This window comes from Streptomyces azureus (genome assembly GCF_001270025.1).
Classification (GTDB): domain Bacteria; phylum Actinomycetota; class Actinomycetes; order Streptomycetales; family Streptomycetaceae; genus Streptomyces; species Streptomyces azureus.
Map to the genome: position 1 here is coordinate 1 of NZ_DF968231.1, position 54983 is coordinate 54983.

General features: G+C 70.2%; 56 protein-coding genes, 3 pseudogenes and 1 riboswitch. Of the genes and pseudogenes, 33 read left to right on the plus strand and 26 right to left on the minus strand.

Features of this window, described 5'->3' with window-relative positions; genetic code table 11:
• Positions 1–2: 2 nt before the first annotated feature.
• Positions 3–602, plus strand: a complete 600-nt coding sequence (locus tag AOQ53_RS09430) for a TetR/AcrR family transcriptional regulator (protein ID WP_059416542.1) — start codon at positions 3–5, stop codon at positions 600–602.
• 16 nt (positions 603–618) lie between these two features.
• On the opposite strand, the gene AOQ53_RS09435 is transcribed toward AOQ53_RS09430, so the two are convergent.
• The 4 genes from AOQ53_RS09435 to AOQ53_RS09450 form a co-directional block, all read right to left on the minus strand.
• Positions 619–942, minus strand: coding sequence for a DMT family transporter (locus tag AOQ53_RS09435; protein ID WP_059416543.1), 324 nt, complete (start codon positions 940–942; stop codon positions 619–621).
• Positions 943–1089: 147 nt separating this feature from the next.
• Positions 1090–2100 carry a ribosome small subunit-dependent GTPase A gene (rsgA, locus tag AOQ53_RS09440; protein WP_059416544.1) on the minus strand — a complete coding sequence of 337 codons (1011 nt, stop codon included), beginning with the start codon at positions 2098–2100 and terminating at the stop codon, positions 1090–1092.
• A 17-nt stretch (positions 2101–2117) separates the two neighbouring features.
• The gene (gene aroA / locus AOQ53_RS09445) at positions 2118–3434 is read right to left on the minus strand and encodes a 3-phosphoshikimate 1-carboxyvinyltransferase (protein ID WP_059416545.1); all 1317 of its coding nucleotides are present in this window, start codon (positions 3432–3434) and stop codon (positions 2118–2120) included.
• A 92-nt stretch (positions 3435–3526) separates the two neighbouring features.
• Entirely contained in the window at positions 3527–4249 is a 723-nt protein-coding gene (locus AOQ53_RS09450; RefSeq protein ID WP_059416546.1) for a M50 family metallopeptidase, read from the minus strand.
• Positions 4250–4299: 50 nt separating this feature from the next.
• Between AOQ53_RS09450 and AOQ53_RS09455 the strand changes: the two genes are divergently transcribed.
• The 10 genes from AOQ53_RS09455 (at position 4300) to AOQ53_RS09500 (ending at position 14325) form a co-directional block, all read left to right on the plus strand.
• Positions 4300–5115: an SOS response-associated peptidase gene (locus AOQ53_RS09455; protein ID WP_078945226.1), complete on the plus strand. Its 816-nt coding sequence runs from the start codon at positions 4300–4302 to the stop codon at positions 5113–5115.
• Between the two features lies 1 nt (position 5116).
• Positions 5117–5782: an alpha/beta hydrolase family protein gene (locus AOQ53_RS09460; RefSeq protein ID WP_059416548.1), complete on the plus strand. Its 666-nt coding sequence runs from the start codon at positions 5117–5119 to the stop codon at positions 5780–5782.
• 256 nt (positions 5783–6038) lie between these two features.
• Positions 6039–6725: an RNA polymerase sigma factor SigR gene (gene sigR / locus AOQ53_RS09465; protein ID WP_059416549.1), complete on the plus strand. Its 687-nt coding sequence runs from the start codon at positions 6039–6041 to the stop codon at positions 6723–6725.
• On the plus strand, positions 6722–7033 hold the full coding sequence (gene rsrA, locus AOQ53_RS09470; protein WP_059416550.1) for a mycothiol system anti-sigma-R factor: 312 nt from the start codon (positions 6722–6724) through the stop codon (positions 7031–7033). Before sigR ends, rsrA begins: the two co-directional genes overlap by 4 nt.
• A gap of 153 nt (positions 7034–7186) precedes the next feature.
• On the plus strand, positions 7187–8518 hold the full coding sequence (locus tag AOQ53_RS09475; protein ID WP_059416551.1) for an HD-GYP domain-containing protein: 1332 nt from the start codon (positions 7187–7189) through the stop codon (positions 8516–8518).
• Positions 8515–9762 (plus strand): HD domain-containing protein, encoded by a 1248-nt coding sequence (locus tag AOQ53_RS09480; RefSeq protein ID WP_174523252.1) that lies wholly within the window; start codon positions 8515–8517, stop codon positions 9760–9762. Before AOQ53_RS09475 ends, AOQ53_RS09480 begins: the two co-directional genes overlap by 4 nt.
• Positions 9763–9879: 117 nt before the next feature.
• Entirely contained in the window at positions 9880–10860 is a 981-nt protein-coding gene (locus AOQ53_RS09485) for a tetratricopeptide repeat protein (protein ID WP_059416602.1), read from the plus strand.
• Positions 10861–10929: 69 nt separating this feature from the next.
• Entirely contained in the window at positions 10930–11580 is a 651-nt protein-coding gene (gene def / locus AOQ53_RS09490) for a peptide deformylase (protein ID WP_059416552.1), read from the plus strand.
• Between the two features lie 292 nt (positions 11581–11872).
• Positions 11873–12958: an epi-isozizaene synthase gene (gene cyc1 / locus AOQ53_RS09495; RefSeq protein WP_099054560.1), complete on the plus strand. Its 1086-nt coding sequence runs from the start codon at positions 11873–11875 to the stop codon at positions 12956–12958.
• A complete protein-coding gene (locus AOQ53_RS09500; RefSeq protein ID WP_059416554.1) occupies positions 12955–14325 on the plus strand; it encodes a bifunctional albaflavenone monooxygenase/terpene synthase in 1371 nt (456 codons plus the stop codon). Before cyc1 ends, AOQ53_RS09500 begins: the two co-directional genes overlap by 4 nt.
• Positions 14326–14339: 14 nt before the next feature.
• On the opposite strand, the gene AOQ53_RS47310 is transcribed toward AOQ53_RS09500, so the two are convergent.
• The 7 genes from AOQ53_RS47310 to AOQ53_RS09540 all read right to left on the minus strand — a co-directional run bounded on the left by AOQ53_RS47310 (position 14340) and on the right by AOQ53_RS09540 (position 22654).
• Positions 14340–15302 carry a GlxA family transcriptional regulator gene (locus tag AOQ53_RS47310; RefSeq protein WP_059416555.1) on the minus strand — a complete coding sequence of 321 codons (963 nt, stop codon included), beginning with the start codon at positions 15300–15302 and terminating at the stop codon, positions 14340–14342.
• Between the two features lie 248 nt (positions 15303–15550).
• Entirely contained in the window at positions 15551–16525 is a 975-nt protein-coding gene (locus AOQ53_RS09515) for a ribonucleotide-diphosphate reductase subunit beta (protein WP_236711638.1), read from the minus strand.
• Positions 16526–16572: 47 nt separating this feature from the next.
• The gene (locus AOQ53_RS09520; protein WP_059416604.1) at positions 16573–18972 is read right to left on the minus strand and encodes a ribonucleoside-diphosphate reductase subunit alpha; all 2400 of its coding nucleotides are present in this window, start codon (positions 18970–18972) and stop codon (positions 16573–16575) included.
• A gap of 123 nt (positions 18973–19095) precedes the next feature.
• A riboswitch (cobalamin riboswitch) is annotated at positions 19096–19224 on the minus strand.
• Positions 19225–19276: 52 nt separating this feature from the next.
• Positions 19277–19783: a GNAT family N-acetyltransferase gene (locus tag AOQ53_RS09525; protein WP_059416557.1), complete on the minus strand. Its 507-nt coding sequence runs from the start codon at positions 19781–19783 to the stop codon at positions 19277–19279.
• Positions 19784–19855: 72 nt separating this feature from the next.
• Entirely contained in the window at positions 19856–21484 is a 1629-nt protein-coding gene (mctP, locus tag AOQ53_RS09530) for a monocarboxylate uptake permease MctP (RefSeq protein ID WP_059416558.1), read from the minus strand.
• Entirely contained in the window at positions 21481–21747 is a 267-nt protein-coding gene (locus tag AOQ53_RS09535; RefSeq protein WP_078945227.1) for a DUF3311 domain-containing protein, read from the minus strand. Before AOQ53_RS09535 ends, mctP begins: the two co-directional genes overlap by 4 nt.
• Positions 21748–21889: 142 nt before the next feature.
• Positions 21890–22654, minus strand: a complete 765-nt coding sequence (locus tag AOQ53_RS09540; RefSeq protein WP_059416560.1) for a GntR family transcriptional regulator — start codon at positions 22652–22654, stop codon at positions 21890–21892.
• A 312-nt stretch (positions 22655–22966) separates the two neighbouring features.
• On the opposite strand from AOQ53_RS09540, the gene AOQ53_RS09545 reads away from it, so the two are divergent.
• The 6 genes from AOQ53_RS09545 to AOQ53_RS09570 all read left to right on the plus strand — a co-directional run bounded on the left by AOQ53_RS09545 (position 22967) and on the right by AOQ53_RS09570 (position 28796).
• Positions 22967–24250 carry an extracellular solute-binding protein gene (locus AOQ53_RS09545; protein WP_059416561.1) on the plus strand — a complete coding sequence of 428 codons (1284 nt, stop codon included), beginning with the start codon at positions 22967–22969 and terminating at the stop codon, positions 24248–24250.
• Between the two features lie 281 nt (positions 24251–24531).
• Positions 24532–25518, plus strand: a complete 987-nt coding sequence (locus AOQ53_RS09550; protein WP_059416562.1) for a carbohydrate ABC transporter permease — start codon at positions 24532–24534, stop codon at positions 25516–25518.
• On the plus strand, positions 25515–26354 hold the full coding sequence (locus AOQ53_RS09555; protein ID WP_059416563.1) for a carbohydrate ABC transporter permease: 840 nt from the start codon (positions 25515–25517) through the stop codon (positions 26352–26354). Before AOQ53_RS09550 ends, AOQ53_RS09555 begins: the two co-directional genes overlap by 4 nt.
• Positions 26355–26363: 9 nt before the next feature.
• On the plus strand, positions 26364–27923 hold the full coding sequence (locus AOQ53_RS09560; RefSeq protein ID WP_059416564.1) for a glycoside hydrolase family 3 protein: 1560 nt from the start codon (positions 26364–26366) through the stop codon (positions 27921–27923).
• A gap of 82 nt (positions 27924–28005) precedes the next feature.
• Positions 28006–28254 (plus strand): helix-turn-helix transcriptional regulator, encoded by a 249-nt coding sequence (locus AOQ53_RS09565; protein WP_059416565.1) that lies wholly within the window; start codon positions 28006–28008, stop codon positions 28252–28254.
• On the plus strand, positions 28251–28796 hold the full coding sequence (locus AOQ53_RS09570) for a hypothetical protein (RefSeq protein WP_059416566.1): 546 nt from the start codon (positions 28251–28253) through the stop codon (positions 28794–28796). The genes AOQ53_RS09565 and AOQ53_RS09570 overlap by 4 nt, the downstream gene beginning before the upstream one ends.
• A 186-nt stretch (positions 28797–28982) precedes the next feature.
• Here AOQ53_RS09570 and nagB read toward each other — a convergent pair whose 3' ends face one another.
• Positions 28983–29768, minus strand: coding sequence for a glucosamine-6-phosphate deaminase (gene nagB / locus AOQ53_RS09575; protein WP_059416567.1), 786 nt, complete (start codon positions 29766–29768; stop codon positions 28983–28985).
• Between the two features lie 250 nt (positions 29769–30018).
• Between nagB and AOQ53_RS09580 the strand changes: the two are divergent.
• Positions 30019–31091 (plus strand): annotated as a pseudogene (locus AOQ53_RS09580) (SIS domain-containing protein).
• Between the two features lie 164 nt (positions 31092–31255).
• On the opposite strand, the gene AOQ53_RS09585 reads toward AOQ53_RS09580, so the two are convergent.
• Positions 31256–32008 carry an SDR family oxidoreductase gene (locus tag AOQ53_RS09585; protein WP_059416568.1) on the minus strand — a complete coding sequence of 251 codons (753 nt, stop codon included), beginning with the start codon at positions 32006–32008 and terminating at the stop codon, positions 31256–31258.
• Between the two features lie 97 nt (positions 32009–32105).
• Here AOQ53_RS09585 and AOQ53_RS09590 point away from each other — a divergent pair, with 97 nt between their 5' ends.
• Both AOQ53_RS09590 and AOQ53_RS09595 read left to right on the plus strand, forming a co-directional pair.
• Positions 32106–32798, plus strand: a complete 693-nt coding sequence (locus AOQ53_RS09590) for a TetR/AcrR family transcriptional regulator (RefSeq protein WP_059416605.1) — start codon at positions 32106–32108, stop codon at positions 32796–32798.
• Between the two features lie 385 nt (positions 32799–33183).
• Positions 33184–34650 carry a sensor histidine kinase gene (locus tag AOQ53_RS09595; protein WP_059416569.1) on the plus strand — a complete coding sequence of 489 codons (1467 nt, stop codon included), beginning with the start codon at positions 33184–33186 and terminating at the stop codon, positions 34648–34650.
• Between the two features lie 185 nt (positions 34651–34835).
• Here AOQ53_RS09595 and AOQ53_RS09600 read toward each other — a convergent pair whose 3' ends face one another.
• Both AOQ53_RS09600 and AOQ53_RS09605 read right to left on the minus strand, forming a co-directional pair.
• Complete coding sequence (locus tag AOQ53_RS09600; protein WP_003992873.1) at positions 34836–35093, minus strand: WhiB family transcriptional regulator; 258 nt, start codon at positions 35091–35093, stop codon at positions 34836–34838.
• Between the two features lie 318 nt (positions 35094–35411).
• The gene (locus AOQ53_RS09605) at positions 35412–36380 is read right to left on the minus strand and encodes a diacylglycerol/lipid kinase family protein (RefSeq protein ID WP_059416570.1); all 969 of its coding nucleotides are present in this window, start codon (positions 36378–36380) and stop codon (positions 35412–35414) included.
• A 115-nt stretch (positions 36381–36495) separates the two neighbouring features.
• Here AOQ53_RS09605 and AOQ53_RS09610 point away from each other — a divergent pair, with 115 nt between their 5' ends.
• Positions 36496–36936: a hypothetical protein gene (locus AOQ53_RS09610; protein ID WP_059416571.1), complete on the plus strand. Its 441-nt coding sequence runs from the start codon at positions 36496–36498 to the stop codon at positions 36934–36936.
• A gap of 3 nt (positions 36937–36939) precedes the next feature.
• Here the strand turns inward: AOQ53_RS09610 and AOQ53_RS09615 are convergent, their stop codons facing one another.
• The 3 genes from AOQ53_RS09615 to AOQ53_RS09625 form a co-directional block, all read right to left on the minus strand.
• On the minus strand, positions 36940–38079 hold the full coding sequence (locus tag AOQ53_RS09615) for an RNA polymerase sigma factor SigF (protein WP_078945229.1): 1140 nt from the start codon (positions 38077–38079) through the stop codon (positions 36940–36942).
• 17 nt (positions 38080–38096) lie between these two features.
• Entirely contained in the window at positions 38097–38510 is a 414-nt protein-coding gene (locus tag AOQ53_RS09620) for an ATP-binding protein (RefSeq protein WP_003992877.1), read from the minus strand.
• A gap of 260 nt (positions 38511–38770) precedes the next feature.
• Positions 38771–39031, minus strand: coding sequence for a UBP-type zinc finger domain-containing protein (locus tag AOQ53_RS09625; RefSeq protein WP_059416572.1), 261 nt, complete (start codon positions 39029–39031; stop codon positions 38771–38773).
• A 60-nt stretch (positions 39032–39091) separates the two neighbouring features.
• Between AOQ53_RS09625 and AOQ53_RS09630 the strand changes: the two genes are divergently transcribed.
• Positions 39092–40690, plus strand: a complete 1599-nt coding sequence (locus tag AOQ53_RS09630; protein ID WP_059416573.1) for a Na+/H+ antiporter — start codon at positions 39092–39094, stop codon at positions 40688–40690.
• A gap of 39 nt (positions 40691–40729) precedes the next feature.
• Here the strand turns inward: AOQ53_RS09630 and AOQ53_RS09635 are convergent, their stop codons facing one another.
• On the minus strand, positions 40730–41638 hold the full coding sequence (locus AOQ53_RS09635; RefSeq protein ID WP_059416574.1) for a 1-aminocyclopropane-1-carboxylate deaminase/D-cysteine desulfhydrase: 909 nt from the start codon (positions 41636–41638) through the stop codon (positions 40730–40732).
• Positions 41639–41648: 10 nt separating this feature from the next.
• A complete protein-coding gene (locus tag AOQ53_RS09640; RefSeq protein ID WP_059416575.1) occupies positions 41649–42113 on the minus strand; it encodes a DUF6010 family protein in 465 nt (154 codons plus the stop codon).
• A gap of 293 nt (positions 42114–42406) precedes the next feature.
• Here AOQ53_RS09640 and AOQ53_RS09645 point away from each other — a divergent pair, with 293 nt between their 5' ends.
• The 3 genes from AOQ53_RS09645 to AOQ53_RS09655 all read left to right on the plus strand — a co-directional run bounded on the left by AOQ53_RS09645 (position 42407) and on the right by AOQ53_RS09655 (position 46005).
• Complete coding sequence (locus AOQ53_RS09645) at positions 42407–43813, plus strand: family 2B encapsulin nanocompartment shell protein (RefSeq protein ID WP_059416576.1); 1407 nt, start codon at positions 42407–42409, stop codon at positions 43811–43813.
• Positions 43814–43924: 111 nt separating this feature from the next.
• A complete protein-coding gene (locus AOQ53_RS09650; protein ID WP_059416577.1) occupies positions 43925–45094 on the plus strand; it encodes a family 2 encapsulin nanocompartment cargo protein polyprenyl transferase in 1170 nt (389 codons plus the stop codon).
• Positions 45095–45393: 299 nt separating this feature from the next.
• Complete coding sequence (locus AOQ53_RS09655) at positions 45394–46005, plus strand: GNAT family N-acetyltransferase (protein ID WP_059416578.1); 612 nt, start codon at positions 45394–45396, stop codon at positions 46003–46005.
• Here the strand turns inward: AOQ53_RS09655 and AOQ53_RS09660 are convergent.
• Positions 46002–46622 (minus strand): TetR/AcrR family transcriptional regulator, encoded by a 621-nt coding sequence (locus AOQ53_RS09660; RefSeq protein WP_059416579.1) that lies wholly within the window; start codon positions 46620–46622, stop codon positions 46002–46004. The genes AOQ53_RS09655 and AOQ53_RS09660 overlap by 4 nt on opposite strands.
• 111 nt (positions 46623–46733) lie before the next feature.
• Here AOQ53_RS09660 and AOQ53_RS09665 point away from each other — a divergent pair, with 111 nt between their 5' ends.
• From AOQ53_RS09665 to AOQ53_RS09675, 4 genes and pseudogenes are all read left to right on the plus strand, one after another.
• A complete protein-coding gene (locus AOQ53_RS09665; RefSeq protein WP_059416580.1) occupies positions 46734–47318 on the plus strand; it encodes a dihydrofolate reductase family protein in 585 nt (194 codons plus the stop codon).
• A gap of 26 nt (positions 47319–47344) precedes the next feature.
• Positions 47345–47623, plus strand: coding sequence for a hypothetical protein (locus AOQ53_RS40595; RefSeq protein WP_078945230.1), 279 nt, complete (start codon positions 47345–47347; stop codon positions 47621–47623).
• A pseudogene (locus AOQ53_RS09670) lies at positions 47587–48279 on the plus strand (RNA polymerase sigma factor); the annotation flags it as partial. The gene AOQ53_RS40595 and the pseudogene AOQ53_RS09670, both read left to right, overlap by 37 nt.
• Before the next feature lie 10 nt (positions 48280–48289).
• Entirely contained in the window at positions 48290–48520 is a 231-nt protein-coding gene (locus AOQ53_RS09675) for a hypothetical protein (RefSeq protein WP_059416581.1), read from the plus strand.
• On the opposite strand, the gene AOQ53_RS09680 is transcribed toward AOQ53_RS09675, so the two are convergent.
• Positions 48517–49251, minus strand: a complete 735-nt coding sequence (locus AOQ53_RS09680; protein WP_059416582.1) for a VOC family protein — start codon at positions 49249–49251, stop codon at positions 48517–48519. The genes AOQ53_RS09675 and AOQ53_RS09680 overlap by 4 nt on opposite strands.
• A gap of 105 nt (positions 49252–49356) precedes the next feature.
• Here AOQ53_RS09680 and AOQ53_RS09685 point away from each other — a divergent pair, with 105 nt between their 5' ends.
• Both AOQ53_RS09685 and AOQ53_RS09690 read left to right on the plus strand, forming a co-directional pair.
• Complete coding sequence (locus tag AOQ53_RS09685; protein WP_059416583.1) at positions 49357–50511, plus strand: inorganic phosphate transporter; 1155 nt, start codon at positions 49357–49359, stop codon at positions 50509–50511.
• A 15-nt stretch (positions 50512–50526) separates the two neighbouring features.
• Positions 50527–50760 (plus strand): hypothetical protein, encoded by a 234-nt coding sequence (locus tag AOQ53_RS09690; RefSeq protein WP_059416584.1) that lies wholly within the window; start codon positions 50527–50529, stop codon positions 50758–50760.
• Positions 50761–50834: 74 nt separating this feature from the next.
• Here AOQ53_RS09690 and sodN read toward each other — a convergent pair whose 3' ends face one another.
• On the minus strand, positions 50835–51230 hold the full coding sequence (gene sodN, locus AOQ53_RS09695; protein ID WP_059416585.1) for a superoxide dismutase, Ni: 396 nt from the start codon (positions 51228–51230) through the stop codon (positions 50835–50837).
• Positions 51231–51453: 223 nt separating this feature from the next.
• On the opposite strand from sodN, the pseudogene sodX reads away from it, so the two are divergent.
• Positions 51454–51627 (plus strand): annotated as a pseudogene (sodX, locus tag AOQ53_RS47995) (nickel-type superoxide dismutase maturation protease); the annotation flags it as partial.
• Between the two features lie 65 nt (positions 51628–51692).
• Here sodX and AOQ53_RS09700 read toward each other — a convergent pair.
• Positions 51693–52352, minus strand: coding sequence for a CGNR zinc finger domain-containing protein (locus AOQ53_RS09700; RefSeq protein ID WP_059416586.1), 660 nt, complete (start codon positions 52350–52352; stop codon positions 51693–51695).
• Positions 52353–52441: 89 nt separating this feature from the next.
• Here AOQ53_RS09700 and AOQ53_RS09705 point away from each other — a divergent pair, with 89 nt between their 5' ends.
• Entirely contained in the window at positions 52442–53212 is a 771-nt protein-coding gene (locus AOQ53_RS09705) for a class I SAM-dependent methyltransferase (protein WP_059416587.1), read from the plus strand.
• A 56-nt stretch (positions 53213–53268) separates the two neighbouring features.
• Here the strand turns inward: AOQ53_RS09705 and AOQ53_RS09710 are convergent, their stop codons facing one another.
• Together AOQ53_RS09710 and AOQ53_RS09715 are read right to left on the minus strand one after the other, a co-directional pair.
• A complete protein-coding gene (locus AOQ53_RS09710) occupies positions 53269–54030 on the minus strand; it encodes an amino acid ABC transporter ATP-binding protein (RefSeq protein WP_059416588.1) in 762 nt (253 codons plus the stop codon).
• The gene (locus AOQ53_RS09715; RefSeq protein ID WP_059416589.1) at positions 54027–54968 is read right to left on the minus strand and encodes an amino acid ABC transporter permease; all 942 of its coding nucleotides are present in this window, start codon (positions 54966–54968) and stop codon (positions 54027–54029) included. Before AOQ53_RS09715 ends, AOQ53_RS09710 begins: the two co-directional genes overlap by 4 nt.
• Positions 54969–54983 lie beyond the last annotated feature (15 nt).

Consider the following 54983-nt stretch of genomic DNA (forward strand, 5'->3'; position numbering starts at 1 on the left):
CGTTGATGCCTGCAGCGCGGGAATCTCTACTGGACGCCGCTTACACGGCGCTGGCGCGCCGGCCGTGGTCCGCCGTACGGATGGTGGACGTGGCCGCGGCGGCGGGAGTGTCCCGGCAGACGCTGTACAACGAGTTCGGCAGCAAGGACGGGCTCGCCCGGGCGCTCGTGAGGAGAGAAGCCGACGGATATCTCGCCGGGGTCGACCGCGCGCTCACCGGGCACAGCGACCTGCGCGACCGGCTCACCGCCACCGCCGAGTGGATCACCTCGGCGGCCCGCGAGAACGCCCTCGTCCGGGCCATGCTCACCGGCTGCTGGAGCGAACGGCTGCCGTCCCCGGCCCTGTCGGCCGTGCCCTCCACCTCCGCCGTACCGGCCCAGCGCCGCGCCGACGGCCCACTGCCCTCACCCGGTGACTTCGTCGTCCTCGTCCGCGACCGTGCCGTCACCGTCCTGGCGGGACCCGGCACCCCCAAGTCCGACACCGCCGACCTGGTCCGCTCCTGCGAACTCGCCGTCCGGCTCGCCCTGTCCTGCGTGGCCGCGCCACCCGGCGAGGGCGGCGTCGCCGACCTGGTCCGCAGCGCCCTTCAGCGCTAGGTCGGCTGACAGGGCGTCAGTGCGCCGAACCCGACAACTGAAGCCCGATCACACCGATGATGACGAGGCTGATCGACACGATCTTCAGCGTCGACACCAGGTCGCCGAGGAACACCATGCCGTAGATCGCCGTGCCCGCCGCGCCGATACCGGTCCACACCGCGTAGGCGGGACCCACGTCGAGTTTCTTCAGCGCCAGGGTCAGCAGGCCGAAGCTGCCGAGGGCGAAGACGCAGAACGCGACCGTCGGCCAGAGCCGTGTGAAACCGTGCGACAACTTCAGGCACACGGCGAAGCCGGTCTCGAGCAACCCCGCCACAATGACCAGCAGCCACGCCATGAGTCGTTCCTCCCGTATCCCACGTTCAGCGACCGCTTAGTCAGTTTGAGCAAGTTCGCCAGATTCCTCAGCTTCTGGGCGGCCTTGCATCCGGCTTGGTGCGATTATGCACTTACCGTCCGTACGCCATGACAAACAACGCGGAGGTCAGTCGCCTTCCTTCCGCTCCCGCGTGGCCAGCAGCCGCCGCAGCGAGTACAGCCGCGCCGGATCCGCGTGCCCCTCGGCCACCCACGCGTCCAGCGCGCAGTCCGGCTCGTCATGGCTGCACGCGCGCGGGCAGCCCTCGGTGCCCGGCTCCAGGTCGGGGAAGGCGTGGATGACCCGGGACGGGTCCACGTGATTCAGGCCGAAGGACCGGATGCCCGGCGTGTCGACCACCCAGCCGTCGCTGCCGGCCAGCGGCAGCGCCAGCGCCGAGGTGGTGGTGTGCCGGCCACGGCCCGTCACCGCGTTCACATGCCCGGTCGTACGCCGCCGTTCCTCCGGCACCAGCGCGTTGACCAGAGTCGTCTTGCCGACACCGGAGTGGCCGACGAACGCGGTGATCTTGCCGTCGAGCTGCTCGCGCACGCGGGCGACGGCGGTGCCGTTCTGGAGTTCCTCGCGGCTGGTGACGACGTAGGGGATGTCGAGATGGCCGTACAGCTCCAGCAGCTCGTCGGGCGGGGCGAGGTCCGACTTGGTCAGGACCAGCAGCGGGTCCAGGCCGCCGGCGTAGGCCGCGACCAGACAGCGGTCGATCAGCCGCGGGCGGGGCTCCGGGTCGGCCAGGGCGGTGACGACGGCCAGCTGGTCGGCGTTGGCGACGACCACGCGCTCGTACGGATCGTCGTCGTCCGCGGTGCGGCGGAGCACGGACGTGCGCTCTGCGATACGGACGATCCTCGCGAGCGAGTCCTTCTTGCCCGACAGGTCGCCCACGAGGGCCACCCGGTCTCCGACCACGGCCGCCTTGCGGCCCAGCTCGCGGGCCTTCATCGCCATGACCACACGGTCCTCGACGAGGCAGGTCAGACGGCCCCGGTCGACGGTGAGGACGAGGCCCTCGGCGGCGTCCTCGTGCTTGGGCCGGATGTTCGTCCGGGGCCGGGTGTTCCGGCGGCCGGGACGGGTGCGGATGTCGTCCTCGTCGGTGTGCTTGCCGTAGCGGCGCATGACCTGATCCCCGTGTCCTACGCCCCGAGCATCCCGGTCCACAGGTCGGGGAAGTCGGGCAGGGTCTTGGCGGTCGTCGCCACGTTCTCGATCTGCACTCCGTCGACCACCAGGCCGATGATCGCGCCGGCCGTGGCCATGCGGTGGTCGTCGTACGTGTGGAAGATCCCGCCGTGCAGCCGGCGCGGGCGGATGTGCAGACCGTCGGCGGTCTCCGTGACGTCACCGCCGAGTTCGTTGATCTCCTTGGTCAGCGCGGCCAGGCGGTCCGTCTCGTGCAGGCGCAGATGCGCCACGCCGCGCAGGGTCGACGGGGAGTCGGCGAGGGCCGCCACCGCCGCGACGCCCGGCGTCAGCTCGCCGACCTCGCTCAGGTCGACGTCGATGCCGTGGATCGAGCCGGAGCCGGTGAACGCGAGCCCGAACTCGGTCAGTTCGCAGGAGCCGCCCATCTCGGTGAAGATCTCGCGCAGCCGGTCACCGGGCTGGGTGGTGCGGGAGGGCCAGTCCGGGATGACGACCCGGCCGCCCGTCACCAGCGCGGCCGCCAGGAACGGCTGGGCGTTGGACAGGTCGGGCTCGATCGTCAGATCGCGGCCGAGCAGGGCGCCGGGCGTGACCCGCCAGACGTTGGGCTCGCCGCCCGACTCGGGCGTGTCCACCTGGGCGCCGACCGCGCGCAGCATGTCGACGGTCATGCGGATGTGCGGCATGGAGGGCAGCGTGGCGCCGGTGTGGCGAACCTCGACGCCCTGGTTGAAGCGCGGGCCGGACAGCAGCAGGGCGCTCACGAACTGCGACGAGGAGGACGCGTCGATGGCCACCGGGCCGCCGTCCAGGGCGCCGCTGCCGTGCACGGTCAACGGCAGCGCGCCACGGCCGTCGTCGTCGATCCGGGCACCGAGCTGACGCAGCGCGTCGATGACTCCGTTCAGGGGACGCTCGTACGAGCGGGGATCGCCGTCGAAGCGGACGGGGCCGTCCGCGAGCGCGGCGACCGGCGGCAGGAACCGCATCACCGTGCCGGCGTTGCCGACGTCGACCGTGGCCGGGCCGCGCAGGCCCGTGGGGAGGACACGCCAGGCCTCGCCGGTGCCGTCCGGGCCCACGCCCTCCTCGATCTCGATGCCCATAGCGCGCAGCGCGCCGGCCATCAGCAGGGTGTCGCGGGAGCGCAGGGGGCGGCGCAGCCAGCCCGGTTCGGAGGCGAGGGAGGCGAGGACCAAGGCGCGGTTCGTGACCGACTTGGACCCGGGCACGTGGACCGTCGCGTCGACGGCTCCGCTCGCGTGCGGGGCGGGCCAAAGGGCGGTGTCTGCGGTGTTCGGGGCCATGGGTTCACTTTATAAGGAGGCAGTGGCTCGGGTGCGGCGCCGTGGGGGCCGGTCGCGCCACGCGGGGAGCCGCACATCGGCACAGCCCCGCGTCACATCTCCAGGAGCCATCTGCCCCCACCGATCAGCGAGCACAGCGAGACCGCATGGAACAGAAACAGCCACAACCCCGCCGGCACATGCGTCAGCCGCGACAGCTGGTCCGCGTCCGAGTCCCCCGCCCCGCCCCGCGACCGCTTGGCCTGGAGCTCGAACGCCGGACGCACCCCGCCGATCAGCAGGAACCACACCACCACGTACGCGAACGCCGCCTGGACCTGCGGGCCGGCCAGCCAGGACACCAGGACGAACAGGCCGCCGGTGACGATCATGGTGAGGGCGCCGTAGGCGTTGCGGATCATCACGAGCATGGCCAGCAGCAGGGCCGTGGCCAGCCACAGCAGGAGCGTGATGCGGCCGGAGCCCAGCAGGGCCGCGCCGCCGAGGCCCAGCAGGGGCGGGGCGGTGTAGCCGGAGGCCGCGGTGAGGATCATGCCGATGCCGTACGGCTTGCCGCGGCTGACGGTCAGGCCGCTGGTGTCCGAGTGCAGCCGTATGCCCGTGAGAGTGCGGCCGGTGAGCAGGGCCACGAGCCCGTGGCCGCCCTCGTGGGCGATGGTGATGGCGTTGCGGGAGACGCGCCACAGCCCGTGCGGGATCACCACGGCGAGCGCGGCCACCAGGGTCGCGATCACGACCCACAGGTCGGGGTCGGGCTGCGTGCCGGAGACCTCGTCCCAGAGGGAGGCGAGGGAGGCGGTTGCGGTGCTGTCCATGTGCGGCGTTGGCTCCCTGTGGGCGGATGGAATCTGGCAGTGTGGCACGTATGTGCGGACGGTATGCGGCGAGTCGTAGGCCAGAGGATCTCGCAGGAACCTTTGAGGTCGAGAAGTGGGAGCCCGAGGAGACTCTGGAGCCCGACTACAACGTGGCGCCCACCAAAGAGGTCTACGCCGTCCTCGACCGCCCTCTGAAAGACGCGGACGACCCGCGACCGGTTCGGCAGCTGCGCACGCTGAAGTGGGGGCTCGTCCCGTCCTGGTCGAAGACCCCCGAGAGCGGTGCCCGGATGATCAACGCCCGCGCGGAGACCGTTCACGAGAAGCCGTCCTACCGCCGCGCCTTCACCTCCCGGCGCTGCATCCTGCCCGCCGACGGCTACTACGAGTGGGTCACCGGCACGCAGGAGCGCGAGCTGGAGGTCGAGGGGAAGAAGAAGCGGCCCCGCAAGCAGCCCTACTTCGTGACCCCGGCGGACGGGTCGGTCTTCGCGATGGCCGGGCTGTACGAGTTCTGGCGGGACAAGACGCTGCCGGACGACCACCCGCAGGCCTGGTGGGTGACGTGCTCCGTCATCACCACCGAGGCCGAGACGAGCCCGCTGGCGGTCTCCCCGGCGGACGGTCCGCGGACCCTGGCCGAGATCCACCCCCGGATGCCGCTGATGCTGACGCCCGACCGCTGGGACGCCTGGCTGGACCCGTCCCGCACGGACGCCGACGACCTGCGCGAGCTGCTCGCCCCGCCGCCCGCCGGTCTGATGCGCGCCTATCCCGTCACGACAGCCGTCAGCAACGTCCGCAACAACGGCCCGGAGCTGCTGAAGGAGCTGGAAGGGCCGGAAGAGGGCACACTCTTCTGACGTGACGGATGTGAACGATGTGACGCATGCGGCAAACGCGGCCACCGAGATCGTCGAGACCGACGCCGGCCCCGCCCGTATCACCTGGCACAAGGCGAAAAGGGCCCGGTTGGTCCTCGCCGTCAGCCACGGTGCCGGCGGCGGCATCGAGGCCCGCGACCTGAAGGCCCTCGCCGCCGTCCTGCCCGCCCACGGCGTGACCGTGGCTCGTGTGGAGCAGCCCTGGAGAGTGGCCGGGAAGAAACTCGCGCCCGCGCCCAAGACCCTGGACCTCGGCTGGCGAGACATCTGGCCCGCCCTCGCCAAGCCCGGCCTGCCGGTCGTGTCCGGCGGCCGCAGCGCCGGGGCCCGGGTCGCCTGCCGTACCGCCACCGAGCTCGGTGCTCACGCGGTTCTCGCCCTCAGCTTCCCCCTCCACCCGCCCGGCAAGCCCGAGAAGTCCCGCGCCGCCGAACTGCTGGGTTCCGGGGTGCCCACCCTGGTCGTGCAGGGCGGCAACGACCCGTTCGGGAAGCCCGGGGAGTTCCCCGAGGGGCCCTACGAGCTCGTGGAGGTGCCGCACGGCGATCACGGCTTCGCCGTCCCCAAGCGCGCGGAGATCACGCAGGAGGAGGCAGTGGCGGTCATCACGGACGCGGTCGTGGAGTGGACCGGGTCACTCGGGTAAAGCTTCGGGAATGCCGGGGCGGCGAGCACTGTTGTGCGGGACGTACGTGCTGGAGACCAGCGCCGACGCCGTAGGAGAGGAAGTCCGCCGCATGGGTTCGACCATCTGCCCGAGCCGCAGCAGCCGCGCCGACCTGGACTGGACGGTGCTGCACGCGGCCAGGACCGCCCCCATTCGGGCGGCGGGCGGACCGGATCGTCGTCTATCCTCCGATTCGGGTGAGACCGGTCTCGGTCTCACGAGAACACTGGAGGAGGTGGGTCCGGTCACTGGGACCGACGCAGGGACCGAACACGGCCAGGCGGAGCAGCCCGAGGGCCAGGGTGGCACGGGCGCGGAGACGGCCGCGGAGCGCAACGCGCGCTTCGAGCGGGACGCGCTCGAGTTCCTCGACCAGATGTACTCGGCCGCGCTGCGCATGACGCGCAACCCGGCCGACGCGGAGGACCTGGTGCAGGAGACGTATGCCAAGGCGTACGCGTCCTTCCACCAGTTCCGCGAGGGCACCAATCTCAAGGCGTGGCTGTACCGGATCCTCACCAACACCTTCATCAACTCGTACCGCAAGAAGCAGCGTGAACCGCAGCGCAGCGCGGCCGAGGAGATCGAGGACTGGCAGCTCGCCCGCGCCGAGTCGCACATGTCGACGGGCTTGCGCTCCGCGGAGTCGCAGGCGCTCGACCACCTGCCCGACTCGGACGTGAAGGCAGCGCTCCAGGCGATCCCCGAGGAGTTCCGCATCGCCGTGTATCTCGCGGACGTCGAGGGCTTTGCGTACAAGGAGATCGCCGACATCATGGGGACACCCATCGGTACGGTGATGTCCCGGCTGCACCGGGGACGCCGTCAGCTGCGCGGCATGCTGGAGGACTACGCCCGTGACCGCGGGATGGTCCCGGCCGGCGCCGGAGAGTCGAACGAAGCGAAAGGCTCGGGGTCATGAGCTGCGGAGAGCCGCACGAGACGGATTGCAGCGAAATCCTCGATCATCTCTACGAGTTCCTCGACCGTGAGATGCCGGACTCGGACTGCGTGAAGTTCGAGCACCACTTCGAGGAATGCTCGCCCTGTCTGGAGAAGTACGGGCTCGAGCAGGCCGTGAAGAAGCTGGTCAAGCGCTGCTGCGGACACGACGACGTACCGGGCGACCTGCGCGACAAGGTCATGGGGCGGATCGAGCTGATCCGCTCCGGCCAGGCCGTCCCCGACCAGGACGTCACGGCTTCGCCTGCCACGCCGCAGGAGTCCTGACACTCCCGCGCTTTTCAACTACCCCGCCTCTGACGGGGTAGTCATTCTCGAACGCATCACTCGAACGTGCTAATCCGTGGGTTATCGGCCCGCGGAACCCCCCGCCGCCGTCCTAGGCTCCGGGCCTGACGGACATGGCCGGGGGAGGGGCGCATGGAAGCGGTACCGGTACGGGCACGTGTGTACGTCGCCTGTGTCGCCGTCGCCGCCCTCCTCTGTCTGCTGCCGCTGCCGGACGTCCCGACGCCCTGGGGGGCCGTGGCGCTGCTCGCCGCGCTGTACGCGGGCTGCGAGCGCGTCGCCCGGTCCCGGTTCGTCGGGATCTCCCATCCGGCCGGGACCTTCTACCCCGTGCTGCTCGCCGGTGCCTTCCTGCTGCCCGCTCCCGCCGCCGCCCTGGTGGCCGTGCCCGGTGCGCTGCTCTCGCACGCCGAGCAGCGGCCCGTGGCGCTGCGCCGGCTCTGGCGGGCCGCCCAGCTCGTCCTCGGCGTGTGGGCCGCGGCCCGGGTGCACTGGGCGCTCGGCGGGCGGGACGCGGTCGTCGCGGGTGACGTCCCCTATGCGCTCGGGCCGGCCGGGGCGGCCGTGCTGGCGTTCTGCCTGGTGCTCGCGCTGCTGGACGGCGGGATCCTGGCCGTGGCCGAGCGGGTGCCGGTGCGGCGGGCCTGGCGGGGACTCGTGGCGCGCTCCCTCGCGCCCATCGCCGTGCACGGGCTGGCCGGGCTGATGATTGCCGTGCTGTGGCGCAGCCCGTACGGTCCCGTGGCCGCCCTGCTCGTGCTGCTGCCGATGTGCGTCTCCTGGTGGGCCTTCGCGCAGTACCACCGGGAACGGGCCGCCCACCAGGCGACCATCCGGGCGCTGGTGCAGGCCGTCGACATCAAGGACGGCTACACACGCGGCCACAGCGAGCGCGTCGGGCAGGCCTCCATGATGATCGCGCGCGAGCTGGGCATGGACGACGAGCGCGTCGAGGTGCTCCGGTTCGCCGGGATTTTGCACGACGTCGGCAAGCTGGGCGTCCCCACCCGGCTGCTCCGGAAGGACGGGCCGCTCACGCCCGAGGAGCGGCGGGTGATCGAGCTGCACCCGGAGTACGGGCACGAGATGGTGCGCGGCATCGGCTTCCTCGGGGAGGCCCGCGCCGCCGTGCTGCACCACCACGAACGGCTGGACGGCACCGGGTACCCGTACGGCCTGATGGGCAGTCAGATCCCGGAATCTGCCCGGGTCGTGGCGGTCGCGGATGCCTTCGACGCCATGACCTCCACACGGAGCTACAGCAGGGCCCGACCCGTCGCGGTCGCCCTGGCGGAGCTGAAGCGGTGCTCCGGCAGCCAGTTCGACCCGGTGATGGTCGCGGCTCTCGTGGAGGCCGTCGGCCGGGCGGGCTGGCGCCCCGCCGTGACCGCCGACGACGTTCACCCGCCCCGGGTTCCGCCGCCCGGCGCCCCCGTCTCCAGCCGGCCGGGAGCACACCGGTGAGCGCGTACCGCCCGCCGCCGCTGTTCACCCTCGTCCACGCCTGCGCCGCCCTCCTCGCCGCCGGCTCCCTCGCCGTCACCCTCTACGGCGGGCTGGAGGAACGCCGGGTCGCCCTCGCCTTCGGCGTCCTCGTCACCGTCGGGGAGCTCGCCCGGCGCAACGGTGCGCTGGTCAGGGAGCCGGCGCCGCTCGGGGCCGCCGCGGCCCTGTCGTACGCGCTGCTCGGCGAGGCCGGCGGGCGGGCCACGCACCACGGCCCCGCCCAGGTCGTCGCCGTCGTGCTGGCCGCCTCGCTGCTCGGCAGCGTGCCGCACGTGGCGCGCGGGCAGGGGCCCACGCTCGACCATCTGGCGCGCCGGGTGCTCACCGTCGCATTCGTCGCCGTGTGCTTCCAGCCCCCGTACAACCGGGGCATGTTCGACGACTGGGGAGGCCCCGCCTATGCACTGCTGCTGCTCGCGCTGCTGTCCCTGACCGCGCTGTGCGACGCGGTGCTCGCCGCCGCGCTGGCCCACTCCCGCACCGGCTGGCCCTTCGGGCCGGTGCTGCGGGACGAGCTGCGGGCCATCTGCGGCATCGGCTCCGCCGTCATCGCGACCGGGGCGGTCATGGCCCTGGCGGTCGCCGTCGTAGGGCTGTGGGCGCTGCCCGTGTTCTCCGTGCCGCTGCTGCTCGCCCAGATGTCGTTCCGGCGGTACGCCGCCGTCCGGGCGACCTACCGGCAGACCATCGCCTCCCTCGCCCGGGCCACCGAGGTCGCCGGGTACACGCCCTGCGGGCACGCCCGCCGCGTCGCCGCGCTCAGTCAGGCGGTGGGGCGTGACCTGGGTCTCACCGAGCCCGAGCTGGCCGTGCTGGAGTACGCCGCGCTCATGCACGACATCGGCCAGCTGAGCCTCGTCGACCCGGTGCCGGCGGGCGCCACCGCCGGTCTGCCCGCTGCGGAAGCGCGGCGGATCGCGCTGCTCGGCGGGGCCGTCGTACGGCAGACGGGCGTCGACGAGGCGGTCGCCGTGGTCGTGGAGCGGCAGGCCGACCCCTACGCGGAGCAGCCGCTCGCCGCGCGGATCGTCCGGGCCGTGAACGCGTACGAGGAGAAGTCCCGGGAAGGCGGCCTGGGCGGACCGCTGACGGCGCTGGAGGAACTCCGGCTCGCCACCGCCGGGGAGTACGCCCCGGAGGTGGTGGAATCACTGGCGCGGGTACTGGCCAGGAGCAGTCTGACCTTGCCCATGACGGGGTAACCCATGGGTAATGAGCGCCCCGGAGGCCGTACGTGGTTGGATGCGAAGAAGAAGGTGTCCGGGGGCTCGAAACACAGCTACGGCCAGCCCACCGCACGGAACTGGCAGGCGGGAATCGTGAGGATCTTCGGCAAGGGACGGCACCGGCCCTCCGCCTCCTGGCGGCAGGCCACAGACCGGGCGTTCACTCTCATCGGCGACGGCCGGTACGAGGACGCCGGCGCATTGTTGACACGTGCCGCCGACCTGGAGCCCTGGCTGTCCGAGTCCTGGTTCAACCTCGCCCTGCTGCACAAGTTCCGGCACGACTGGGAGCAGGCGCGGGCGGCGGGGCTCAGGGCGGTGGCGCTGCTCGACCGGGACACCGGAGCGCCCGACTGGTGGAACGTCGGCATCGCCGCGACCGCCCTCCAGGACTGGCCGCTGGCCCGGCGCGCCTGGCAGGCCTACGGGCTGCGGGTGCCGGGGCCGCCCAACGACTCCGGTGAGCCCGTCGGCATGGACCTCGGCAGCGCGGCCGTGCGGCTGTCCCCGGAGGGGGAGGCCGAGGTCGTGTGGGGACGGCGGCTGGATCCCGCACGGATCGAGGTGCTGTCCATTCCGCTGCCGTCCTCGGGGCGGCGCTGGGGTGAGGTCGTGCTGCACGACGGCGTGCCGCACGGGGAGCGGACCACGGCCGCCGGGCACACCTACCCGGTGTTCGACGAGATCGAGCTGTGGGCGCCGTCGCCGGTGCCGACCTGGGTGGTGCTGCTGGAGGCCGCGACCGAGGCGGACCGGGACGCGCTGGAGCAGCTCGCCGCGGACGCCGGGTTCGCCGCGGAGGACTGGTCTTCTTCGGTGCGTTTGCTGTGCCGGATGTGCTCCGAGTCACGGATGCCGTCCGACGAGGGGGACGGGGAGCATCTCGATCCGCACGATCACAGCGAGCCGGGGCATCCCGGGCCGCTGGGGCATCGGACGGACGGGCAGCTGTGGGTTCCCGAGCGGGAGTGTGGCTTGGCCGCGCCGGCTTCCCTCGTGAGGGGATTGCTGGACGGGTGGGTGGCCGACAGTCCGGATTCCCGGGACTGGCGGGATCTCGAAGAGGTCTGCTAGGTCCTGCTTCCCCCTTACCCTGTATCAGCATCCCAGCTTGGATTTGTTCAGGAAGGCGTACGTAACGTCATGGCTCAGCAGGACACCGATCAGCAGCGCGCGGGCGTGCTCCCCGTCGATGACGAGGGGTACGTGATCGACACGGAGGACTGCGAGGAGCGCGAGGCGGCCTGGCGGGAGCGGGGGACCTCGCGGCCGATCACGGTGGTCGGGAACCCGGTGCTGCACAAGGAGTGCAAGGACGTCACCGACTTCGGCGACGAGCTCCAGCAGCTGGTGGCGGACATGTTCGCCTCGCAGCGCACCGCCGAGGGCGTGGGCCTGGCCGCCAACCAGATCGGCGTCGACCTGAAGGTCTTCATCTACGACTGCCCGGACGACGAGGGTGTCCGGCACACCGGCGTCGTCTGCAACCCCAGGCTCGTCGAACTGCCCGCCGAGAAGCGCCGGCTGGACGACAGCAACGAGGGCTGCCTGTCGGTGCCGACCGCGTACGCTCCGCTCGCCCGGCCCGACTACGCCGAGGTGACCGGGCAGGACGAGCAGGGCAATCCGATCCGGGTGCGCGGCACCGGGTACTTCGCTCGGTGTTTGCAGCACGAGAGCGACCACCTGTACGGCTACCTGTACATCGACCGGCTCTCCAAGCGCGAACGCAAGGACGCGCTGCGGCAGATGGCCGAGAACGAGCCCCGGTACCCCGTCGTCGCGAACGACTGAGACCTCACGATCACGAGGCGCACGGCGTCTGTTCGGGATTCCCGTCCTGAACAGGCGCCGTTCGTCTGTGCCGTTCGTTTGTCCGTCGCATGTTCGATCGCTTCTGCTCTCCTGGTGATCCGGTACCAGTCACGCAACGGGAGGTTCCCGGCCCTTGGGGTAGCGAATGCAGCAAATGCGCTCCCAGAACGGTCAGTTGTAGTGCTGAATGGAGGGAGCGGTATGCAACGGCGCACGCCCGGCACGGAAGGAGGGGCGCCCGCGCCAACTGGCGGCTGAGAGGGGTTAGTTCGTGCATGCTTTGTCACACGGCACCACATCGACACCGACCACCATCGCAGTTCCACCGTCGCTCTCCCTTCCGGTGATCGAGGCGGCGTTTCCCCGGCAACTCCACCCGTATTGGCCGAAGTGCCAGGAGAAGACCCGGGCCTGGCTGCTCGAAAAGCGGCTCATGCCGGCGGAGAAGGTGGAGGAATATGCCGACGGCCTGTGCTACACCGACCTCATGGCCGGGTACTACATCGGCGCCTCCGACGAGGTCATGCGGGCGATCGCGGATTACAGCGCCTGGTTCTTCGTCTGGGACGACCGTCACGACCGCGACATCGTGCACAGCCGCCCGGTCGCCTGGCGGCGGCTGCGGGACCGGCTGCACTCGGCCCTCGGCTCTCCCGGGGAGCACCTGCACCACGAGGACCCACTGGTCGCGGGGTTCGCGGACAGCGTGCTGCGGCTGTACGCCTTCCTGCCGGCGACGTGGAACCTCCGGTTCGCCCGGCACTTCCACGAGGTGATCGACGCGTACGACCGGGAGTTCCACAACCGCACCCACGGAATCGTGCCCACGGTCGAGGAGTATCTCCGGCTGCGTCGGCTCACCTTCGCCCACTGGATATGGACGGATCTGCTGGAGCCGACCGCGGGATGCGAACTCCCCGACGCCATAAGGAAACACCCGGCATATCGGCGGGCCGCGCTGCTGAGCCAGGAGTTCGCCGCCTGGTACAACGACCTCTGCTCGCTGCCGAAGGAATTAGCGGGTGACGAGGTGCACAATCTCGGAATCAGTCTCATCACCCATGAGGGGCTGACCCTGGAACAGGCGGTCACGGAAGTCAGGCGCCGTGTAGAGAACTGCATCACGGAATTCCTCGACGTCGAACGGGAAGCATTACGGTTCGCCGACGACCTCGCTGACGGCACCGTGCGGGGAAAGGAACTCAGCGCCGCCGTGCGGGCATGTCTGAGCAATATGCGGAACTGGTTCAGTTCCGTCTACTGGTTCCATCACGAGTCCGGCCGGTACATGGTCGACAGCTGGGACGACCGGTCCACGCCCCCGTACGTCAGCAACGAAGCGGCAGGTGAGAAATGACCGTCGAGTCCGTGAAGCCTGAAGCCCCTCTGGTCCCGGAGCTGCGCGAACCGCCCCGGGTGGGCGGCGGTGTCCCCGTCCTGGGGCACGGCTGGAAGCTGGTGCGCGACCCGCTGGCGTTCATGTCCCGGCTGCGCGACCACGGCGACGTGGTCCGCCTGAAGCTCGGGCCGAAGACGGTCTACGCCGTCACCACCCCGGCCCTGACCGGCGCCCTCGCGCTGAGCAACGACTTCATCATCGCCGGGCCGCTGTGGGAGTCCCTGGAGGGCCTGCTCGGCAAGGAGGGCGTGGCCACGGCCAACGGCCCGCGGCACCGGCGCCAGCGGCGCATCATCCAGCCCGCCTTCCGGCTCGACGCCATCCCCGCCTACGGGTCGATCATGGAAGAGGAGGCGCACGCGCTCACCGAGCGCTGGAAGCCCGGCGAGACCATCGACTGCACCTCCGAGTCCTTCCGGGTGGCCGTGCGCATCGCGGCCCGCTGCCTGCTGCGCGGCGACTACATGGACGAGCGGGCGGAGCGGCTGTGCGTCGCGCTCGCCACCGTCTTCCGCGGGATGTACCGGCGGATGGTGGTGCCGCTCGGGCCGCTCTACAAGCTGCCACTCCCGGCCAACCGGGAATTCAACCGGGCCTTGGCCGATTTGCATCTCCTGGTGGACGAGATCGTTGCCGAGCGCCGCGCATCCGGTCAAAAGCCGGACGATTTGCTGACGGCATTGCTGGAGGCGACGGACGAGAATGGCGACCCCATCGGGGAACAGGAGATCCACGACCAAGTCGTCGCGATCCTCACCCCCGGCAGCGAAACCGTCGCCTCCACGATCATGTGGCTGCTGCATATGCTCGCGGAACACCCGGAACACGCGGACCGGGTGCGCGACGAAGTAGAAGCCGTCACCGGAGGGAGGCCGGTGGCATTTGCAGACGTCCAAGGACTCAGGCACACCAACAATGTCGTCGTCGAGTCCATGCGTTTGAGCCCGGCCGTGTGGATTCTGACGCGGCGGGCGGTACGGGACACGGAACTCGGCGGATACCGGATTCCGGCCGGGGCGGACATCGTCTACAGCCCGTACGCGATCCAGCGCGATCCGAAGTCGTACGCGCGGAACCTGGAGTTCGACCCCGACCGCTGGCTTCCGGACCGGGTCAAGGACATCCCGAAGCACGCCATGAGCCCGTTCAGCGTGGGCAACCGCAAGTGCCCGAGCGACCACTTCTCGATGGCCCAGCTGACGCTGATCACGGCGGCGCTGGCCACCAAGTACCGCTTCGAGCAGGTGCCCGGCTCGAACGACGGCACGCGCGTGGGCATCACGCTCCGGCCGCACGACCTGCTGCTGCGGCCGGTGCCGAGGTGACCGTCCGTTGATCGTCAGGCCGCTTCGGGGCCCCTGAACGTGCGCCGGTAGGCGTTCGGTGTCGTCCCGACCGCCCGGACGAAGTGGTGGCGCAGCGCGGCCGCGTTGCCGAACCCCGTTCGACCGGCGATCGCGTCCATCGTCTCGTCCGTCGCCTCCAGCAGCCGCTGGGCCAGCAGCACGCGCTGGCGCAGGATCCAGCGGTAGGGAGTCGTCCCGGTCTCCTGCTGGAAGCGACGGGCGAAGGTGCGCGGGGACATGTGGGCGCGGGCGGCCAGCTGCTCGACGGTGACCTCCTCGTCGAGGTGCCGCTCCATCCACGCCAGCACCTCGCTGATCGTGTCGGCCTCGGAGCGCGGCAGCGGGCGCTCGATGTACTGGGCCTGGCCGCCGTCGCGGTGCGGCGGCACCACCATCCGCCGGGCGATCTTGTTGGCGACCTCGGAGCCCTGCTCCTTGCGCACCAGGTGCAGGCAGGCGTCGATCCCGGCGGCCGTGCCGGCGGAGGTGATCACCGGGTCCTCGTCGACGTAGAGCACGTCCGGCTCGACGGTGATCCGCGGGTACCGCCGGGCGAGGGCGTCCGCGTGCCGCCAGTGCGTGGCGCAGCGGCGGTCGTCCAGCAGCCCCGCCGCGGCCAGTACGAAGACGCCGGAGCAGACGCTGAGCACCCGGGCGCCGCGCTCGACCCCGTGCCGCAGGGCGTCCAGCAACTCCGGCGGGAAGTCCCGGGACTCGTAGCGGTGCCCGGCGGGCACGGCGATCAGGTCAGCCGTCCCCAGCCGCTCCAGGCCGTGCTCGACGTTCAGCGAGAAGCCCGTGTTCGTGCGCAGGGCCGGGCCCTCGGCCGAGGCCACGCCGAAGTCGTAGACCGGCAGGCCGTCGTCGCTGCGGTCGGTGCCGAAGACCTCGCACACCACACCGAGTTCGAAGGGGTTCACGCCGTCGAGGAGGACGACGGTCACGTTCTGGAGCATGTCCCCAGTGTGCCTTGCCAGTGGCAGTAATTCGAGGGTCTATGACAGTACTGCCACTGATGGTAAGGAGTCATCGGCGCGACAGTGGTGTCCATGGACACGAACCAGGTACAGACACTCATCGCAATGATCTTCGTACTGGGGACGCTGGTCCTCCTGGTCCTCCCGTCAGTGATCGGTATCGTGCGCGACCGGCGCGTCGACCGTCAGATCAGGGAGGCCCAGGAGGCCCGCGAAGGCGTGGCGGCTCAGAAGTCCTCGTCCAGGTCGACGGTGCCCTCCACCGCCACCTGGTACGCGGAGGGCCGCCGCTCGAAGAAGTTGGTCAGCTCCTGAACCCCCTGGAGCTCCATGAAGGAGAAGGGGTTCTCGGAGCCGTAGACCGGAGCGAAGCCCAGGCGGGTGAGCCGCTGGTCGGCGACGCACTCCAGGTACTGCCGCATCGACTCGGTGTTCATGCCCGGGAGGCCGTCACCGCACAGGTCGCGCGCGAACTGCAGCTCGGCCTCGACTGCCTCGCGGAGCATGTCCGTCACCTGCTGCCGGAGCCGGTCGTCGAACAGCTCCGGCTCCTCCTTGCGGACGGTGTCGACCACGTCGAAGGCGAACGACATGTGCATCGTCTCGTCGCGGAACACCCAGTTGGTGCCGGTGGCCAGGCCGTGCAGCAGGCCCCGGCTGCGGAACCAGTAGACGTAGGCGAAGGCACCGTAGAAGAACAGGCCCTCGATGCACGCGGCGAAGCAGATCAGGTTCAGCAGGAAACGGCGGCGGTCGGCCTGGGTCTCCAGCCGGTCGAGCTGGTCGACCCCTTCTGTTCCATCAAATGCAGCCATCCACTTGAAGCAGAACTCGGCCTTCTCGCGGATGGAGGGGATGTTCTCGACGGCCGCGAAGGCCGCAGCCCGGTCGTCGTGGTCGGGGAGGTAGGTGTCCAGGAGCGTCAGATAGAACTGGACGTGGACGGCCTCCTCGAAGAGCTGGCGGCTCAGGTACAGCCGCGCCTCGGGGGAGTTGATGTGCTTGTACAGGGTCAGCACCAGGTTGTTCGCGACGATCGAGTCGCCCGTCGCGAAGAAGGCCACCAGACGGCCGATCAGGTGCTGCTCGGCGGGGGACAGCTTGGCGAGGTCGGCGACGTCCGAGTGGAGGTCGACCTCCTCCACGGTCCAGGTGTTCTTGATGGCGTCCCGGTAGCGCTCGTAGAAGTCCGGGTAGCGCATGGGGCGCAGCGTCAGCTCGAAGCCGGGGTCGAGAAGGTTTTGGGTGGTCACTGGCAGGCCTCGCAGGACTCGGGGTTCTCCAGGGAGCAGGCGACGGCGTCTTCCGGCGCCGGCTGCTGCACGGGGACGGTGGCCTGGGCGGCGCGGGCGATGCGGGTCGCCGGGCGCGAGCGCAGGTAGTACGTGGTCTTCAGCCCGGACTTCCAGGCATAGGCGTACATCGAGGAGAGCTTGCCGATGGTCGGCGTCTCCAGGAAGAGGTTCAGGGACTGGGACTGGTCCAGGAACGGGGTCCTGGCCGCCGCCATGTCGATCAGGCCGCGCTGCGGGATCTCCCACGCCGTGCGGTACAGCTTCCGTACGTCCTCGGGGATCCAGGCGAAGTCCTGTACCGAGCCGTTCGCCTCGCGCAGGGCCTCCCGGCTGCGGGCGTCCCACACGCCGAGCCGCTTCAGCTCCGCCACCAGGTAGGAGTTGACCTGGAGGAACTCACCCGACAGCGTCTCGCGCTTGAACAGGTTGGACACCTGCGGCTCGATGCACTCGTACACGCCCGCGATGGAGGCGATCGTGGCCGTCGGGGCGATGGCGAGGAGCAGGGAGTTGCGCATGCCGGTCGTGGCGATGCGCTCGCGCAGGGCCGCCCAGCGCTCCGGCCAGGTCAGTTCCACGTCGTAGTGGTCGGGGTGGAGCACCCCCTTGGCCGTACGAGTCTTCTCCCAGGCGGGCAACGGGCCGATGGGGGTCCCCCCTGCACCGGAGCTTGTCGTAGGTGCTTGGGGGCGCTCGGCGAGATCGGCGGAGGCCTCGTACGCGGCGAGCATGATCCGCTCGGCGATGCGCGTGGAGAGCGCCTTGGCCTCCGGCGAGTCGAAGGGCAGGCGCAGCTTGAAGAAGACGTCCTGGAGCCCCATGGCCCCGAGGCCGACGGGACGCCACCTGGCGTTGGAACGGCCTGCCTGCTCGGTCGGGTAGAAGTTGATGTCCACCACCCGGTCGAGGAACGTGACGGCCGTACGGACGGTCTCGTCCAGCCGCTCCCAGTCGATGTCCCCGCCGGCCTGGTCGACGAGCGCGCCGAGGTTGACCGATCCCAGGTTGCAGACCGCCGTCTCCCCGTCGCTGGTGACCTCCAGGATCTCCGTGCAGAGGTTGGAGGAGTGGACGACGTGGCCCGGCTCGGCGGTCTGGTTGGCGGTGCGGTTGGCGGCGTCCTTGAAGGTCATCCAGCCGTTGCCGGTCTGCGCGAGGGTGCGCATCATGCGGCCGTACAGCTCGCGGGCCGGCAGGGTCTTCTTCGCGAGACCCTTCGCCTCGGCCGCCCGGTACGCGGCGTCGAACTCCTCGCCCCACAGATCGACCAGCTCGGGCACGTCCGAGGGGGAGAACAGCGACCACTGAGCGTCGGCGTTCACCCGCCGCATGAACTCGTCGGGCACCCAGTGCGCGAGGTTCAGGTTGTGCGTACGGCGGGCGTCCTCGCCGGTGTTGTCCCGCAGCTCCAGGAACTCCTCGATGTCGGAGTGCCAGGTCTCCAGGTAGACCGCGGCGGCGCCCTTGCGGCGGCCGCCCTGGTTCACGGCGGCGACCGAGGCGTCGAGGGTCTTCAGGAACGGGACGATGCCGTTGGAGTGGCCGTTGGTGCCGCGGATCAGCGAACCGCGCGCACGGACACGGGAGTACGCGATGCCGATGCCGCCGGCGTGCTTCGACAGCCGCGCCACCTGGTGGTACCGGTCGTAGATCGAGTCCAGCTCGTCCTTGGGGGAGTCGAGCAGGTAGCAGGACGACATCTGGGGGTGCCGCGTGCCGGAGTTGAAGAGGGTGGGGGAGGAGGGGAGGTAGTCGAGCCGGCTCATCAGCCCGTAGAGCGCGGCGACCTCGTCGACGGCCCGGGAGGTGTCGTCCTCGGCGAGACCGGCGGCCACCCGCAGCATGAAGTGCTGGGGTGTCTCGATGACCTTGCGGGTGAGCGGATGCCGGAGCAGGTAGCGGCTGTGGAGCGTACGCAGGCCGAAGTAGCCGAAGCGGTCGTCGGCGGCCGTGTCGATCAGGGCGTCGAGACGGGCGGCGTGGAGGCGCACGAACTCGGCGGTCCGGTCGGCGATGAGGCCCTCCCGGTGCCCGACCGCGACGGACTCGGTGAAGCACGTGACGCCCTGCGAGGCGGCCTCGGCGCGGATGCCGATCGTCAGCAGGCGCGCGGCCAGCCGGGAGTAGGCGGGATCCTCGGAGATGAGGCCGGCGGCCGCCTCCGTCGCCAGCTCGCGCAGCTCCGACTCGTCGGCCCGCGCGGACCGGCCCCGCAGCGCGGCGGCGGCGACCCGGCCGGGGTCGGCGTCGGGGAGGTCGGCGGTCAGCTCGGTCAGGGTCCGCAGCAGCGCGGCACCGGGACCGTCGGGCTCTTTTTCGGCGGCTGAGACCGGATCGGCTGGCGCGATGGTCACGTGGGGCTCTCCCTCGCTCGGCACGGGGGCCTCGCGCAGGGCAGCGGGCAGCACACGAGCGCACGCGGCGTCGCGTCCACCGGCCCATTCCACGAGGCCCGGACGTCAGGCACACCGGCCGGACGGCCGGGCGCGCTGTCGGCAGGTCCTCGGACTGACTCCCATACACGCATGAAGAGGCATGGGTACACCGTTGCGGGACAGTTCCGGATTCACACCGGATTCCCCTGCGGCGACAGCGAGCACGAGCATACATCTTGTGCCGGGTGGAGAAAGCACCCCTAGATGTAGTGTCGCGTCGGTTTCACAGCGTCAACTCGTAGGTGAGGAGAGTGATGTCGTCGAGCTCCGGAATCGGGTTCCAGTCGCGCTCCGGGACACGGACGAAGCCGAGGCGTTCGTAGATGCGGTGGGCGGCGTGCATGGTGCGCTGCGTCGACAGGACGACGCGGACGCAGCCGTCCGTCGCACGGGCGCGGTCGACGCAGGCGCGGACGAGGGCCTCTCCGGCGCCGCGGCCGCGGGCTTCGTGGGCGACGGCGAGCATCCGTATCTCGGCCTCTGAGTGCAGGGCGATGTCGGCCATGGGACCGCCGGCGGGGACGAAGGTGACGCCACCGAGGAGGTGTTCGCCCCGGGTGGCCACCAGGACGTCCGCGGCGGCGGCCCGCTTGGCCACGTCCTTGAGTTCGCCGAGGTACCAGTCGCTCTCACCGAAGTCGAGGAGGCCGTCCTTCAGATAGGCCTGGGCGGTGATCTCGCCGAGGGCGTCGTATTCGGTGGGCTTCACTCGCCGGATGAGGATGTCCATGGTCCGAGTGTGCGGGACGGGTATGACAGCGGGCCGCCGGTTTCTCACCGACGGCCCGTTGTCACCTACGACTCAGTGCGAGGTGCCCGCCGTCGCCGGCGGAAGCTCCACCTGGACCCCGGGGTCGCCCGCGTCGGCCGTGTAGTCCTCCGGCTTGGTCTCGTCGATGCCGTCGGGGGCCTTCAGGGCCCTGAGGACGAAGGTCAGGACGACGGTGACGACGACGTTCAGGACGAACGCCGTGAGGCCGATGTAGCCGATCTCGCCGATGCCCGGGATCTCCTTCGACGAGCCGCCGAAGTGCTTCTGGGTCGGGGAGGCGACGCCGTACGCCGCGACCGTGCCGTAGACCATGCCGACCGCCCAGCCCGCGAGCAGCGCCCAGCGGTGGAACCAGCGGGTGAACAGGCCGCCGACCAGGGCCGGGAAGGTCTGGAGGATCCAGATGCCGCCGAGCAGCTGGAAGTTGATGGCGACCGTCTTGTCCATGGTGAGGACGAAGGCCAGTGCGCCCACCTTCACCAGCAGGGAGACCAGCTTCGAGACCTTGGTCTCCTGGGCGGGTGTGGCGTCGGGCTTGATGAAGTCCTTGTAGATGTTGCGGGTGAAGAGGTTCGCGGCCGCGATGGACATGATGGCCGCCGGGACCAGGGCCCCGATACCGATCGCCGCGAAGGCCACGCCCGCGAACCAGTCCGGGAACATGGTCTCGAACAGCTGCGGGATCGCCAGCTGCCCGTTCTGCACCTTGATCCCGGCGGCGATCGCCATGAAGCCGAGCAGCGCGAGCAGGCCCAGCATCAGCGAGTACAGCGGCAGGATCGTGGTGTTGCGGCGGATCACCTCACGGCTCTTGGAGGACAGCGTCGCCGTGATCGAGTGCGGGTACATGAAGAGCGCGAGCGCGGAGCCCAGCGCCAGCGTGGCGTACGTCCACTGCCCCGCCTCCGCCGGGACCAGCGCACCGCGCGGCGCGCCCGTCGCCGGGTTGGTCTGACCGTACGCCTCGCCGGCCTTGGCGAAGATCTCGTCGAAGCCGCCCAGCTTGATCGGGATGTAGATGATCGCCACCGCGATGACGATGTAGATCAGCGTGTCCTTCACGAACGCGATCAGCGCCGGCGCCCGCAGACCCGACGAGTACGTGTACGCCGCCAGCACACCGAAGGCGATCAGCAGCGGCAGGTCCTTGATGAACCAGTTGGTGTTCTCGCCGCCGCCGACGCCCATCACGTCCAGTACGGCCTGGATGCCGACGAGCTGGAGCGCGATGTACGGCATCGTCGCGAGGATGCCGGTGAGGGCCACGGCCAGGGAGAGGCCCTTGGAGCCGAAGCGGCCGCGCACGAAGTCGGACGTCGTCACGTACCCGTGCTTGTGCGAGACCGACCACAGGCGGGGGAGGAACGTGAAGATCAGCGGGTAGACCAAGATGGTGTACGGCACCGCGAAGAAGCCGGCCGCGCCCGCCGCGTAGATCGCCGCGGGGACGGCGACGAAGGTGTACGCCGTGTACAGGTCGCCGCCGAGCAGGAACCAGGTGACCCAGGTGCCGAACGAGCGGCCGCCCAGGCCCCACTCGTCCAGGCTGTGCTCGTTCTCGGCCTTGCGCCACCGCGCGGCCAGGAAGCCCATGACGGTGACGAGCAGGAAGAAGAAGATGAAGACGGCGAGTGCGACGCCGTTCACGCCGTCCTTCACTCCGACGCACCGCCCTTCGCGGCAGAGCGGGCGCGCTGGTCACGCTGCCACAGCTTGTAGGCGATCACCGTCAGTACGGTGGAGATCAGCACCCACGCCATCTGGTACCAGTAGAAGAACGGGATCCCGATGAAGGCCGGGTCGGTCTTGGCGTACGAGCCGACCCACAACATGGCCACGAAGGGCGCTATGAGGCAGAGAGCGATGACGACGCGCATCGGCGTCACCGTCGCCCCTCTGCCGGCTTCTGGGGCTTGCGACATCAGGCGGCTCCGTCCCCTCAGTGATCACCTGTGTAATGCGCAGGCAATCTAGGTCAGAGTGTGGCGGGAACGGAACCCCTCGTCCGTAATGCGGTACTCAAAAGAAGCCGAGCTCAGCAGCAGTCGCGCCGCCCGGTGCGCACTACTCCTGAGGCCGCTTCAGACGCGCCACGAACTTGTACCGGTCCCCGCGGTACACCGACCGCACCCACTCCACCGGTTGGCCCTCCCGGTCCAGTGAGTGCCGGGAGAGCATCAGCATCGGCAGGCCGACGTCCGTGCCGAGCAGGCCGGCCTCGCGCGGGGTGGCCAGTGAGGTCTCGATGGTCTCCTCGGCTTCCGCGAGGTGGACGTCGTAGACCTCTGCGAGCGCGGTGTAGAGGGATGTGTACTTCACCAGGGACCGGCGCAGGGCCGGGAAGCGCTTCGCGCTGAGGTGGGTGGTCTCGATGGCCATCGGCTCGCCGTTGGCCATGCGCAGCCGCTCGATGCGCAGCACGCGCCCGCCGGTCGTGATGTCGAGCAGCCCGGCGAGGCGGTCGTCGGCGGTGATGTAGCCGATGTCGAGGAGCTGCGAGGTGGGTTCGAGACCCTGGGCGCGCATGTCCTCGGTGTAGGAGGTCAGTTGCAGCGCCTGCGAGACCTTCGGTTTGGCGACGAACGTGCCCTTGCCCTGGATGCGCTCCAGCCGGCCCTCGACGACCAGTTCCTGGAGCGCCTGGCGCACGGTCGTGCGCGAGGTGTCGAACTCCGCCGCCAGTGTGCGCTCGGGCGGGACCGGCGTGCCGGGCGCCTGGGTCTCGGTCATGTCGAGCAGGTGCTTCTTCAGGCGGTAGTACTTGGGCACGCGTGCGGTACGGACGGGTGCCCCGCTCTCGTTCTCCGCACTGCTGATGTCGGTGCTCATGCTCCGCCTTCCCGGCTCCTCTGCCGACACGATCCCACTTGTATACCGTCGGCGCTGCTTTTGGTCTAGTCCACAAATCCAAGTGGTCTACCTGGAGTATGCCGTGCCTGGCCGGGTTTACGTCGGGTTCTTACTTAAAGGTTCCTGCATATGTAGGTCGCATAACGGCTGGTCAGAGCTTATTCCGGACCCTTGACAGGCCTGCTGGTCTGGTCCAAGCTCCCCGTACTGGTCTACACCATTGGTCCAGGGTCCTGGCCCCACGTTCACCGCGGGGAGCAGGGGGTCGGTGGCATCCCTGAGGAGGGTGGCGTGAAGCGCAAGCTGATATCCGCGATCGGTATCGCGGGCATGGTGGTCTCCATCGCGGCGTGCGGAGGCGAGGGTGGCGGCGGGGGTTCGGACAAGGGCGCGGACGCCAAGGAGCTGACCGTCTGGCTCGCCGTCGACGCCCAGAACAACTGGCCGGAGCTGGTGAAGGCCGCCGACGCGGCGGTGAAGAAGAAGCACCCCGGTCTCAAGATCAACCACGAGTACTACGGCTGGCCCGACAAGAACGCCAAGCTCGACGCGGTCCTCGCCACCGACAAGGTCCCCGACGTCGTCGAGATGGGCAACACCGAGATGCTCGGCTACATGGTCAAGGGCGCCTTCGCCCCCCTCGACCCCGCCGAGTTCGACAGCTCGGACGCCTGGCTGGACGGCCTCAAGGCCTCCGTGACCTACGAGGGCAAGACCTACGGCGTCCCATACTACGCCGGCGGCCGCGTCGCCAACTGGCGCAAGGACGTGGCGGCCTCGGTCGGGGTGAAGACGCCCCCGAAGACGTACAAGGAGCTCACCGCCGCCCTGGACAAGATCCAGAAGAAGCAGGGCGACAAGTTCAGCGCCTGGTACCAGCCGACCCGCGACTGGTACGCGGCCATGTCCTTCGTCTACGACGCCGGCGGTGCCATCGCCACCGAGTCGGGCGGCCAGTGGAAGGCGAGCCTCTCCTCGCCCGAGTCCCTCAAGGGCCTGAAGGAGTTCAAGAACGTCGTCGACACGTACATGCACGGCGACAAGACCAAGGACGAGTCCGACCGATACATCGTCTACGGCCAGGGCAAGTCCGCCATGATCTTCGCCGCCGCGTGGGAGGGCGTGACCGCCGAGGACCCGAAGAACGACAAGTCCGGCAAGCTCAAGGGCAACCTCGAGAACTTCGTGATGCCCGGCCCGTCCGGCGAGAACATGCCGGTCTTCCTGGGCGGCTCCGATCTCGCCGTGCCGGTGAAGTCCGACGCGCCGGCCCTGGCCGCCGAGTGGATCAACGCGTTCACCGGCTCCTCCGGGCAGAAGGGCCTGATGGCCAAGGGCAACCTGCCCAACAACAAGACCGACCTCGCGACGTTGAAGAACGACTCGAAGACGGCGGTCCCCGCCACCGCGGCCGAGTCCAACTGGTTCGTCCCGATGGCCCCCGGCTGGGGCCAGGTCGAGAAGGCGCAGATCCTTCAGACCATGCTCCAGAGCATCGGCACCGGCAAGAAGCCGGTCGAGGCCGCCGCCAAGGAGGCGGACGCCGCGATCGACGAGGTCATCAACACCAAGTGACCAGGTCCTGTCGTCACATTCCCGTCGTACGCCCGGGGGGCGGGTCCGGCGGCGTCTGGTGCGTGCAGCTGCAAGGCGGAGGAGGGAGCCGACGCGATGGGGGCACCGCCCGCGCGGAGCGAAGCCGAGCGTGGCGGAGTCGGCGACTGACGACAACGCGGCGGATGCACGCACCAGACGCCGCCGGGCAGGCGGGAATGTGACGACAGGACCTCCGGGCGGGGCTCTGGTCGCGGAGCCCCGCCGTCGTCAAGACCTGAGGGACCGCCGAGGAGCGCGCGATGAGTGCCGCAGACACCACCACCCCTGTCAAGGTGCCGCCACTGCGGCAGGCACCCCCACCTCCCGCCGATGAGCCGCCACGGGCGAACCGGCCGTCGGGCGGGACCGCGGTCCCCTGGCTGCTGCTCGCGCCCTGCCTGCTGATCCTGGCCCTGGTCATGGGCTATCCGCTGGCCCGTCTGGTCACCCTGTCCTTCCAGAAGTTCGGGCAGTCCCAGCTGTGGGGTTTCCAGCCGGCCGAGTCGGTCGGGTTCGACAACTTCGCGAAAGTGCTGGGCGACGGCGAGTTCTGGACCGTCGTGGTCCGCACGATCGTCTTCGCCGCCGGGGCCGTCGTCTTCACGATGGTGGTCGGCATGGCGATCGCCCTGCTGCTCCGGCGGGTCTCCGGCTGGCTGAAGGTGCTCATCAACATCGTGCTGGTGGCCAGCTGGGGCATGCCCGTCATCGTGGCGACCACGGTCTTCAAGTGGCTCTTCGACTCGGACTACGGCGTCTTCAACGCGCTGCTCAGCGAGCTCCCCGGCGTCGAGATGATCGGCCACAACTGGTTCGCGAGCGGTCCCGAGGGCCTGGCCGTGATCATGCTGCTGGTGGTGTGGGGAGCCGTGCCGTTCGTGGTCATCACGCTCAGCGCGGGTCTCACCCAAGTGCCGAAGGAACTGGAGGAGGCGGCCCGCCTGGACGGCGCCGGGTCCTGGGGCGTCTTCCGCTATGTCACACTGCCCGTCCTCAAGCCGATCATCGTGATGCTCACGACCCTGTCGGTCATCTGGGACATGGGCGTCTTCCCGCAGGTGTTCGTCATGCGTAACGGCCACCCCGAGCCGGAGTTCCAGGTCCTCAACACCTACTCCTACGACCGGGCGTTCGTGGTCAACGACTACGCCCAGGGCTCGGCCATAGCGCTGATCACCGTCCTGCTGCTGCTCGGCGTGGTCGCCGTCTACATGCGGCAGATGCTGAAGATCGGAGAGGTCGAATGAGCAGCACTTTGACCGGCCGCCGGGCGCCGAAGCTCTGGTGGAACCTCCTCGGTCTCCTGGTCTTCGTCACCGCGGGCTTCCCGCTCTACTGGATGCTCAACACGGCGTTCAAGCCCGCCAAGGACGCCATCGACCCGGACCCGAGCCTGCTGCCGACCGGCATCACCTTCGCCAACTTCGGCCGGGCGCTGGACATCGCCGACTTCTGGGGACCGCTGGGCCGCAGCATGGTGGTGTCGCTGGCGGTGGTCGTCATCGGCATGGTTGTGGGGCTGCTGGCCGCGCTCGCCATCTCCCGCTTCGCCTTCCGCGGCCGCAAGATCGTGATCGTGGGCATCCTCGCGGTCCAGATGGTCCCGCTGGTCGCCATGATCATCCCGGTGTTCCTGCTGCTCAACGACCTGGGCCAGTACGACCGGCTGACGGGTCTCGTCATCACGTACCTGACCTTCATCCTCCCGTTCACCGTGTGGACGCTGAGGGGCTTCATCGTCAACATCCCGAAGGAACTGGAGGAGGCGGCCATGGTCGACGGCTGCTCCCGCACGGGCGCCTTCCTGAGGGTCGTCTTCCCGCTCCTGGCCCCCGGCATGGTCGCCACCTCGGTCTACGGTTTCATCCAGGCCTGGAACGAGTACCTGTACGCCCTGATGCTGCTCAGCCAGAAGAACCAGACGGCGACCGTCTGGCTCGGCAACTTCACCACGAAGCACGGCACCGAATACGCCCCGATGATGGCCGGCGCCACGATGATGGCCGTGCCGATCGTCGCCCTCTTCCTCCTCGTCCAGCGCAAGATGGCCGCGGGCCTGACCGCGGGCGCCGTGAAGGGATGATCCCACCCCATGACGACACTCGCCAGCGGTACCGGCACGCTCACCCGTGACGCCCTGACGGTCCTCCAGCCCGGCTTCACCGGAACCACCGCCCCCGACTGGCTGCTGCGCCGGCTCGGCGAGGGCCTCGCCTCCGTCGGCCTGTTCGGCCGCAACATCGCCTCACCCGGCCAACTGACCGCGCTGACCGCGCAGCTGCGGGCCGAGCGCGACGACGTCCTGGTCGCGATCGACGAGGAGGGCGGTGACGTGACGCGTCTGGAGGTGCGGACCGGCTCCTCCTTCCCGGGCAACCACGCCCTCGGCGCGGTGGACGACGTGGAGCTGACGCGAGAGGTCGCCCGCGAACTGGGCCGCCGTCTCGCGGCCTGCGGCGTGAACCTCAACTGGGCCCCGTCCGCCGACGTGAACTCCAACCCGCGCAACCCGGTGATCGGTGTCCGCTCCTTCGGCGCCGACACCGAACTGGCCGCCCGGCACACCGCGGCCTATGTGACGGGCCTCCAGTCCGCCGGAGTCGCCGCCTGCACCAAGCACTTCCCCGGCCACGGAGACACGGCCGTCGACTCCCACCACGCCCTCCCGCGCATCGACGTCCCCGCGGATGTGCTGACCGACCGCGAGCTGGCCCCGTTCCGCGCGGCCATCGCCGCCGGCAGCCGGGCTGTGATGAGCGCCCACATCCTCGTCCCGGCCCTGGACCCCGACCGCCCGGCCACCCTCTCCCGCCGCATCCTGACCGGCCTGCTGCGCGGCGACCTCGGCTACGAAGGCCTCATCGTCACCGACGGCATGGAAATGCGGGCCATCGCGGGCACCTACGGCATCGAACGCGGCAGCGTCCTCGCCGTCGCCGCCGGTGCCGACGCGATCTGCGTGGGCGGCGGCCTGGCCGACGACGCGACCGTACGGCGTCTGCGGGACGCCCTGGTCGCGGCGGTACGCGCGGGTGAACTGCCGCAGGAACGCCTGGCCGAGGCCGCGGACCGGGTCCGGGCGCTGGCCCGCTGGGCGAGCACGGCCGGCCACACACCCGGGGAAACACGCGGCAGCGAGATCGGCCTGCACGCCGCCCGCCGCGCCCTCACGGTCACCGCCGCCCCGGGCCTGGGGAGCCCGCAGACCTTCGAGCCCCTTACCGAACCGCCCTTCGTCGCCGCCCTCACCCCCGTCGCCAACATCGCGGTGGGCGACGAGACCCCCTGGGGCATCGCCGCCGAACTCGTCCACCTCCTGCCGGGCACGGTGACGGGCAGCTTCTCCGCCGAGGACGGCAAGGAGGAGAGCGGCAAGGCGGCGGACGGCAACGAGAGCGATGCCGGTGACAGCGCCGGACGGGCGGCCCTTCAGGCAGCCGGGGCGCGCCGCATCGTCGCCGTCGTCCGCGACGAACACCGCCACCCCTGGATGGCCTCGGCCCTCGACACCCTGCTGGCCGCCCGCCCCGACACCATCGTGGTCGAAATGGGTGTCCCCCAGGCCGCACCCCGCGGCGCCCTGCACATCGCCACCCACGGCGCGGCCCGCGTCTGCGGCCGGGCGGCGGCCGAGGTGATCGCCGGGTTGTAGGCGGGTGGCACGGCGAGTCGTCGAAGCGGGTCGCAAGGATGCAGGGTTGTGAAGGTGCCTCCGAATGTAGTACTTCTTATACATGAGTGAGCAGGTGCACAATAGGTTGGCCATGGTGCGTGCCGAACGGAAGGTGTCGCGTCAGAGCCTGGCCGAGGCAGTGGGAGCCCACTACCAGACCATCGGCTACATCGAGCGAGGGCAGTACAACCCGAGCCTCGACCTGGCACTGAAGATCTCGAAGTTCTTCAATCTGCCGGTCGAGGCCCTGTTCTCCCTCGAACCGTTCCGGCCGCTCACGGACGAGGTCTACGGGAGGAACCAGCCATGACGACGACACGATTGACCCGCTACGACCGGAGCATGCTGCGACTCATGAACGACCGTCGCGGCCAGGCCTGGTACGCCACGGCGGCACGCCGACGTCTGGCCGTCGCCGCGCACATCACCCTCACCGTGGCCATCGGCGCGCTGATGACCCACTTCTTCCTCGCCGAGGGCGAGCCGCTGTGGCCGGTCGCCGCGATGGCGGTGCTGCTGCTTCCCTGGATGGTCGCGACCGGGATCATCAACGGCGCCACCCGGGGCCTGCTGGAGCTGCGCGAACACGTGCTGGACGAGAGGCAGTCGGCCGAACGCAGCCGCGTCCTGGCCCGGGCCCACCGCATGACCACGCTGCTCCTGGCCGCGACGGCGGTCGCTCTGCTGATCACAGGCGGTGTCGACGGCAACGCCCCGAAGGCCTACGCGGCACCCCTCCTCATCGCCGTCCTCGTCGTCCACTGGGTCATGCCGCTGTGGGTGGCCGGCCTGCGGGCCGAGGACGAGCCGGCCGACGACGAGGCCCTTGAGGCAGGAGCGCTCGGCCGCTAGGTGTATTGACCTGAAGCGTGTGCACACGGCTGATCGGTGGGTGACCGCCGGTGCCGTGTGGCCGCGGTGGTCGCTGTAGGTGTACAGGAAGTCTGCCAGGGCGGCAGTGGGTTCGTCGGCGCTGGTGCAGGGCCGCAGATGCGCGTGCCGGGCCCCGCGGCTGCGACCTGGTTCAAACGGCAGGCCCTAGATACCCTGCCACTCCGGCTTGTTGGCGTAGGTGTACCGGAAGTAGTCCGCCAGCTTCAGCTTCGACGCGGCGGCCTCGTCGATCACGACGGTCGCATGCGGGTGGAGCTGGAGCGCGGACGCGGGGCACACCGCGGCGACCGGTCCCTCCACCATCGCCGCGACCGCGTCCGCCTTGCCCTCACCGGTGGCGAGCAGCACCAGGTGCCGGGCCTCCAGGATCGTGCCGATGCCCTGCGTGATCACGTGGTGCGGCACCTGGTCGATGTCGCCGTCGAAGAAGCGCGCGTTGTCGATCCGGGTCTGCTCCGTCAGCGTCTTGATCCGCGTCCGCGACGCCAGCGACGAACACGGCTCGTTGAACCCTATGTGCCCGTCGGTCCCGATCCCGAGCAGCTGAAGGTCCACACTCCCGGCATCCACGAGCGCCTTGTCGTACGCCTCGCATGCCCCCTGCACGTCCTCGGCCGTGCCGTCCGGCCCCATGAACTGGTCCATCCCGATCCCGAGCGGTTCCAGCACCTCACGCCACAGCACCGAGCGGTACGACTCCGGATGATCGGCAGGCAGCCCCACGTACTCGTCGAGCTGGGCTATCCGCGCCTGCGCGACCTCCACGGCACCGGACCGCACCCTGGCCGCCAGCGCCTGGTACACGGGCAGCGGCGTCGAGCCGGTCGCCACGCCGAGCAGGGCGTCGGGCTTGCGCCGGAGCAGCTGGGCCATGGCCTCGGCGATGAGCTCGCCGCCCGCCCTGGCGTCCGGAACGATGACAACTTCCACGCTGGGCCTGCCGATCTGAGAGGGATGCTCAACTTGGGACCGGACCCGGGAGGGGTCGTGTGGTTTAGACCAATCTAACAGAGCGGTGGCGTCGCTCCCAGGGTGAATGCCGCCGGTCCCACAGGGGCAGCGGCCCGGTGCCGGCCAGGCCTCCGGCAGGTGAACAGAGCCAATCCCGCGTGGGCGTTCCGCGGTGCGGGGGAGTGCAATGGGAGCTGCATCTGCCCGCGTCCCCGGAAGGAGCCCCGCCATGACCGCCGCCGCCACTCCGGACACCCTCAGCGAGCGCCCGGGCCGGATCATGGCCCGGGAGATGGCGGAACAGCCCGCCGTCCTGCGCCGGATCCTGGCCGACGGCGCCCCAGCCATCCGGGACGTGGCGCGGCGGATCGCCGCCCGTGCTCCCCGCTTCGTCCTGCTGACCGCCCGCGGCACCTCCGACAACGCCGCCCTCTATGCCAAGTACCTCCTGGAGATCCGGCTCGGCCTGCCCTGCGGACTCACCTCGATGTCCACCACCACGGCCTACGGCGCCCGGCCCGACCTCACGGATGTCCTCGTCGTCACCGTCAGTCAGTCCGGCGGCTCTCCGGACCTGGTCGCCTCGACCGGGCCGCCCGCGAGGCCGGCGCGATCACGCTCGCCGTCACCAACAACCCGGACTCACCGCTCGCCGGCGTCTCCGAGTACCACATCGACTTCATGGCCGGTCCGGGGAAGGCCCTCCCCGCGACCAAGACGAACACCGCCTCCCTCCTCGCGCTCTACCTGTTCGTCGAGGGCCTGCGCGGCGGTGACGGCGCGCCCGCCCAGGTGCTGCCGGACCTCGCCGAGCGGCTGCTCGCCCGGCAGGACGAGGTGCGCGCCCTCGCCGCCCGCTACCGCTTCGCCGAGCGCATGCTGATCACCTCGCGCGGCTACGGCTACCCCACGGCCAAGGAGGCCGCCCTCAAGCTGATGGAGACCAGCTACATCCCCGCCCTCTCCTACTCCGGCGCCGACCTGCTGCACGGACCGCTCGCCATGGTCGACAACGTCTCCCCGGTCATCGACGTGGTCACCGACGGCAGGGGCGGCGAAGCGCTCCAGCCGGTCCTGGACCGGCTGCGTGGCCGAGGTGCCGACCTGGTCGTCATCGGCCCCAGGCATCAGGTCGAGCAGGCGTCGGCCGGCTTCGCCCTGCCGACGGACGACGTGGCCGAGGAGGTCCAGCCCGTCCTGGAGATCATTCCCCTCCAGCTCCTGGCCTATGAGGTCACCATCGCCCGAGGCCAGGACCCGGACGCGCCTCGTGCGCTGGCGAAGGTGACGGAGACTCGCTGAGGCCAGGACGGGGTGATGGTGACTCGCTGATGACCGGGGCGGGGCGATGGACAGTCGCTGAGGGCCATGGCGTGGTGACGGAGCCCCCTGAGGACCAGGGTGTGGTGACGCAGTTCGCTGGTGCCGTCGGCGCAGCTGGGACCCCCGACTGCGTGCCGGCGCCTCTATGTGAGCGAACCCCCCGTCACATCCACCCAGCTCCCTGTGACCCACCGCCCCCCGTCCGAGACGAGGAACGCCACCACGTCGGCGACTTCGGCCGGCTCGCCCACTCCGCCCAGCGCCGATATCGCCGCGGCCTTCGCCCAGCCGTCGGCAGTGCCCCGCAGCAGCCGGGCCGTGTTGTCCGTGTCGATGATCCCCGGCGCCACCGAGTTCACCGTGACGCCCCGAGGGCCCAGCACCTTGGACAGGTCTCGCGTGAGGACGTCCAGCGCGCCCTTCGTCATCGCGTACGCCATGTTGTCCGGCATCACGGCGGTCCGCGCCAAGCCTGACGAGATGTTGACGACCCGGCCGCCGTCCCGCAGCCGGCTCATGCCCTGCTTGAGGATGAAGAACGGCGCCTTCACGTTCACCGCGAAGACCTTGTCGTACTCCTGCTCGTCCAGCTCCTGGATCGGCCGCGTGTTGCCGATCCCCGCGTTGTTCACCAGGATGTCCAGCCCGTCCGCATGCCGGTCGAACTCCGCCCACAACGCCTCGGCGTCCCCCGGTACGCCCAGCTCCACGCCCACCGCGAACGCCGAGCCGCCCGCCGACTCGATCGCCGCGACCGTCTCCTTCGCCGCCGTCTCGTTCCTGCCGTAGTGCACCCCGACCCGCGCGCCGTCGCGCCCCAGCCGCTCGGCGATCCCGCGCCCGATGCCCCTGCTCGCCCCCGTGACGAGTGCCGTCCTGCCCGTGAGCACGCCCATGGCGACGCCCCCTTCGCATTTAACTAGTGGTCGCTACAGAAATGACCGTACCGCACCCCATAGCCATTTCTCTAGTGCCCGCTATAAAATGCACTCCATGGTGAACGACGACGGGGCCACGAGGGGCGAGCGGCACGGAACCGCGCAGGCCGAGAGGCCCGGAGCCTCCACGGGCAAGGTCAAGGGGAGGCCTCGCGGCCGCCCCCGCTCCTTCGATCGCGAGACCGCGCTGGAGAAGGCGCTCCTGGCCTTCTGGGAGCACGGCTACGAGGCCACGTCCGTCTCCGACCTCACCCGTGTCATGGACATAGGTGCCCCCAGTCTCTACGCGGCCTTCGGGGACAAGCAGTCCCTCTTCGAGGAGGTCGTACAGGTCTACGGCACGAGGTACGGCTCGTTCACCGACCGGGCCCTCGCCGAGGAGCCCACCGCCCGGGCCGCCGTCGAGCGCATGCTGCGCGAGGCCGCCACCGCGTACACGGAACCCGGCCACCCGCACGGCTGCCTCGTCGTCCATGCCGCCGCAAACTGCTCGACGCCCGAGGTCGAACAGTCGCTGCGGGATCGCCGTAACGCCAGCATCGCCGCGTTCGAGAGCCGCATCAGAGCTGACGTCGCCGCCGGCGTGCTGCCCCCCGGCACCGATGCCGCCGCCCTGGCCCGCCATACCGGAGCCATGATCCAGGGCATGTCGCAACAGGCGCGGGACGGGGCGAGCCGGGAGGAACTGGAGGCGGTCGCGGAAATTGCCATGTCCATCTGGCCCCGCACAGGAACCCACACGGGTTAGGCTGCCCGGAGGACGCCAGCGCGTCCGATCCGTCGGAGAATTAACAACAACGAACAGCCTCCAACGCATGGACACCTAAGAGTGGTCTAGTCCACAATGCGTGACGAGAGCGCGTGTGAGCGCACATCAGCCTCCGCCTTCCCCGCACAGGAAGGCGGACAGAGGAACCGAGGCTCTCTGCCCTGACTGCCCCGGCTCCTCGCCCTTCGGCCGACCGGGACCGCACACCCCACGGCCGATACTGCTCCGGGCTGCGGTGCCGGGAGGGTTGAGGGTCCCTCTCAGGCGCCGCGGCCCGCGGGTGTTTCAGGGGACCCCTATCTGTGAGGGGCCGTACATTTCAGAGCCGTACAAACCCCCGGGTACGCTCGCTCACGTGCCCTCCATGAACGAACTCGTCCGCCAGCACACCGCCCTCGACGACACCGATCTCGAGTGGCTCCACCTGCTGGTCTCGGAGTGGCAGCTGCTCTCCGACCTCTCCTTCGCCGACCTGGTGCTGTGGGTCCCCACCAGCGATGGCACGCGGTACGTGTCCGTCGCGCAGATGCGGCCCAACACCGGTCCGACGTCCTACCAGGACGACATGGTGGGCCACCTCGTCCCGCGTGGCCGCCGCCCGATGCTCGACGCCGCCCTCGACGAGGGCCGCATCGTGCGCGAGGGGGACCCCGAGTGGCGCGAAGAGGTCCCCGTCCGGGTCGAGTCGATCCCCGTACGGCGGGAGGGGCGCGTCCTCGGTGTCATCGCGCGCAACACCAATCTCCTCACCGTGCGCACCCCGAGCCGCCTGGAGCTCACCTACCTTCAGAGCGCCTCCGACCTCGCGCAGATGATCGCGGCCGGCGCCTTCCCGTTCGCGAACCAGCAGCTCGACATGGACGCCTCGCCCCGGGTGGGTGACGGACTGGTCCGGCTCGACGCCGACGGCATCGTCCAGTACGCCTCCCCGAACGCGCTGTCCGCCTACCACCGCCTCGGCCTCGCCTCCGACCTCGTCGGCCAGCACCTGGGCAGGACCACCGCCGAACTCGCCCCGACCCTGGGCCCGGTGGACGAAGCGCTCGCCAAGGTCGCCAGCGGCTGGGCGCCCCGCGAGTTCGAGATCGAGGCCAGCGAGGGGGTCATCCAGTTCCGCGCGATCCCCCTCAAACCCAAGGGCACCCGCATCGGCTCGCTGGTCCTCCTCCGTGACGTCACCGAACTCCGCCGCCGCGAACGCGAGTTGATCACCAAGGACGCGACGATCCGGGAGATCCACCACCGCGTCAAGAACAACCTCCAGACGGTGGCGGCCCTGCTCCGCCTCCAGGCCCGGCGCATCGAGTCCGACCGCGGCCGCGAGGCCCTGGAGGAAGCGGTGCGACGCGTCGGGTCGATTGCGATCGTGCACGAGACGCTCTCCCAGAACCTGGACGAGCGCGTGGAGTTCGACGACATCGCCGACCGCGTCCTGGCGATGGTCGCGGAGATCTCCCCGGGCAAGGTCACGGGCCGGCGCACCGGCCGCTTCGGCATCCTCGACGCCGAGGTCGCCACCCCGCTTTCGATGGTGCTGACCGAAGTTCTGCAGAACGCGCTGGAGCACGGCTTCCGCGAGGGCGACACCGGCACGGTCGAGGTGTCGGCGGTCCGCGGCGGTACGACCAAGGAGGCCCGCCTGCTGGTCACCGTCCAGGACGACGGGGTCGGCCTGCCGGACGGCTTCGATCCGCAGACCGCGGGCAACCTCGGACTCCAGATTGTACGAACCCTGGTGGAGGGCGAGTTGGGGGGAACGTTCGACATGGTTCCGGCCCCGGAGCGCGGCACCCGCGTGATCCTGGACATCCCGGTGCCGACGCGGAAGTAGGAAGCGTCCAGCTGGATCAGGCCCCTGAAAAGCATTGAGCCCCGGGCCATCAAGTGGCCCGGGGCTAAAGCTCGTTGCTGCTTAACTCAAGCGCATCGGGGGAACTGCGCGCTGCGGCTCGGGGGCGGGAGATGCGTACTCGCTGTACGCGCCGCCAAGCTCAGGCTGTCAGCAGGGGTGGGTTGTCAGGCGGAGGCCTGACGGGCCCGGTTGCGGGCGGCACGGCGCTTCATGGCGCGGCGCTCGTCCTCGCTGAGACCACCCCAGACGCCGGAGTCCTGGCCGGACTCGAGCGCCCACTGCAGACACTGCTCGATCACCGGGCAGCGACGGCAGACGGCCTTGGCTTCCTCGATCTGCAGCAGCGCAGGACCGGTGTTGCCGATGGGGAAGAAGAGCTCGGGGTCTTCCTCGCGGCAAACGGCGTTGTGACGCCAGTCCATGGCTGCTACCTCTCCTTGGTATTACGTGCAGGTGCTTGTGAATGTGAACGCTTTCACGAATCCCTCAACAAGTGAAGGGCCGACCGCCAGTTCCCTGGCGTGGGTCCTGTGAATTGAAGAGGGGTTCTGGTGATCAGTGGAGGCCGGTGTTGCGGGCCGTCCCGATCGCCACGTAGAGACTCGCAAACCTCAGCGGCGGATACAACCCCTTCTGGAAAGTTTTTTTTGATTCTTCGGTGTCGACTAGGTCACAGCCGTACTTCCATGGGGTGGACCCTGGCCTAAACGTTCGAGTGAAAGGACTTTAGCCAGTTCTGCTCACACAATCACACGCAGTGCACGGCGTACGCCTGTGAACGTCACGCTTGTTCGCAGGCCCAGGTGGTCACCGTCCATCTGGAGGGGCAGCGGCGCCTTCGAATGCAAGGTGAACTCGGTCAAATCGTGCAGAGAGGTGGCGTGCTTGCCGCGGGGTCCGCGCTCGGGGGACGAAGTGAGCAACTGGGTGCCATACCGGGCAACGGCCGCAGTGGACAGCCGGCTGAGGCCGAAGAGATCGAGGCCGGTATCGAACGAGGCCTTAGGTGCCGCGTAGATCGGGCGATTCCCCAGAAACGTCCACGGGGAGGTGTTCGAGACTATGGACAGCACCAGATCGGTGACCGGATCCTCGCCGGCCCGCTCCAGCGTGATCGTGCCGTGCCGACGGTTCGGCTCGCCGAGGAGCTGGCGCACGACCTGGCGTACGTAAAGAGCGTGTGTGGATTTCCGGCCGCGCTCGCGGTGCTGCTCGACCCGGCCGACCACACCGGCGTCGAAGCCGAGGCCCGCGTTGAAGGTGAACCAGCGTGAGGGCACCGCCTCGTCCTCCGTGCCCGGTGTGCCGGAGGTCAGGCCCAGGCCGACGGTACGTTCACTGCCGTCGCGCAGGGCGTCCAGCAGAGCGCCGGTGGCTTCCACCGCGTCGTTGGGCAGGCCCAGGGCGCGGGCGAAGACATTGGTGGAGCCGCCCGGGACCACGGCGAGGCGGGGGAGGTGTCCCGGGGCGGGGCCTGCGTGCAGGAGGCCGTTGACGACCTCGTTGACCGTGCCGTCGCCGCCGAGGGCCACCACGAGGTCGATGTCGTCGCTCTCCGCCGCGTGCCGACCGAGGTCGCGCGCGTGGCCGCGGTACTCGGTGGTGACCGCTTCCAGCTTCATCTCACTGGCGAGCGCGTGGATCAGTACGTCGCGTGTGCGCGCACTTGTGGTGGTTGCCGCCGGATTGACCACGAGAAGTGCACGCATGACTGGCAGCGTACCTACTGGGTGGTACCTGGCCCAGACCGAGGTAGGGATCAGGTAAGAGAGCGGGGGTGAACCTCGCCACGAGGGGCGCGCAGCCGAGGGCTACCCTTCAGGGGTGAGCAGTGAGCAGACCCCCGCCACCCCGGACAACACCGGTCCCCGCCCGCGGCGTCTGACGTACGCCGCGCTGCTGGCCGCACTGGAGGGGCTGGCGCTGGTCGTCGGCGGCGTGTGGATGCTCGTCCTCGGGCTCACCGGCGAGCCGGACAACCGCCAGCAGGCCGTGACCGGGGGCGTCACGCTCGTGGTGCTCGCGCTGCTGCCGCTGCTCGCCGCGCGCGGGCTGCTCGGCCGCCGCAGCTGGAGCCGAGGCCCGGCCGTCATCACCCAGATCATGGCGCTGCCGGTGGCCTACAACCTGCTCCAGGCCGACAGCATGGCCATTCCGGCCGGGATCGCCCTCGCGGTCGTGGCCGTAGCGGCGCTCGTCCTGCTCATGAACCCCGAGACGACCCGGGCCCTCGGGATCCGCGGGCCCGGCAACGTACAGAAGTAGCCGTCACTCCTCGACGAGGAGCTTCTCCCGGAGCTGGGCGAGTGTGCGCGCCAGCAGCCGCGAGACGTGCATCTGGGAGATGCCGACCTCCTGCGCGATCTGCGACTGGGTCATGTTGCCGAAGAAGCGCAGCAGCAGGATCCGCTTCTCACGCGGAGGGAGGTCCTCCAGCAGCGGCTTGAGGGACTCCCGGTACTCCACGCCCTCCAGCGCCTCGTCCTCCGCGCCGAGGGTGTCGGCGACCGCCGGGGACTCGTCGTCGGTGTCGGGGACGTCCAGGGACAGCGTGGAGTACGCGTTGGCGGACTCCAGGCCCTCCAGGACCTCCTCCTCCGAGATCGCCAGCTTCTCGGCGAGTTCGTGGACCGTGGGAGAGCGGCCGTGCAGTTGCGAGAGCTCGGCCGTGGCCGTGGTCAGGGAGAGGCGCAGCTCCTGGAGCCGGCGCGGGACGCGCACCGCCCAGCCCTTGTCGCGGAAGTGCCGCTTGATCTCGCCGACGACCGTCGGGGTCGCGTACGTGGAGAACTCCACTCCGCGGTCCGGGTCGAAGCGGTCGACCGATTTGATCAGCCCGATCGTGGCGACCTGGGTGAGGTCGTCGAGCGGCTCGCCGCGGTTGCGGAAGCGGCGTGCGAGATGCTCCACGAGCGGCAGGTGCATACGGACGAGCTGATTGCGCAGCTCCGCGTACTCGGGGCTGCCATTGTTCAGCGTGCGCAGTTTGAGGAACATCTCGCGCGCCCCGCTGCGGTCCGGGGAGCCGTGCGCACCCTGTGCGTGGCGTGCGCGCGGCGCTTCTTCCTCGGAGTGTCGCTCGTGCTCGCTCATCGTCCCGCCCGTCGCCCTTCCCCGAGCCCTCGCCTCCTCCGCCACTCCCGACTTCGCGCGAGTGGGGGGACCCCCCTGGGCAGGAGGTGCCGCGATCCCTCCGCCCGGAGGCGCGCTCCGCACGGCACCGTCCTGGTTCCGCTGCCCGCCGCCCGGGAGGACGGCCTCAGCGGAGTCGTCCTCCGGATGCGGGCGGGCCTGCTCGGGGATGCCGTCGATGCCGTCCGCCATGTGCCGGGTCACGGCCGGACCGCACGGGTCCGTGGCCGTGCCCTCGGCCGGCAGCTCTCGTGTGCCGCGCTCTTCGTCCCGCACCGGCCCGTCCTCTTTCCTCACGCCGGCCCGGGTCCCGCGCCGCGCTGTTTGTAGAGGCTGATCGAAACGGTTTTGTCCTTGTCCACGGCGGAGGAGACCTTGCCCGCGAGAGCGGACAGGACCGTCCAGGCGAAGGTGTCCCGCGAGGGGGCATGACCATCGGTGGTCGGCGCCGAGACGGTGACCTCGAGTGAGTCGTCGACGAGGCGGAAGACACAGCTGAGCACGGAGCCGGGCACGGCCTGCTGAAGCAGGATCGCGCAGGCCTCGTCCACGGCGATGCGCAGGTCCTCGATCTCGTCGAGGGTGAAGTCCAAACGGGCCGCGAGACCGGCCGTGGCCGTACGCAGCACCGACAGGTAGGCACCCGCAGCCGGCAGCCGGACTTCCACGAAGTCCTGCGTCGCGGGCTCGCCTGCGATCTGGGACACCCTCACCTCCATGGTGGTACAAGTGTTTCAGGGCCGAGGGTCGCCCCCCGGGGTAACGCGATACATGGTTCAGCGGTGACGCTACCGCGCTCTCAACAGTCCTGTCCCCGGGACCCCAACCCCTTGCCGTCACTCACAGTAAACCTGTGGATACGCTCCGTGTCTAGAGGTTCTGCGGGCCCAAATGGGAAGAGCGTGCGCCGGGTTGACGTACCCAGACGTCAGACGGTCGAACCGTCCCGCGCCGGGGTCCTGTCGAGTCACACCAGGACATGATCGACGAAGCACCACCGCCAAGTCTCCCCGGGCTCGTGGGTCCGCATCACGGGATGCCCGGATTCCTTGTGGTGCTCCGCCGCGTGCCGCCCCGGCGAGGAGTCGCAGCAGCCGACGTGACCGCAGCTCAGGCACAGCCGTAGTTGCACCGGATCCATGCCCTCCGCCAGGCACTCCGGACACGTCTCGCTGAGCGGGACGGGTTCGGAGTGAGGCAGCGCCTCGGCGTGCGTGCACTGTTTCATGATTGCCAGGTTACGACGGCCGCGAAGACCGCGTGGAAAAAATGAGGGCGGGCGAGAACGATGGACGTGATGCCACTGCTGCTGCTGGTGGCGGGCAGCGCCGCGATCGCCGCGGCGGCCAGGCGCACCGCGGTGCCTGCGCCACTGCTGCTGGTGGCCGTCGGGCTGGCGGTCAGCTCCGTCCCCGGGGTGCCGGACTACACCCTCGACCCGCACATCGTCCTGCCGCTCCTGCTGCCCCCGCTGCTGCACACGGCTGCCACCGACAGCTCGTACCTCGACCTGCGGGCGCAGCTGCGGCCGGTGGCGCTGCTGTCCGTCGGGTACGTGCTGTTCGCGACCTTCGTCGTCGGCTGGGCGCTGTACCTGATCGTGCCGGACCTGCCGCTGACCGCGGCCCTGGTCTTCGGCGCGGTGGTGGCGCCGCCGGACGCGGTCGCGGCGACGGCCGTGGCCCGCCGGGTCGGACTGCCGTCGCGGATCACCACGATCCTCCAGGGCGAGTCCCTGCTGAACGACGCCACCGCGATCACCGCCTACCGGGTGGCCCTGGCCGCCGCCGTCGGCGAGGGCGCGGCCTGGGCCGGGGGCATCGGCGAGTTCCTGCTCGCGGCGATCGGCGGCGTCGTGGTCGGGCTCGTGCTGATGGCGCCGATCCACTGGCTGCGCACGCACGTGAAGGAGGCGCTGTTCCAGAACACGCTCTCCCTGCTGACCCCGTTCGTCGCGTACGCCGTCGCCGAGCAGGTGCACGCCTCCGGTGTCATCGCGGTCGTGGTCGTCGCGCTCTACCTGGGACACCGCGCGTGGGAGGTCGACTTCGCCACGCGTCTGCAGGAGGAGGCGGTGTGGAAGATGGTCGCCTTCGTCCTGGAGTCGGCGGTGTTCGCGCTGATCGGACTCCAGCTGCCGGTGGTGCTGAGGGGCCTCGGGGAGTACGAGGGGGTCCTGGCCGCCTCGTACGCGGTCGCCGTCTTCCTGGTGGTCGTCGCGGCCCGGTTTGCGTGGGTGTACCCGGCGACCTTCCTGCCGCGGCTGCTGTCCGCCCGGATCCGGGAACGGGAGGCGAGTCCGACGTGGAAGGGGCCGTTCGTCGTCGCGTGGGCCGGTATGCGGGGCGTGGTCTCGCTCGCCATCGCCTTCTCGATCCCGCTCACCCTGCACGACGGCGAGGAGCCCTTCCCGCACCGCAACCTCATCCTCTTCCTGACCTTCACGACCGTCATCGGGACGCTGGTCGTACAGGGGCTGACCCTGCCCCCGCTGATCCGTCTGCTGAAGTTCCCCGGGCGGGACGCACAGGCCGAGACACTGGCCGAGGCCAACGCCCAGGCGCAGGCTTCCCGGGCCGCAGAGCGGCGCCTGGACGAACTCCTGACCGACGAGCGCAACGCCCTGCCCGCGCCGCTCGCAGACCGGCTCCGCACCGTCCTGGAGCGCCGCCGCAACGCCGTCTGGGAACGGCTCGGGCAGGCCAACCCGGTCACCGGGGAGTCCGTCGACGACACCTACCGGCGGCTGTCTCGGGAGATGATCAGCGCCGAGCGCGAGGTGTTCGTCAAGCTCCGGGACGCCCGGTACATCGACGACGAGATGCTGCGGACGCTGCTGCGCAGGCTGGACCTGGAGGAGGCGGCGGCCTTCCGGGAGACGGCGTAGAGGCGGGAGGGGCGGACGGCGCGGGCGCGCTGCCGGGCCTCACGGGAAGGGGCGGCCGGTGACCACGGCCGCCACCGTCGTCCCGCGCGGAAAGGCTCCTTCGCCGGCCAGGGCGACGAGCCCGTGGAGCAGCTTGGCGACATACAGGCGCTCGACGGGCAGTCCGTGGCGGTGCTCGAAGTCCGTGGCGAAGGAGTCGAGCTCGTCGGGCACGCGCGCGTAGCCTCCGAAGTGGAAGCGGTCGTCGAGGCTCCAGGTGCCGCGCGGACCGCCGAAGGCCTGGTGCTGCAAGGCCCTGACGTCGGCGGCCAGGAAGCCGCCCTTGAGGACCGGGACACCCAGGGCACGTTGCCCGGGGGCGAGACCGGCGGCCAGTCCGGCCAGTGTGCCGCCGGTGCCGCAGGCCACGGCGATGACATCGGCTTGGCCGCGCAGTTCGGCGCCGAGCGCCCGGCAGCCGCGTACCGCCTCCGCGTTGCTGCCGCCCTCGGGGACGACGTACGCCTCCTCGGCGTCCGCCGCGCGCAGGATCGCGGCCAGGGTCCGCGGATCGGACTTGCGGCGGTACGTCGCCCTGTCGACGAAGTGCAGCCGCATGCCGTCGGCCGTACAGCGGGTCAGTGAGGGGTTGAGGGGCCTGGCGGCCAGTTCCTCGCCGCGTACGACGCCGACCGTGCGGATGCCGAGCAACCGGCCGGCCGCGGCCGTGGCGCGCAGGTGGTTGGAGTAGGCGCCGCCGAAGGTGACGACGGTACGGCCGGCCGCCGCCGCGAGGTTCGGGGCCAGCTTGCGCCACTTGTTGCCGATCAGCTCCGGGTGGATCAGGTCGTCCCGCTTCAGCGCCAACCGGACGCCGTGGCGCTCGAACCGGTCGTCCACGACCTCCCGCACCGGCGAGGGCAGCCGCGGGCGCAGTGCGGCGAATGCGAAGGTGTCGGGGCTGGTCACCGGGCCATTGTCACCCGGGAGTGGGGGAGGGGGACTCGGGACTGACGCCTTCGCGCGAGCCCGGGCCGGGCTGCGGCTGCCCGGACCGACGGCGCTCGCGCACGAGGTCGATGAGGGACGGGCCGCCCCGCAGGCACCAGAGTGCGATCACCGGGTCGCAGATCGCGCAGCCCAGGGAGGAGGTGTGGGCGAAGGGGATGATCGGGTCGCCCTTGATGTGGTGCACGATGTCCCACACCGTGTGCAGCAGCCAGCCGATGCCGATCCACGTCCACGACTCCAGGCCGCGGAAGGCGACGTAGGCGAGCAGCGCGGTGAAGGGGAACTCCCAGCCGCCCATGCCGCCGCCGCTGAGGTACGCCGCGCCGGCACCGGCGACCATGACCGCGTTCAGGCGCCGCCGGTGCGGTTCGCGGACGAGGGACATCAACAGGGCGTAGAGGATGCCGATGCCGATCGGCGCGATGTACTCCATGGACAGGCCGTCTCCGGGGTCGGTGGGAGGGACGGGTCACCACGCTAGGTCCGGTCCCGCACGCTCCCCAGCGGCACAACCGACAGGTTCCGACGGATTGTCGCCAGCCGCCCGGAACCCTGCCGCGCCGCCCCGCGAACGCCGGAGAAGCGTGCCCTCTGCCCAGTTGTACGAAGATCCATTCCCGCTCGTTCGTGTAATAGCACCGCGACGTTGAGTGAGGAAGGCTTGGTCGTGCACATCGATGCCCGAGGCATATTGGGCGTCGGTCACAACCGGGAGGGCAGTTCTCTATGTCGGTAGGCGAAGAGGTCCGCACGGAGCAGACCAAGCCGCAGCAGAGTCTCGGCACGGCGGCCGCGCGGAACCTGGCCACCACGACCAAGTCCGTGCCGCAGATGCAGGAGATCAGCTCCCGCTGGCTGCTGCGGATGCTGCCCTGGGTCGATATCCAGGGTGGTACGTACCGGGTGAACCGGCGGCTGACCTTCGCCGTGGGCGACGGCCGGCTGACGTTCGTGAAGACCGGCGACCGCGTCGAGATCATCCCCGCGGAGCTGGGTGAACTGCCGGCGCTGCGGTCGTACGAGGACGAGGAGGTGCTCTTCGAGATCGCCCGGCGCTGCGAGCAGCGGGAGATCGCCGCAGGAGAGGTGATCGCCTCGTTCGGCAGCCCGACGGACGAGGTGTACCTGCTGGCGCACGGCAGGGTGGAGAAGGTCGGCACGGGCCCGTACGGCGACGACGAGTCCCTCGGGGTCCTCGCCGACGGCGCCTACCTCGGCGACGAAGCGCTGCTGAACGGGGACGCCATCTGGGAGTACACGGCCCGGGCGCTCACCGCGTGCACCGTGCTCGTCCTGACCCGCCAGGACGTCGAGCAGATCGCGGAGCGCTCGGACTCGCTGCGCGAGCACCTCCAGCGGCGCCGCTCGATCCCCCAGCAGCGCTCCAACAAGTACGGCGAGAAGGAGATCGACCTCGCCGCCGGCCACTCCGGCGAGCCGGACATCCCGCACACGTTCGTCGACTACGAGGCCAGGCCCCGTGAGTACGAACTGAGCGTCGCCCAGACCGTCCTGCGCATCCACACGCGCGTGGCCGACCTCTACAACCAGCCCATGAACCAGACCGAGCAGCAGATCCGGCTGACGGTCGAGGCGCTGAAGGAGCGCCAGGAGCACGAGCTCGTCAACAACCGCGACTTCGGCCTTCTGCACAACTGCGAGTACGACCAGCGGATCCAGCCGCACGACGGCGTGCCCGGCCCGGACGACCTGGACGAGCTGCTCAGCAGGCGCCGCGGCACCAAACTGCTCCTCGCCCACCCGCGCGCCATCGCCGCGATCGGCCGTGAGCTCAACAAGCGCGGGCTCGTCCCCGAGACCATCGACATGGCCGGCAACCGCATCCCCACCTGGCGCGGAGTGCCGATCTTCCCGTGCAACAAGATCCCGGTGAGCCCGGAGCGGACGACGTCGATCATCGCCATGCGTACCGGCGAGAGCGACCAGGGCGTCATCGGCCTGCGGGCCTCCGGCATCCCGGACGAGATCGAGCCGAGCCTGTCGGTGCGCTTCATGGGCATCAACGAACAGGCCATCATCAAGTACCTGGTCACGGCCTACTACTCGGCCGCGGTCCTGGTACCGGACGCGCTCGGCGTCCTGGAGAACGTCGAGATCGGCCGCTGGCAGTGACGCTTCCGGTGCGGCGGCCGTGTCCGCGCCCGGCAGCGCGGGTACACCCTCGGGGTACGCGCCCAGCGGCAGCGGAAGCGCCACCGTCCGCTCAGTCTCCGAGGCGGTCCCATGGGTGAGTCCCTTGCGGAGTTCAGGACGGAGACCGCGCTGCCCGCTCCCGGCGGGCAGCGCGGTACCGAGCCCGGGCGTGCGGCCGGGGCACCGGAAAGGCGGGGACCCATCGGAACACAGCGGGACGGCCGACCGGGGCCGGCCGAGGGGCACGAGGCGGTCATGCTCCTGGAGCGGGCCCGGGCGGAGGTCGACCCGGTACTGCGGGACGTGCTCGGCTCGCTGCCCGGGCCGATGCGCCGGATCGCGCTCTACCACTTCGGCTGGGAGCAGGCGGACGGCACACCGGAAGAGGGTGGCTCCGGCAAGGCGATCCGGCCCGCGCTCGTCCTCGCCGCGGCGACCGCCCTCGGCGGGTCCGAGGCACGGGCGGCGGCGGTCCGGGCGGCCGCGGCGGTGGAGCTGGTCCACAACTTCACGCTTCTGCACGACGACGTGATGGACCGGGACGCCACCCGCCGGCACCGGCCCACCGCGTGGACCGTGTTCGGCGACCCCGACGCGATCCTCGCCGGGGACGCCCTTCAGGCGCTGGCCATGCGGCTGCTCGCCGAGGACCCGCATCCGGCGGCCCGGACCGCCACCGCCCGGCTCGCGGACTGTGTGATCGAACTGTGCGCGGGACAGCACGCGGACACGGCCATGGAGCGGCGTGCTCCCGGCGAGGTCACGCTCGACGAGGTGCTCGCCATGGCGGAGGCCAAGACGGGCGCACTGCTGGGCAGCGCCTGTGCGATCGGCGCGCTGTACGCGGGTGCCGGGGACGCGGACGTGGCGGCGCTGGACGCGTTCGGCCGGGAGGCCGGGCTCGCCTTCCAGCTCATCGACGACGTGATCGGCATATGGGGCGACCCGCGCCGCACCGGCAAGCCCGTCGGCGCGGACCTGGCCGCCCGCAAGAAGTCCCTGCCGGTCGTGGCGGCCTTCGTCTCCGGCACGCCGGCGGCCGCGGAACTCGCCGAACTGTACGCACGACCCAGCGAGAAGGAGGACCTCGACCACATCGCCCTGACCGTGGAGCGGGCGGGCGGCCGTGACTGGGCGCAGAACCAGGCGGCCGACCGGATGGCAGCGGCGATGCAGCAACTGGCACGCGCGGTGCCGGACCCGGAGGCGGCGGGCGGTCTGCTGGCCCTCGCCGAGTTCGTGACACGGCGCAGCAGTTGACGGCGGACGGTGCGGCAACGGGCCGTCGGCGGCACCTGACGGACCTTCGGGTCACCGAAGGGCAGGACCCCGGAGCGCCTCGGGGCCGTGCGGCTCCTGACCCCGTACGGCCCCGGGCCTCCGGCCAGGCGGGTCCCGCACTGCCCCACGGTGTGCGGGACCCGCCTCCTACTGCCGGTCACGACAGGTGCTTTGGGCAGCGGTTCGATGAAATCCCGCCAAGCTCATGCCCCACGCGCCGGGACGGCTCCCAACCGCCCTACGATCAACGCCGGTCGGGACGAGCGAAGGGGTGGGACATGGGTGTGGCGATCCGGACGGCGGGTGAGGGGGACCGGGAGCTGGTTGTCCGGCTGCTGGACGAGGCGTTCCAGGACGACCCCGTGAGCGGCTGGGTCTTCCCCGGGGCGGAGGACCGTCGCGCCAAGCATCCCGGGCTCATGGCCGCCTTCACCGACATCGTGCTCGCGGGCGGGCGCATCGACCTCACCGAGGACGGTTCGGCCTGTGCGCTGTGGCTGTCCATGCCGGCCGACGACCATGACGGCGACGCCGAGGACGACGGTCCGGCCCAGGTGCGTCAGGCCGTCGACCCGGACAACGAACGCGTCGAGACGATCGGCCGGCTGACCGCCGCCATCCACCCCACCGGGCGGGCGCACGAGTACCTGTGGATGATCGGCGTGGCCCCCGGCCGCCAGGGCGAGGGTCTCGGCACGGCGCTCATCGAGTCGGTCCTCGACCGCTGCGACGACGAGGGACTGCCCGCCTACCTGGAGGCGAGCAGCGCCCGCAGCCGCAAGCTGTACGAGCGCCTCGGCTTCGAGCTCGCCGACCCGGTGCTGGACCTCCCGGAGGACGGCCCGACCATGTGGCCGATGTGGCGCGAGCCCCGCACGCGCAAGGCCTAGGGCGTGTCCACGCCACCCTGTCCGGCTTCTCCCTCCGGCAACACCGTCGCCACGATCCTCTCCACCAGCCCGTCCGGCACGCTCACCCCGGGCAGTACGCCCTCCAGGACGCCCGGCAGGGTCAGGTGCTCCAGGAGCAGTCCGAGCATGGCCAGGTACAGCACGGCGACGGACTCGTCGCCGCCGGGGAGGCCGGCCGTCCGGTGGAACTCCATGGCCTCCTCCAGGTCGCCGCGCACCGACTTGGTGTAGGAGGCGAGCAGTTCGGGACGCCGGGTCGCCTCCAGGCGCAGCTCCATGAGGGCCAGATAGCCCGTGCGGTCGCGGGTCGCGCGGGCCATCAGGTCGTACATGAAGGCCGTGACCAGTGAACGGTCCCTGGGGCGGTTCATCAGCTCGGCGACCACGTCGGGGTCGGGCGCGAGCCGTGTGTGCAGCCGGGTGTCGATCTGGCGCAGCAGGTCGGCACGGCCGGTGAAGTAGTTGGAGGCCGTGCCCACGGGCACGCCGGCCTCCGTGTCCACCGCGCGGAACGTCAGCCCGCGCGCTCCCTCGCGCGCGAGCACCTCGACACCGGCGTCGACGAGCGCGGCCCGGCGCTCGGGATTGCTGGCCATGCGGAGTCCCTTCTCCCACTTTCGTCGGTTCGCGGATATCGCTTGCAACCACTACATCAGGAGTACTACAACTGAAGTCGTTGCACCGGCAGCCTACGAAAAGAGACCGGCTTGCGAAAGCTCACGTACTTCATCGCCTGTTCCATCGACGGCTTCATCGGCGACCCGGGCGGCGACGGGACGTCGATGGTCCGTTTCGTCGACGAGGAGTTCCTCGCGTTCCTCAAGGCGGAATACCCGGAGACCGTGCCCACCCACGGACGCCGGGCCCTCGGCGTCGACGACCTGCCGAACAAGCGGTTCGACACCATCATCCAGGGCCGCGGCAGCTACGACCTCGCTCTGAAGGAAGGCGTCACCAGCCCGTACGCCCACCTGCGCGAATACGTCGCCTCTCGCACGCTGAAGGAGTCGCCCGACCCGAACGTCGAGATCATCGCGGACGACCTGGTCGGAAAGGTCCGCGAACTGAAGGCCGAGGACGGCGACTTCGGCATCTACCTGTGCGGCGGCGCGCAGATCGCGGGCGAACTGCGCGACGAGATCGACGAACTCGTGATCAAGACCTACCCGCTCGTGTACGGCGCGGGCATGCCGATGTTCGGCTCCGGATTCGCGATCTCGGAGTTCGCCCTGGAGTCGGTGCGCACCTTCGGCAACGACGTGCTGGTGCGCACCTACAGCAGGAAGCGCTGACGCCCAGACCGGCCTACCCTGAGGACATGGGCAGCGAAGAACACGTCTGTCCCACCTGCGGACAGCCAGTGGAAGCAGTCGTCCGGCGCCACAAGACGCTGGGCGCGTGGGTCCCGCGCTGGGTACCGGGCCCCTGCCGCAACCCCGAGTGCGCGGCCTACGACGCGGAGGGGGCCGAGAGCGGCCACGCCCGTGAGGACACCCGGACCGCCGGCAAGTCCCGGTCCGCCGAGGGCACCGCCCCACCTGCGACGACCCCGCCCGAAGGCAGCGGCTGCCGTCCGTCCTCCAGACCCTCTACCTGATCTTCAACGAGGGTTACACGGCCACCTCCGGAGCCGCCCTCCAGCGCCGCGACCTCGCGGGCGAGGCCGTACGCCTGGCCCGCACGGTCCACCGGCTGCTCCCCGACGACTGCGAGGCGGCCGGCCTGCTCACCCTGATGCTGCTCACCGACGCCCGTCGCGACGCGCGCAGCGGACCGCACGGCGAGTTGATCCCCCTCGACGAGCAGGACCGGGACCGCTGGGACAAGGCCGCGATCGAGGAGGGCGTCGCACTGGTCACCGGGGCGCTGTCCCGGCGCCGGCCCGGGCCGTACCGACTGCGTGCCGCGATCGCCGCCGTCCACGACGAGGCACCCTCGCCCGAGGCGACGGACTGGGCCGAGATCCTGGGCCTGTACGACGTCCTCGTCCGCCTGGTCCCGGGCCCGGTCGAACGCCTCAACCGCGCGGTAGCCGTCGCCATGGTCCACGGACCGCACGCCGGCTTGACCGAACTGGACGCCCTGGCGGATGAGTTGAAGGGCCACCGCCTGGACGCCGTACGAGGTCACCTCCTGGAGCGCGCGGGCGAGCCCGAAGCCGCCCGTGCCGCCTACGAGTCGGCGGCCGCCCGGACCCTCAGCCTCCCCGAGCAGCGCTATCTCCAGGCGCGGGCGGCGCGGTTGAACGACTAGCGTGTGAGGCATGGACATGGCGGGGGAGCGGCGGCGCCGGGTGTGGCGCCGGGCGGTGATCGTGTGGGCGCTGGTCGCGGTCGTCGCAGGCGGGCTGACGCTGTGGATGCAGGACTCGACGAAGCCTCGGGGACCGTACGTCTGGGAGGACGCGAACCCCGACGAGACACCGGACCTGCCGCCCTGCCCGACGCCTGAGGACGTCGGGGCCGTCCTGTGCGCGTACGTTGAAGCGGACTAGGCGCGCAGCGAGCCCGTCTCCGGATCCCGGGTCGTCAGGCAGTACGTGCCGCCCGCCGGGTCGCGCATCAGCGTCCAGCCCGAGAAGTCGGCCACGGACACGGCCCCGAGCTTCTCGTGCCACGTCCGGGTCGCCTCGACGTCCGCGCAGGCGAGGTCGAGGTGGGCGGAGGCCGGGCGTTCCTCGTCGAGGCGTTGCAGGAGCAGGCGTACCGGCAGCCCTGGCGGCGGCTCGACCACGTGGAACTCCGGGAGCGAGCCGGGCCGTGACGTCCAGCCGGCCAGCAGCCCGCTCCAGAAGGCGACTTCGGCGTCGTAGGCGGACGGCGGCACGTCCACGCACACCTGGTCGAGACGGCTGCCCCGCACCACCCCCGGGCGCGACGATTGCCCCTGCCAAGGGGCCGCGCAGAACAACTGCCCGCCGGGCGACCGCAGCACGACGAGTGATCCGAGGTCGGCCACCACGCTCGCGCCGAGCCGCGTCGCCGAGTCGGCGAACTCCCTTACGTCGTCCACACAGAAGTCGAGATGCGCACCGCCGCCCCCCGACCGCACCGCCTGTGCCTTCAGGCAGGCGTCGGCGTCGTCCGGGACCAGAGTGACGAACTCGGAGTCCTCTCCGCGCAGTTCGGACAGCCGGGTGTCCGTGACCGCCGTCCAGAAGTCGCAGGCGGTGTCGAACGCCTCACGCGGGCGGTCGATGAAGGCGTACGTCCAGCGGATCCTCATGGGCGCGATCGTACAAGGGCGACGTCACCGCCACCCGCGTGAACCTTGACCAGCCTTTGCCTCGCCGTTCCCCGCCCATTGGCCTGCACTTGTTTGCATTCAGGAATGGACCACATCACGTTCCTCGTGGCGGTCGTCATCGTGACGGCGCTCGCCTTCGACTTCACCAACGGATTCCACGACACGGCGAACGCGATGGCCACGTCCATCGCCACCGGCGCACTCGCTCCCCGTACGGCAGTCCTGATCAGCGGTGTCCTCAACGTGGTCGGTGCCTTTCTGTCCACCGAGGTCGCCAGGACCATCTCGGGCGGCATCGTGGACGACACCCTCGTCACCCCGGGGATGATCTTCGCGGGCCTGGTCGGGGCGATCCTGTGGAACCTGCTGACCTGGCTGGTCGGTCTGCCGTCGAGTTCCTCGCACGCCCTGTTCGGCGGGCTGATCGGGGCCGTGTGGGTCGGGGCGGGCGGCCACGGCGTCCACTTCGGCAAGGTCGTCGAGAAGGTGCTGGTGCCGGCGGTGGCCTCTCCCATCGTGGCGGGTGTCGCCGCGCTGCTGGCCACCTACCTCGCCTACCGGCTCACCGACCGCGCCCGCAAAGACTCCGTGACCAAGGGCTTCCGGATCGGCCAGATCGCCTCGGCCTCGCTGGTCTCCCTCGCCCACGGCACGAACGACGCGCAGAAGACCATGGGCGTCATCACCCTCACCCTGATCTCGGCCGGCGCGCTCGGCCACGACGCCGGACCGCCCCTGTGGGTCATCGCGTCCGCGGGCATCGCCATCGGCCTCGGCACGTATCTCGGCGGCTGGCGCATCATCCGCACCATGGGCAAGGGCCTCACCGAGATCCAGTCGCCGCAGGGCTTCGCCGCCGAGACCGCCTCCACCACCGTCATCCTGACCTCAGCACACCTCGGCTTCGCCCTGTCCACCACCCAGGTCGCCTCCGGCAGCATCCTCGGCGCGGGTCTCGGCCGCAGGCTCGCGGAGGTCCGCTGGGGCGTCGCGGGCCGCATGGCGGTCGCGTGGCTGATCACGCTGCCCGCCGCCGCACTGGTCGGCGGCCTGGCCGCCAGCGTGGTCCAGAGCGGCGGCGGCCCCGGTACGGCGGTCGTCGCCCTGGTCGGCGCGGCCCTCGCCGCGGGCATCGTGGTCGTCTCGCGCCGCAACCCGGTGCACGCGCACAACGTCAACGACGCACACGAGGTCACCATCCGCACCGAGCCGCCCGCCAAGGTCGGCACGGCCGCCTGAACGACGGGAGTCGACATGCATCTGGACTGGACCGCACTCGGCCAGGTCACCGCGGTGAGCATAGGCGTCACCGTCGCCGTGGTCGCGGTCTTCGCCCTCGGCGTCCTCGGCCTCGCCCAACTGGAGGGCGCCCGCGACCAGCAGGGCCGCACTTCCGCCCTCGGCCTCACCCAGGCGGCGCTGTGCTTCCTCGCCTGCGCGGCCGTGGTGGCGTACGGGATCTTCCTGATCGTCCCGCAGTTCCACTGACGGCGACGACCGCCGCCCATGACGAAGGGGCCCGGCCGGTTCTCCCGGCCGGGCCCCTTCGTCTGCCCGTGACTTCAGGCCTTCTTGGTCTCCCAGAAGATCTTGTCGATCTGAGCGATGTAGTCCAGCGCCTTCTGGCCGGTCGCCGGGTCGGTCGAACCCTTGGCGGCCGAGAGGGCCTTGAGGGCGTCGTTGACCAGCTGGTGCAGCTCCGGGTACTTCTCGAAGTGCGGCGGCTTGAAGTAGTCGCTCCACAGCACGGACACGTGGTGCTTCGCGAGCTCCGCGCGCTGCTCCTTGATGGTGGTGGCGCGCGCCTGGAAGTGCGGGTCGTCGTTGCCGGCCATCTTCTCCTGGATGGCCTTCACCGACTCCGCCTCGATGCGGGCCTGGGCAGGGTCGTACACACCGCAGGGAAGGTCACAGTGTGCGCTGACCTTGACCTTGGGGGCAAACAGGCGGGAAAGCATGGAGCATTCCTTCCTCGTGATCGTCTTCTCACAGGGGACATTACTCCGTGAGGGACGGCTTTTCGCGAGTGCCCCCATGGGCTTAGGACAAAAGTCCGGGGTGAGACTGAGACTGGTGGACGAAGAACCGGGGAGGTGCCGGGTGATGCCGGAGCTGTCGCAGGAGTCCGAGCGGGGGAGGCCGGCCGCGCCCTTCGGGGTGGCAGAGGTGACCGGTCCGTCCATGGTGCCCACGCTGTACCACGGGGACCGGCTCCTGGTGCACTACGGGGCCCGGATCAAGCCCGGTGACGTCATCGTGCTGCGTCATCCCTTCCAGCAGGACCTGCTGGTCGTCAAGCGGATCGCCCAGCGGCGCGAGAACGGCTGGTGGGTGCTCGGGGACAACGCGTACGCCGGCGGCGACAGCACCGACTACGGCGTCGTACCGGACGAGCTGGTGCTGGGCCGGGTCCGGTTCCGCTACCGGCCGCTCAAGCCCGGCCGGCGTTCGCCCTGGGCGCTGCTCGGCTGGGCGCTGTCGGCCGCGCGGCCCGTCCTCTCGGGCAGGCCGGGCCGGGCGGCTTCGAGGCGTTTGCGGGCGCGGTAGGCCGCCACGTTGGCGCGGGTCGCGCAGCGGTCGGAGCAGTAGCGCCGGGAGCGGTTGGTGGAGGTGTCCAGGTAGGCGTTGCGGCAGGGCGCGGCCTCGCACAGGCCGAGCCGGTCCACGCCGTACTCGGTCAGGTGGAACGCCAGCCCCATCGCCGCGATCGCCGCGTAGCCCGCGGTCGCGTTGGACGGGTGGTCCGCCAGGTGCATGTGCCACAGGGGACGGCCGTCGTCGTCGCGGAAGTCGTGCCCGGAGATCTGCGGGCTCACCGGGAACTCCAGCAGCAGTGAGTTCAGCAGGTCCACGGCGAGCGTCTCGTCCCCCTTGTCGGCCGCCTCGAAGACCGCGCGCAGCCGGGCCCGGACCGAGCGGAAGCGCGTGACGTCCGTGTCGGTGGCGCGGCGGGCCGCCGACTGGTTGACGCCGAACAGCTCGCGGACCGCCTCGACCGACGTCAGGGAGTCCTTGCCCCGGGCCGGTTCCTCGGTGTTGACGAGGCGCACCGCATAGTCCGAGTAATAGGCCAGTTCCACTTGTAGTCCTTACGGAGGGGCTTTATTGTCGTGAGCGCGCACTCGTAACAGCTGATGGTGCTTCCAGGGTATTACGAGGGAGGGGCTCGATGACGGACGCGGACACCACCACGACCACCGCCGACTGGCAGGCCTGGCAGAAGAGCTGGGACCGGCAGCAGGAGTGGTACCTGCCCGACCGCGAGGAGCGGTTCCGGATCATGCTCGACATGGTGGAGGCCCTCGTGGGCACCGCCCCGCGTGTGCTCGACCTCGCCTGCGGCACCGGGAGCATCACCACCCGGCTGCTCGCCCGGTTCCCGGAGGCCACCAGCACCGGCGTCGACCTCGACCCGGCGCTCCTCGCCATCGCCGAGGGCACCTTCGCGGGCGATGAGCGGGTAAGCCTCGTCACCGCCGACCTCAAGGACCCCCACTGGCCGGCGAAGCTGCCGTACGACTCGTACGACGCCGTCCTGACCGCGACGGCCCTGCACTGGCTGCACCGGGAACCCCTCGCGGACCTCTACGGCCAGGTCGCGGGAGTGGTCTGCGACGGCGGTGTCTTCATGAACGCGGACCACATGATCGACGAGACGACGCCCCGGATCAACGCCGCCGAGCAGGCGCAGCGGCACGCCCGCATGGAACAGGCCGAGCGGGACGGCGTCCTCGACTGGTCGCAGTGGTGGCAGCTCGCCGCCAAGGACCCGGTCCTCGCGGAGCCCACGGCCCGGCGCTACGAGATCTACGGCGAGCACGCGGACGGCGACATGCCGTCGGCGGCGTGGCACGCGCGCGTGCTGCGCGAGAAGGGGTTCGCGGAGGCCAGGCCGGTGTGGTGCTCACCCTCCGACACCCTGCTGCTCGCCCTGAAGTAGCACGCCGAAGGGGGCGGTACGGAGTTCCCGTACCGCCCCCTTCGATGTGTGTGAAGTCAGAGCACCTTGGACAGGAACGACTTCGTCCGCTCGTGCTGCGGGTTCGTCAGCACCTCACGCGGGTGGCCGGATTCGACCACCACACCGCCGTCCATGAAGACCAGGCTGTCGCCCACCTCGCGGGCGAAGCCCATCTCGTGGGTGACGACGATCATCGTCATACCGGACTCGGCGAGGTCGCGCATGACGTCCAGGACGTCACCGACCAGCTCCGGGTCCAGCGCCGACGTCGGCTCGTCGAACAGCATCAGCTTCGGGTCCATGGCGAGGGCCCGGGCGATGGCGACGCGCTGCTGCTGGCCGCCGGAGAGCTGCGCGGGGTAGCTGCCCGCCTTGTCGGCCAGGCCCACCCGGTCCAGGAGCTCCAGGGCACGCAGCCGGGCCTGGCTCCTGCCCACGCCCTTGACCTGGACCGGCGCCTCCATGATGTTCTCAACGGCCGTCATGTGCGGGAACAGGTTGAAGCGCTGGAAGACCATGCCGATGTCCCGGCGCTTGACGGCGACCTCGCTGTCCTTCAGCTCGTAGAGCTTGTCGCCCTTCTGGCGGTAGCCGACCAGCTCACCGTCCACGTACAGGCGGCCGGCGTTGATCTTCTCCAGGTGGTTGATGCACCGGAGGAAGGTCGACTTGCCGGAGCCGGAGGGGCCGATGAGGCAGAACACCTCGCCGGACTTCACTTCCAGGTCGATGCCCTTGAGGACTTCGAGGGGGCCGAAGCTCTTGTGGACGCCTTCGGCCTTCACCATGGGGGTCATGCGGTGCCTCCCGTCGACGCCGAGCGGTTGGACAGGGACAGCAGGTTCGCCTTGATCTTCTGGAGCGGGGTGGCCGGGAGAGACCTGCTCGAACCACGCGCGTAGTACCGCTCCAGGTAGTACTGGCCGATGCTGAAGATCGAGGTCAGCAGCAGGTACCAGGCCGCCGCCAGGAACAGCATCTCGGCGGGGGCGCCGGAGGTCTGGCCGATGTCCTGGGCCACGCGGAACAACTCGGAGTACTGGACGACCGAGACCAGCGAGGTCGTCTTCAGCATGTTGATGACCTCGTTGCCCGTCGGCGGCACGATCACGCGCATCGCCTGCGGGATGACGATCCTGCGCAGCGTCTTGCCGTGGCTCATGCCCAGCGCCTGCGACGCCTCGGTCTGGCCCTCGTCGACCGAGAGCAGACCGGCACGGCAGATCTCCGCCATGTAGGCGGCCTCGTTGAGGCCGAGGCCCAGCAGTGCCGTCAGGAACGGGGTCATGAAGTCCGACCACTCATCCCGGTAGAACGGCCCGAGGTTGATGTACTCGAAGACCAGGCCCAGGTTGAACCAGACCACCAGTTGCACCAGGACCGGGGTGCCCCGGAAGAACCAGATGTAGAACCAGGCGATCCACGAGGTCACCGGGTTCTTCGACAGCCGCATCACGGCGAGCATGATGCCGCCGACGATGCCGATCACCATGGACAGGATGGTGATCAGGAGGGTCCTGCCCACGCCCTGAAGGATGCGGTCGTCGAAGAAGTAGTCCGGGATCGCGTCCCAGTTGATCTTGCCCTGGGAGAACGCGTAGACGACCCCGACCAGCAGGGCGATGGCGACGACGGCGGAGATGTACCGCCCGTAGTGCCGGACCGGGATGGCCTTGATGGCCTCCGGCCCGGCCGGGGGCGTGTCGCCTGCCGTCTTGTCGATGTCAACAGTCACGGGTGTTGCCTTTCA

Bases quoted from the DNA above. Each gene is read 5' to 3' on its own strand.
- AOQ53_RS09540 (WP_059416560.1), bottom strand. From the start codon at position 22,654: ATGAGCACCGACATCAGCAGTGCGGAGAACGAGAGCGGGGCACCCGTC.
- AOQ53_RS09585 (WP_059416568.1), bottom strand. From the start codon at position 32,008: ATGGGCGTGCTCACGGGCAGGACGGCACTCGTCACGGGGGCGAGCAGG.
- AOQ53_RS09675 (WP_059416581.1), top strand. From the start codon at position 48,290: ATGGACATGGCGGGGGAGCGGCGGCGCCGGGTGTGGCGCCGGGCGGTG.
- def (WP_059416552.1), top strand. From the start codon at position 10,930: ATGGCTCAGCAGGACACCGATCAGCAGCGCGCGGGCGTGCTCCCCGTC.
- AOQ53_RS09640 (WP_059416575.1), bottom strand. From the start codon at position 42,113: ATGGAGTACATCGCGCCGATCGGCATCGGCATCCTCTACGCCCTGTTG.
- AOQ53_RS09650 (WP_059416577.1), top strand. From the start codon at position 43,925: ATGGGTGAGTCCCTTGCGGAGTTCAGGACGGAGACCGCGCTGCCCGCT.
- AOQ53_RS09605 (WP_059416570.1), bottom strand. From the start codon at position 36,380: ATGCGTGCACTTCTCGTGGTCAATCCGGCGGCAACCACCACAAGTGCG.
- AOQ53_RS09660 (WP_059416579.1), bottom strand. From the start codon at position 46,622: ATGGCCAGCAATCCCGAGCGCCGGGCCGCGCTCGTCGACGCCGGTGTC.
- AOQ53_RS09475 (WP_059416551.1), top strand. From the start codon at position 7,187: ATGGAAGCGGTACCGGTACGGGCACGTGTGTACGTCGCCTGTGTCGCC.
- rsrA (WP_059416550.1), top strand. From the start codon at position 6,722: ATGAGCTGCGGAGAGCCGCACGAGACGGATTGCAGCGAAATCCTCGAT.
- AOQ53_RS09450 (WP_059416546.1), bottom strand. From the start codon at position 4,249: ATGGACAGCACCGCAACCGCCTCCCTCGCCTCCCTCTGGGACGAGGTC.
- AOQ53_RS09565 (WP_059416565.1), top strand. From the start codon at position 28,006: ATGAGTGAGCAGGTGCACAATAGGTTGGCCATGGTGCGTGCCGAACGG.
- AOQ53_RS09560 (WP_059416564.1), top strand. From the start codon at position 26,364: ATGACGACACTCGCCAGCGGTACCGGCACGCTCACCCGTGACGCCCTG.
- AOQ53_RS09455 (WP_078945226.1), top strand. From the start codon at position 4,300: ATGTGCGGACGGTATGCGGCGAGTCGTAGGCCAGAGGATCTCGCAGGA.
- sodN (WP_059416585.1), bottom strand. From the start codon at position 51,230: ATGCTTTCCCGCCTGTTTGCCCCCAAGGTCAAGGTCAGCGCACACTGT.
- AOQ53_RS09550 (WP_059416562.1), top strand. From the start codon at position 24,532: ATGAGTGCCGCAGACACCACCACCCCTGTCAAGGTGCCGCCACTGCGG.
- AOQ53_RS09625 (WP_059416572.1), bottom strand. From the start codon at position 39,031: ATGAAACAGTGCACGCACGCCGAGGCGCTGCCTCACTCCGAACCCGTC.
- AOQ53_RS09710 (WP_059416588.1), bottom strand. From the start codon at position 54,030: ATGACCCCCATGGTGAAGGCCGAAGGCGTCCACAAGAGCTTCGGCCCC.
- AOQ53_RS09515 (WP_236711638.1), bottom strand. From the start codon at position 16,525: ATGCGCTACCCGGACTTCTACGAGCGCTACCGGGACGCCATCAAGAAC.
- AOQ53_RS09435 (WP_059416543.1), bottom strand. From the start codon at position 942: ATGGCGTGGCTGCTGGTCATTGTGGCGGGGTTGCTCGAGACCGGCTTC.
- rsgA (WP_059416544.1), bottom strand. From the start codon at position 2,100: ATGCGCCGCTACGGCAAGCACACCGACGAGGACGACATCCGCACCCGT.
- AOQ53_RS09645 (WP_059416576.1), top strand. From the start codon at position 42,407: ATGTCGGTAGGCGAAGAGGTCCGCACGGAGCAGACCAAGCCGCAGCAG.
- AOQ53_RS09685 (WP_059416583.1), top strand. From the start codon at position 49,357: ATGGACCACATCACGTTCCTCGTGGCGGTCGTCATCGTGACGGCGCTC.
- aroA (WP_059416545.1), bottom strand. From the start codon at position 3,434: ATGGCCCCGAACACCGCAGACACCGCCCTTTGGCCCGCCCCGCACGCG.
- AOQ53_RS09555 (WP_059416563.1), top strand. From the start codon at position 25,515: ATGAGCAGCACTTTGACCGGCCGCCGGGCGCCGAAGCTCTGGTGGAAC.
- AOQ53_RS40595 (WP_078945230.1), top strand. From the start codon at position 47,345: ATGGGCAGCGAAGAACACGTCTGTCCCACCTGCGGACAGCCAGTGGAA.
- AOQ53_RS09535 (WP_078945227.1), bottom strand. From the start codon at position 21,747: ATGTCGCAAGCCCCAGAAGCCGGCAGAGGGGCGACGGTGACGCCGATG.
- AOQ53_RS09500 (WP_059416554.1), top strand. From the start codon at position 12,955: ATGACCGTCGAGTCCGTGAAGCCTGAAGCCCCTCTGGTCCCGGAGCTG.
- AOQ53_RS47310 (WP_059416555.1), bottom strand. From the start codon at position 15,302: ATGCTCCAGAACGTGACCGTCGTCCTCCTCGACGGCGTGAACCCCTTC.
- AOQ53_RS09655 (WP_059416578.1), top strand. From the start codon at position 45,394: ATGGGTGTGGCGATCCGGACGGCGGGTGAGGGGGACCGGGAGCTGGTT.
- AOQ53_RS09590 (WP_059416605.1), top strand. From the start codon at position 32,106: ATGGTGAACGACGACGGGGCCACGAGGGGCGAGCGGCACGGAACCGCG.
- AOQ53_RS09600 (WP_003992873.1), bottom strand. From the start codon at position 35,093: ATGGACTGGCGTCACAACGCCGTTTGCCGCGAGGAAGACCCCGAGCTC.
- AOQ53_RS09690 (WP_059416584.1), top strand. From the start codon at position 50,527: ATGCATCTGGACTGGACCGCACTCGGCCAGGTCACCGCGGTGAGCATA.
- AOQ53_RS09630 (WP_059416573.1), top strand. From the start codon at position 39,092: ATGGACGTGATGCCACTGCTGCTGCTGGTGGCGGGCAGCGCCGCGATC.
- AOQ53_RS09570 (WP_059416566.1), top strand. From the start codon at position 28,251: ATGACGACGACACGATTGACCCGCTACGACCGGAGCATGCTGCGACTC.
- AOQ53_RS09595 (WP_059416569.1), top strand. From the start codon at position 33,184: ATGAACGAACTCGTCCGCCAGCACACCGCCCTCGACGACACCGATCTC.
- AOQ53_RS09680 (WP_059416582.1), bottom strand. From the start codon at position 49,251: ATGAGGATCCGCTGGACGTACGCCTTCATCGACCGCCCGCGTGAGGCG.
- AOQ53_RS09525 (WP_059416557.1), bottom strand. From the start codon at position 19,783: ATGGACATCCTCATCCGGCGAGTGAAGCCCACCGAATACGACGCCCTC.
- AOQ53_RS09705 (WP_059416587.1), top strand. From the start codon at position 52,442: ATGACGGACGCGGACACCACCACGACCACCGCCGACTGGCAGGCCTGG.